Annotated in this window: 51 protein-coding genes (1 of these 51 running past the window's edge); 32 read left to right on the forward strand and 19 right to left on the reverse strand. The window is 35.2% G+C overall.

The features are described from left to right. Nucleotides 1-115: 115 nt before the first annotated feature. Entirely contained in the window at nucleotides 116-889 is a 774-nt protein-coding gene (locus H4O20_RS14070; protein WP_185099700.1) for a YheT family hydrolase, read from the reverse strand. 345 nt (nucleotides 890-1,234) lie between these two features. On the opposite strand from H4O20_RS14070, the gene H4O20_RS14075 reads away from it, so the two are divergent. After that, the gene (locus H4O20_RS14075; RefSeq protein WP_139855943.1) at nucleotides 1,235-1,579 is read left to right on the forward strand and encodes a hypothetical protein; all 345 of its coding nucleotides are present in this window, start codon (nucleotides 1,235-1,237) and stop codon (nucleotides 1,577-1,579) included. Between the two features lie 55 nt (nucleotides 1,580-1,634). Here the strand turns inward: H4O20_RS14075 and H4O20_RS14080 are convergent, their stop codons facing one another. From H4O20_RS14080 to H4O20_RS14105, 6 genes are all read right to left on the reverse strand, one after another. Further along, entirely contained in the window at nucleotides 1,635-2,852 is a 1,218-nt protein-coding gene (locus tag H4O20_RS14080; RefSeq protein WP_185099749.1) for a folylpolyglutamate synthase/dihydrofolate synthase family protein, read from the reverse strand. Between the two features lie 114 nt (nucleotides 2,853-2,966). Next, on the reverse strand, nucleotides 2,967-3,785 hold the full coding sequence (locus H4O20_RS14085) for an energy transducer TonB (protein WP_165149299.1): 819 nt from the start codon (nucleotides 3,783-3,785) through the stop codon (nucleotides 2,967-2,969). 95 nt (nucleotides 3,786-3,880) lie between these two features. Continuing rightward, nucleotides 3,881-4,273: a biopolymer transporter ExbD gene (locus H4O20_RS14090; protein WP_139855940.1), complete on the reverse strand. Its 393-nt coding sequence runs from the start codon at nucleotides 4,271-4,273 to the stop codon at nucleotides 3,881-3,883. Beyond that, nucleotides 4,273-4,992: a MotA/TolQ/ExbB proton channel family protein gene (locus H4O20_RS14095; protein ID WP_185099701.1), complete on the reverse strand. Its 720-nt coding sequence runs from the start codon at nucleotides 4,990-4,992 to the stop codon at nucleotides 4,273-4,275. Before H4O20_RS14095 ends, H4O20_RS14090 begins: the two co-directional genes overlap by 1 nt. 167 nt (nucleotides 4,993-5,159) lie before the next feature. Next, complete coding sequence (locus tag H4O20_RS14100; protein WP_139855938.1) at nucleotides 5,160-6,386, reverse strand: Glu/Leu/Phe/Val dehydrogenase dimerization domain-containing protein; 1,227 nt, start codon at nucleotides 6,384-6,386, stop codon at nucleotides 5,160-5,162. A gap of 129 nt (nucleotides 6,387-6,515) precedes the next feature. Then, on the reverse strand, nucleotides 6,516-7,637 hold the full coding sequence (locus tag H4O20_RS14105; protein WP_139855937.1) for an anhydro-N-acetylmuramic acid kinase: 1,122 nt from the start codon (nucleotides 7,635-7,637) through the stop codon (nucleotides 6,516-6,518). A gap of 241 nt (nucleotides 7,638-7,878) precedes the next feature. Here H4O20_RS14105 and H4O20_RS14110 point away from each other — a divergent pair, with 241 nt between their 5' ends. After that, complete coding sequence (locus tag H4O20_RS14110) at nucleotides 7,879-9,021, forward strand: acyl-CoA dehydrogenase (RefSeq protein ID WP_139855936.1); 1,143 nt, start codon at nucleotides 7,879-7,881, stop codon at nucleotides 9,019-9,021. A 242-nt stretch (nucleotides 9,022-9,263) separates the two neighbouring features. Here the strand turns inward: H4O20_RS14110 and H4O20_RS14115 are convergent, their stop codons facing one another. After that, nucleotides 9,264-11,147 (reverse strand): putative porin, encoded by a 1,884-nt coding sequence (locus H4O20_RS14115; protein WP_185099702.1) that lies wholly within the window; start codon nucleotides 11,145-11,147, stop codon nucleotides 9,264-9,266. Between the two features lie 618 nt (nucleotides 11,148-11,765). Here H4O20_RS14115 and H4O20_RS14120 point away from each other — a divergent pair. The 3 genes from H4O20_RS14120 to H4O20_RS14130 all read left to right on the forward strand — a co-directional run bounded on the left by H4O20_RS14120 (nucleotide 11,766) and on the right by H4O20_RS14130 (nucleotide 17,428). After that, a complete protein-coding gene (locus H4O20_RS14120) occupies nucleotides 11,766-12,365 on the forward strand; it encodes a ribonuclease HII (RefSeq protein ID WP_185099750.1) in 600 nt (199 codons plus the stop codon). Nucleotides 12,366-12,477: 112 nt separating this feature from the next. Beyond that, nucleotides 12,478-14,919, forward strand: coding sequence for a hypothetical protein (locus tag H4O20_RS14125; RefSeq protein WP_185099703.1), 2,442 nt, complete (start codon nucleotides 12,478-12,480; stop codon nucleotides 14,917-14,919). A gap of 235 nt (nucleotides 14,920-15,154) precedes the next feature. Next, a complete protein-coding gene (locus tag H4O20_RS14130) occupies nucleotides 15,155-17,428 on the forward strand; it encodes a reprolysin-like metallopeptidase (protein WP_185099704.1) in 2,274 nt (757 codons plus the stop codon). Between the two features lie 97 nt (nucleotides 17,429-17,525). On the opposite strand, the gene H4O20_RS14135 is transcribed toward H4O20_RS14130, so the two are convergent. The 3 genes from H4O20_RS14135 to H4O20_RS14145 all read right to left on the reverse strand — a co-directional run bounded on the left by H4O20_RS14135 (nucleotide 17,526) and on the right by H4O20_RS14145 (nucleotide 19,121). Continuing rightward, entirely contained in the window at nucleotides 17,526-18,065 is a 540-nt protein-coding gene (locus H4O20_RS14135; protein ID WP_139855932.1) for a hypothetical protein, read from the reverse strand. A 150-nt stretch (nucleotides 18,066-18,215) separates the two neighbouring features. Then, nucleotides 18,216-18,956, reverse strand: coding sequence for a hypothetical protein (locus tag H4O20_RS14140; RefSeq protein ID WP_139855931.1), 741 nt, complete (start codon nucleotides 18,954-18,956; stop codon nucleotides 18,216-18,218). A gap of 6 nt (nucleotides 18,957-18,962) precedes the next feature. Next, nucleotides 18,963-19,121: a YqaE/Pmp3 family membrane protein gene (locus tag H4O20_RS14145; protein WP_139855930.1), complete on the reverse strand. Its 159-nt coding sequence runs from the start codon at nucleotides 19,119-19,121 to the stop codon at nucleotides 18,963-18,965. Nucleotides 19,122-19,338: 217 nt separating this feature from the next. On the opposite strand from H4O20_RS14145, the gene lysS reads away from it, so the two are divergent. Both lysS and H4O20_RS14155 read left to right on the forward strand, forming a co-directional pair. After that, the gene (gene lysS / locus H4O20_RS14150) at nucleotides 19,339-21,030 is read left to right on the forward strand and encodes a lysine--tRNA ligase (RefSeq protein ID WP_185099705.1); all 1,692 of its coding nucleotides are present in this window, start codon (nucleotides 19,339-19,341) and stop codon (nucleotides 21,028-21,030) included. Nucleotides 21,031-21,137: 107 nt separating this feature from the next. Next, complete coding sequence (locus H4O20_RS14155; protein WP_185099706.1) at nucleotides 21,138-21,794, forward strand: YitT family protein; 657 nt, start codon at nucleotides 21,138-21,140, stop codon at nucleotides 21,792-21,794. A 40-nt stretch (nucleotides 21,795-21,834) separates the two neighbouring features. On the opposite strand, the gene der is transcribed toward H4O20_RS14155, so the two are convergent. Further along, nucleotides 21,835-23,142, reverse strand: a complete 1,308-nt coding sequence (gene der, locus H4O20_RS14160; protein ID WP_139856008.1) for a ribosome biogenesis GTPase Der — start codon at nucleotides 23,140-23,142, stop codon at nucleotides 21,835-21,837. A 242-nt stretch (nucleotides 23,143-23,384) separates the two neighbouring features. Between der and H4O20_RS14165 the strand changes: the two genes are divergently transcribed. Continuing rightward, nucleotides 23,385-23,876: a GTP-binding protein gene (locus H4O20_RS14165; protein WP_139855927.1), complete on the forward strand. Its 492-nt coding sequence runs from the start codon at nucleotides 23,385-23,387 to the stop codon at nucleotides 23,874-23,876. A gap of 44 nt (nucleotides 23,877-23,920) precedes the next feature. Here the strand turns inward: H4O20_RS14165 and H4O20_RS14170 are convergent, their stop codons facing one another. Both H4O20_RS14170 and era read right to left on the reverse strand, forming a co-directional pair. After that, nucleotides 23,921-24,709, reverse strand: a complete 789-nt coding sequence (locus tag H4O20_RS14170) for a zinc-dependent peptidase (RefSeq protein WP_185099707.1) — start codon at nucleotides 24,707-24,709, stop codon at nucleotides 23,921-23,923. Continuing rightward, nucleotides 24,709-25,596, reverse strand: a complete 888-nt coding sequence (gene era, locus H4O20_RS14175; protein WP_185099708.1) for a GTPase Era — start codon at nucleotides 25,594-25,596, stop codon at nucleotides 24,709-24,711. Before era ends, H4O20_RS14170 begins: the two co-directional genes overlap by 1 nt. Nucleotides 25,597-25,696: 100 nt before the next feature. Between era and H4O20_RS14180 the strand changes: the two genes are divergently transcribed. The 4 genes from H4O20_RS14180 (at nucleotide 25,697) to H4O20_RS14195 (ending at nucleotide 28,730) form a co-directional block, all read left to right on the forward strand. Next, nucleotides 25,697-25,888: a DUF5522 domain-containing protein gene (locus H4O20_RS14180; RefSeq protein WP_185099751.1), complete on the forward strand. Its 192-nt coding sequence runs from the start codon at nucleotides 25,697-25,699 to the stop codon at nucleotides 25,886-25,888. A 77-nt stretch (nucleotides 25,889-25,965) separates the two neighbouring features. Next, on the forward strand, nucleotides 25,966-26,121 hold the full coding sequence (locus H4O20_RS14185) for a GxxExxY protein (RefSeq protein ID WP_185099709.1): 156 nt from the start codon (nucleotides 25,966-25,968) through the stop codon (nucleotides 26,119-26,121). Nucleotides 26,122-26,198: 77 nt separating this feature from the next. Further along, nucleotides 26,199-28,181 carry a urocanate hydratase gene (locus tag H4O20_RS14190; RefSeq protein ID WP_185099710.1) on the forward strand — a complete coding sequence of 661 codons (1,983 nt, stop codon included), beginning with the start codon at nucleotides 26,199-26,201 and terminating at the stop codon, nucleotides 28,179-28,181. 12 nt (nucleotides 28,182-28,193) lie between these two features. Further along, nucleotides 28,194-28,730, forward strand: coding sequence for a DUF4136 domain-containing protein (locus H4O20_RS14195; RefSeq protein WP_139855922.1), 537 nt, complete (start codon nucleotides 28,194-28,196; stop codon nucleotides 28,728-28,730). Nucleotides 28,731-28,793: 63 nt separating this feature from the next. On the opposite strand, the gene hemL is transcribed toward H4O20_RS14195, so the two are convergent. The 5 genes from hemL to H4O20_RS14220 all read right to left on the reverse strand — a co-directional run bounded on the left by hemL (nucleotide 28,794) and on the right by H4O20_RS14220 (nucleotide 35,707). After that, entirely contained in the window at nucleotides 28,794-30,083 is a 1,290-nt protein-coding gene (hemL, locus tag H4O20_RS14200; RefSeq protein WP_185099752.1) for a glutamate-1-semialdehyde 2,1-aminomutase, read from the reverse strand. An 88-nt stretch (nucleotides 30,084-30,171) separates the two neighbouring features. Further along, on the reverse strand, nucleotides 30,172-30,999 hold the full coding sequence (locus tag H4O20_RS14205) for a glucosaminidase domain-containing protein (RefSeq protein ID WP_185099753.1): 828 nt from the start codon (nucleotides 30,997-30,999) through the stop codon (nucleotides 30,172-30,174). A 1-nt stretch (nucleotide 31,000) separates the two neighbouring features. Further along, nucleotides 31,001-31,924: a 1-aminocyclopropane-1-carboxylate deaminase/D-cysteine desulfhydrase gene (locus tag H4O20_RS14210; RefSeq protein WP_185099711.1), complete on the reverse strand. Its 924-nt coding sequence runs from the start codon at nucleotides 31,922-31,924 to the stop codon at nucleotides 31,001-31,003. A gap of 59 nt (nucleotides 31,925-31,983) precedes the next feature. Further along, nucleotides 31,984-34,476 carry a DUF5686 and carboxypeptidase-like regulatory domain-containing protein gene (locus H4O20_RS14215; protein ID WP_185099712.1) on the reverse strand — a complete coding sequence of 831 codons (2,493 nt, stop codon included), beginning with the start codon at nucleotides 34,474-34,476 and terminating at the stop codon, nucleotides 31,984-31,986. A 250-nt stretch (nucleotides 34,477-34,726) separates the two neighbouring features. After that, nucleotides 34,727-35,707, reverse strand: coding sequence for a pyruvate dehydrogenase complex E1 component subunit beta (locus H4O20_RS14220; protein ID WP_139855919.1), 981 nt, complete (start codon nucleotides 35,705-35,707; stop codon nucleotides 34,727-34,729). A gap of 325 nt (nucleotides 35,708-36,032) precedes the next feature. On the opposite strand from H4O20_RS14220, the gene H4O20_RS14225 reads away from it, so the two are divergent. The 20 genes from H4O20_RS14225 to H4O20_RS14320 form a co-directional block, all read left to right on the forward strand. Beyond that, nucleotides 36,033-36,773: an electron transfer flavoprotein subunit beta/FixA family protein gene (locus H4O20_RS14225; RefSeq protein WP_185099713.1), complete on the forward strand. Its 741-nt coding sequence runs from the start codon at nucleotides 36,033-36,035 to the stop codon at nucleotides 36,771-36,773. 126 nt (nucleotides 36,774-36,899) lie between these two features. Further along, on the forward strand, nucleotides 36,900-37,865 hold the full coding sequence (locus tag H4O20_RS14230; RefSeq protein WP_139855917.1) for an electron transfer flavoprotein subunit alpha/FixB family protein: 966 nt from the start codon (nucleotides 36,900-36,902) through the stop codon (nucleotides 37,863-37,865). Nucleotides 37,866-38,020: 155 nt separating this feature from the next. Further along, nucleotides 38,021-38,644, forward strand: a complete 624-nt coding sequence (locus H4O20_RS14235; protein ID WP_139855916.1) for a bifunctional nuclease family protein — start codon at nucleotides 38,021-38,023, stop codon at nucleotides 38,642-38,644. 93 nt (nucleotides 38,645-38,737) lie between these two features. Next, on the forward strand, nucleotides 38,738-40,450 hold the full coding sequence (locus H4O20_RS14240) for a NupC/NupG family nucleoside CNT transporter (RefSeq protein WP_185099754.1): 1,713 nt from the start codon (nucleotides 38,738-38,740) through the stop codon (nucleotides 40,448-40,450). Nucleotides 40,451-40,605: 155 nt separating this feature from the next. Beyond that, nucleotides 40,606-41,430: a thymidylate synthase gene (locus tag H4O20_RS14245; RefSeq protein ID WP_185099714.1), complete on the forward strand. Its 825-nt coding sequence runs from the start codon at nucleotides 40,606-40,608 to the stop codon at nucleotides 41,428-41,430. A 15-nt stretch (nucleotides 41,431-41,445) separates the two neighbouring features. Then, nucleotides 41,446-41,880 (forward strand): energy transducer TonB, encoded by a 435-nt coding sequence (locus H4O20_RS14250; RefSeq protein WP_139855914.1) that lies wholly within the window; start codon nucleotides 41,446-41,448, stop codon nucleotides 41,878-41,880. A gap of 50 nt (nucleotides 41,881-41,930) precedes the next feature. Next, on the forward strand, nucleotides 41,931-42,389 hold the full coding sequence (locus H4O20_RS14255) for an energy transducer TonB (RefSeq protein ID WP_139855913.1): 459 nt from the start codon (nucleotides 41,931-41,933) through the stop codon (nucleotides 42,387-42,389). 111 nt (nucleotides 42,390-42,500) lie between these two features. Beyond that, a complete protein-coding gene (egtB, locus tag H4O20_RS14260) occupies nucleotides 42,501-43,682 on the forward strand; it encodes an ergothioneine biosynthesis protein EgtB (RefSeq protein ID WP_185099715.1) in 1,182 nt (393 codons plus the stop codon). Between the two features lie 14 nt (nucleotides 43,683-43,696). Next, nucleotides 43,697-44,668, forward strand: a complete 972-nt coding sequence (locus H4O20_RS14265) for an L-histidine N(alpha)-methyltransferase (protein WP_185099716.1) — start codon at nucleotides 43,697-43,699, stop codon at nucleotides 44,666-44,668. 51 nt (nucleotides 44,669-44,719) lie between these two features. Further along, complete coding sequence (locus tag H4O20_RS15215; protein ID WP_260402699.1) at nucleotides 44,720-44,953, forward strand: Kazal-type serine protease inhibitor domain-containing protein; 234 nt, start codon at nucleotides 44,720-44,722, stop codon at nucleotides 44,951-44,953. 185 nt (nucleotides 44,954-45,138) lie between these two features. Further along, a complete protein-coding gene (locus H4O20_RS14275; protein WP_185099717.1) occupies nucleotides 45,139-46,401 on the forward strand; it encodes a DNA cytosine methyltransferase in 1,263 nt (420 codons plus the stop codon). Beyond that, on the forward strand, nucleotides 46,394-47,281 hold the full coding sequence (locus tag H4O20_RS14280; RefSeq protein ID WP_185099718.1) for a BsaWI family type II restriction enzyme: 888 nt from the start codon (nucleotides 46,394-46,396) through the stop codon (nucleotides 47,279-47,281). The genes H4O20_RS14275 and H4O20_RS14280 overlap by 8 nt, the downstream gene beginning before the upstream one ends. A gap of 6 nt (nucleotides 47,282-47,287) precedes the next feature. Continuing rightward, a complete protein-coding gene (locus H4O20_RS14285) occupies nucleotides 47,288-48,367 on the forward strand; it encodes an HpaII family restriction endonuclease (RefSeq protein ID WP_185099719.1) in 1,080 nt (359 codons plus the stop codon). Nucleotides 48,368-48,607: 240 nt separating this feature from the next. Further along, complete coding sequence (locus H4O20_RS14290) at nucleotides 48,608-50,512, forward strand: DUF3578 domain-containing protein (protein ID WP_185099720.1); 1,905 nt, start codon at nucleotides 48,608-48,610, stop codon at nucleotides 50,510-50,512. A gap of 3 nt (nucleotides 50,513-50,515) precedes the next feature. Continuing rightward, a complete protein-coding gene (locus tag H4O20_RS14295) occupies nucleotides 50,516-52,810 on the forward strand; it encodes a DUF2357 domain-containing protein (RefSeq protein WP_185099721.1) in 2,295 nt (764 codons plus the stop codon). A 361-nt stretch (nucleotides 52,811-53,171) separates the two neighbouring features. Then, nucleotides 53,172-53,654 (forward strand): hypothetical protein, encoded by a 483-nt coding sequence (locus H4O20_RS14300; protein WP_139855907.1) that lies wholly within the window; start codon nucleotides 53,172-53,174, stop codon nucleotides 53,652-53,654. A gap of 96 nt (nucleotides 53,655-53,750) precedes the next feature. Next, the gene (locus H4O20_RS14305; protein WP_185099722.1) at nucleotides 53,751-54,626 is read left to right on the forward strand and encodes a hypothetical protein; all 876 of its coding nucleotides are present in this window, start codon (nucleotides 53,751-53,753) and stop codon (nucleotides 54,624-54,626) included. Nucleotides 54,627-54,670: 44 nt separating this feature from the next. Further along, nucleotides 54,671-55,150, forward strand: a complete 480-nt coding sequence (locus H4O20_RS14310) for a hypothetical protein (RefSeq protein WP_185099723.1) — start codon at nucleotides 54,671-54,673, stop codon at nucleotides 55,148-55,150. 366 nt (nucleotides 55,151-55,516) lie between these two features. Further along, nucleotides 55,517-57,523 (forward strand): sensor histidine kinase, encoded by a 2,007-nt coding sequence (locus tag H4O20_RS14315; RefSeq protein ID WP_185099724.1) that lies wholly within the window; start codon nucleotides 55,517-55,519, stop codon nucleotides 57,521-57,523. A gap of 11 nt (nucleotides 57,524-57,534) precedes the next feature. Further along, on the forward strand, nucleotides 57,535-57,671 hold the beginning of the coding sequence (locus H4O20_RS14320; protein WP_139855903.1) for a response regulator transcription factor. Its footprint extends 490 nt past the window's final position; 137 of the gene's 627 nt are visible here — the first part of the coding sequence; its start codon is at nucleotides 57,535-57,537; the stop codon falls past the right edge of the window.

The following is a 57,671-nucleotide window of genomic DNA, read 5'->3' on the forward strand; positions in this document are numbered from 1 at the left end:
CGGGGATTATCAATGTTGTCGAAGTCTAAAGCTTCACCGTATATAGTAACCTTACTCCGCTCTTTTGTTCTTTCTGATTAATACTTAAAATTAACTTATTTAGTAAAAATCAAACTTAAGCTGGTATATTTATGCCATCAGTAGAATATGCAGGAGAAGCTTTTTTATAATAGTCGCCAAGATCTGTATATCCACCGTGTACAGGAACGATAAACCTATCGATTACATCTTCAAAACTTTTAATGTTTTTAGATATTTCTTTTGAAATCAAACTTGGAAATTGAACGGATTTCTGCTGAATTTTTCCTCTTATCTTTCGAATAAAACGGCTTAAATAAATTTTGCTTATTCCTCCCTGAATTTTCTCAGCACTAGATTTTAATTGAAAAGGTGCAGAAATAGCCACGGCAGCTTTTATTTTCTCAGAAACTTCCTTTCTACCCAGATAATTCAGTATCTGATCGCCTCCTAATGAAAAGCCAACTAGAAAAACTTCTTCAATATTTTGAGCTAAAACGTAATTTATTACAGCTCCCAAATCTTCAATAGACCCATGATGGTATAAGTTGGGAAGTAAATTCATTTCACCTCCGCAACTGCGATTATTCCAAGCAAAGACCGAGTATCCTTGTTCTATAAAAAAGTTGGCGCAGGCGTTATTGTAGTTTTTCATTGAATCGCCTTCTAACCCGTGACACAGTATAATTGCTTTTTTAGAGGTTTGCAATACATAGTCTAAAAGTAGAAAGTCGCCATCTGTCAAGAACAATCGTTTTCGCCGATATTCTGGCGACTCTAATTTTCTGATAATTCCAGAATAAATAGTAGATATATGCCCATTTTGGAAAATGAAGTCCGTTTCATAAGAAGAATTACTTATATAAGGCATAACAACAATCTCTTATTAGTTAATACTTGATTTCCTTAAAGATAAGCGTTATTTATATTTATATATGGCGTGGGAGTAAAGAATATTGCACCTATCACTATCAGCCTTATCTGTCAACAACTGAGTATATTAAATATTGAGAATAGGTCCTAAAGAAAAACACTTTTAAAGCTTATAGAAACTTAGAGATTTCAACGCATTTCTAAGTATTATAAGTTGGCTTATTTAGCATGAAACACTTTATGTAAAGAAAAATAAAAAGTATTAGTTAATTTTGGCGTAATAATTGTTCTATTATAAACAGAATATACTATTTTAGTAACTTTAAAATTAAAAATAAAAAAGATGAAAAATTTATTTACAATAATTGCGTTTGCAGCTACTATGCTTTTTGGTATTCAAAACATATCAGCACAGTCTTTATCTGTTGACAAAAACAGACCTGAAGTAATTGCAAAAGCAGAAACTGCTGAATTAACTGAAACTTTAAACCTAAACGGGGAACAAAGTAGAACGATTTTCAGAGCTCTTGTTGCTAAAGAAATAAACTACCAAAAGCATATTGAGGGTAAAGATGCAACAGACGCAAATGTAATCGCAAATAAGAAAAAATTTGACTCTTCATTAGATGATATTATGAAGAAAACCTTAACCGAGGAGCAATACGCTAAATGGAACAAAAACAAATAATTAGTGATTATAATTATAGTTGCAAAACCCTTTCTCTTTAAGATGAAAGGGTTTTTTATACCACTTCCGCAACTACAAAAGTACTTCCTCCTATAAAAATCAAATCGTCTTTTAAAGCTGCAGTTTTCGCTGCTTCAAAAGCGCTATTCACAGAAAAATAGTCATCGCCTTTTAGTCCAAAACCTCTTGCTTGTGATAAAAGTAATGAGGCATCTAAACCACGTGGAATATTTGGTTTGCAGAAATAATAAGTAGCATTTACAGGAAATAGTGGAAGCACAGATTCCAAATCTTTATCGTTAACCACTCCCAAAACTATATGAAGATTTTGATAATCTTCGTTTTGCAATTGTTTAAGAACTAGTTTTAAACCTTCCTTGTTGTGACCTGTATCACAAATTACTTTTGGACTTTTATTTAAAATTTGCCAGCGCCCCATTAGGCCAGTATTTTTGACAGTATTTAAAAGTCCGTTTTGAATATTTTCTTCAGAAATCTCCCAACCCCTGTTTTGTAGAGTCTTCAAAGCACTTAAAACAGTTTTAATGTTTTTCTGCTGATAAATTCCCTTTAAATCTGAAAGATAGTTAGACGAGTCTATTGCCTCGGCAAATTCTATTGCAGAATTTTTCTCTACAGCAATTCTTCTAAAAACATTTTCAGTTTCTGAAACAGCCTCACCAATTACTACTGGAATATTTTCTTTAATAATTCCTGCCTTTTCAATAGCAACTTTTTCTAGAGTATCCCCTAAGAACTTTGTATGGTCTAAACCAATATTTGTAATCACAGAAACCTCTGGAGAAATAATGTTTGTACTATCTAGCCTACCTCCCATTCCTACTTCAATAATAGCTATATCGACCTCCTCCTCTCTAAAATAGTCAAAAGCCAAACCTACCGTCATTTCAAAGAATGACAGTTGATTGCTTTCGAAATAAGGTTTATGCCTTTGTATAAATCCTGAAACATATTCTTCAGGTATCATATTACCGTTAATCTTAATTCGCTCTCTAAAATCTTTTAAGTGAGGCGAAGTATATAATCCCGTTTTATAACCAGCCTCCTGAAATACGGAAGCAATCATATGACTCGTACTACCTTTTCCATTCGTTCCAGCCACATGTACGCTTTTAAAGCTCTTTTCTGGATTGTTTAAATAATTGGCAAGGGTAATTGTGGCAGACAAATCTGCTTTATAGGCAGACTGCCCTACTCTTTGATACATTGGCAATTGGTTAAAAAGCCATGCTATGGTTTCAGAATAATTGATAAGACAGAGATTTAAAAATGAATAAAAAAATTAAGCCTTTATAAATGCATTTTTATTGCACTAATAAAGGCTTAAAGATAACTATAAATGAAGTTTTTTTAGAATCTAAATGATCTATTCAGACAGACTAAATCTGTAAATGATTTTCCCTACTTGTTTTGCAGGTGCTTTATCGTCTGCATTAAATTTTGTTGCTAGTGCAGCACGTCTAGCAGGCTCTATAAGACAGCGAGAGTTGTTGGTTGTTCCACGTACTCCAGGAGTAGCGTTTATTACTTTTCCACTTCTATCCACCTCTATACTAACTACTACCGTTCCAGCCTCGTTACAGTCTTGTACAAACTTTTCTTTGTTAAGTGCTTTTCTTCCTCCTAACATATAATTTCCATCCCCATCTAGGCCTTTCCCTGTTCCGTAATAAGAGCTTGCATTAGGGTCACCATCTGGGCTTCCTTTATCTCCAGGCTTTCCATCGTTCCCTTCGCCACCTTGTGCAGTGCCATCACTTTTAGGTCCATTTAAGATGCTTGATAGTGCATCAGTAGTTGACTTGTCTGGTTTTGGATCTGGTTTTTTTACCTCTTTTTTAGGTTCTTCTTTTACTGGAGTCTGGGTTTGTTCTTTCTTCGGCTTCTCCTTTTTAATAATTGGAGCATCTTCCGTATCTTGCGTAACTACCTCTTCTCGTATTTCAGCTTTAGGCTGAGAAACGGGTTCGGGAGTAGTGTTTTTAGGTGCAGACTGAATTCTATCTACAGGCTGTACTTCCCCACTTCCAGTTTCAGTTGTTCCAAAATTAATTGCAATTCCTTGCTCTAGTGGTGGGTCGAGATACTTCATACCCACATAAAACAATAGAATTAAAATAATCACATGCACGATTACCGTGATGATCATACTTTTACGTTTATGTTCTGTATCTAAAAGTTTCATGCTTCGATTTCGCTTAGTAACCGAGATTAGGGTTTGTAGTAAAAATTATTTTAATAGTAAGGAGACCGCTTACTTTAATAGGACAATGTTCACTTTTAATTAGGTCTTACAGCAAGGACTACCTTAAACTTATTTCTATTTGCAATATCCATTACAAATACAGCGTCTTCAATAGGCACCCCTTCTTCGGCTCGCAAGATAATTGTTGGTTCATCTTGACCTGCAAGAACTTTTTTTAGTTCATTTTCAATACTATACTCGCTTACACGCTCCTTATCTACATAATAGGCTCCATCTTTTGTAATACTTACGGAAGCTTTTTGCACATTAGAAGTTTTTCCTTTTGCCTTAGGTAAAATTAAATCTAAAGCATCTGGTGTAATAGCAGGCGAAGTAAGCAAGAAAAAAACTAATAACAGAAATACTATATCTGTCATTGAGCTCATGCTAAATTCGGCACTAACTTTATTTCTTCCTCTTAAATTCATTATGCAGGTTCGTTTAACATGTCTAGAAAATCTACTGCAGTGGCTTCCATTTGGTGAACCACTTTATCTGTACGCACTACTAAATGGTTGTAACCCATATAGGCAATAATACCTACTATTAATCCTGCTACTGTAGTTGTCATCGCTGTATAAATACCTTCAGCCAAAGCTCCCATTTCTGCTTGACCACTACTTGTTGCAAGTTGGTGGAAAGCTAAAACCATACCAATTACAGTTCCTAAGAAACCAATCATAGGTGCAGCACCAGCAATAGTTGCTAAAACACTTACGTTTTTCTCTAATTTGTAAACTTCTAAACGTCCAGCATTTTCAATTGCCGTGTTTATGTCTTCCAAAGGACTACCAATTCTAGAAATTCCTTTTTCAGTTAGGTGTGAAACCGGTGTATTGTTTTGAGCACACAAAACTTTTGCAGCTTGAATATTGCCAGAGCTAACATTATCTTTAATCTGATTCATAAAGTTGTTATCCATTTTAGACGCCGCTTTGATTGCAAAAAGACGTTCAAAATAAATGTAAACTGCCACAAAGAGAAGGATAAACAGTACACCTATAATTATTTGCCCTGCAACGCCTCCGTTTAACAACAGATCCATTATTGATAAAGTTTTCTCTTGAGCTTCGACTGGTATGCCTTCAGCGATGGAATCGGTATCTTGTGCTATATCAGCACCCTCTTGAATAAAGAAGTTTAACATAAATAAAGTTTTGTTTTAGTGAATAACGGAAATTGATTATAGAAATTGTTATAAGTTATGAAATATAATTTTTCAAAATAAGAAGAAGTTTAATGCAAAAAAAATACAGCCCAATTGCACCAATTAATTTCAAAACAGAAAACTTCTTCCTATCTCTACTTAGTAAATTATAATAACTCTTTTAAAGCAATTTCGAAAGCTGTTTTACTAATATTCGTCTTTGAGTTATTTTTGTCGAATGTATTCTGAATTGCTTTTTTAATAGTATTTGAAATATCATTAAATATAGCTTCATCAGTCATTTCAACTTTGCCTTCCATAAAATATGCGAATGCACGTGCCATTCCACAGTTACTAATAAAATCTGGAATTAAACTGATACGCTCATCTGTGTATTCCATAATTGAACCAAAGAAAATTTCTTTATCAGCAAAAGGAACGTTTGCTCCACAGCTAATTACCTCAAGACCAGTATCAATCATTTGAGAAATTTGCTCTTTAGTAATTAACCTTGAAGCAGCACAAGGCGCGAAAATTTCGGCCTCGAGATTCCAAATTTTTTCATCTATTTCATCAAAAGAAAGCATATTATCTGCTACTAAGGCGTTTCCATTTTTATTAAGGAAAAGCTGCCTTACCTCTTCTAGAGAATAACCATCCTTATTGATGATTCCACCATCGCGGTCGATAATACCCACAATTTTGGCACCCATTTGCGCAAGGTAATACGCTGCAGCAGAACCTACATTTCCAAAACCTTGAACTATTGCACGTTTTCCTTTTACCTCACCACCATAAATTCCGTAGTAGTGCTTAATAGCTTCAGCAACGCCAAAACCAGTAACCATATCGGCTACTTTATAATCTCTTGATACATCTGGGCAATACTCCAAACTTTCCAATGTTTTGCTTACACCATTTCTCAACTGACCAATTCGGTTAATTTTTTCGGCTTCTGAAGGTGCAAAATGCCCATTAAACACCCCTTCCTGTGGATGCCATAAACCGCTTTGTTCAGTAAATGGTATTACTTCAGTTTTCTGATCTACATTCATATCACCACCAGTACCATAGTATCCTTTCAATAACGGAGAAACAGCTTTAAACCATCTTTCTAAAACTCCTTTTTTACGAGGATCGGCAGGATCAAAATTAATTCCAGATTTGGCACCTCCAATTGCAGGTCCCGAAACTGAAAATTTTACTTCCATAGTTTTAGCAAGAGAAAGTACTTCATTCATATCAAGTCCTTTTCTCATTCTAGTTCCACCACCAGCAGCTCCACCTCGCAATGAGTTGATTACCGTCCAACCTTCGGCTTCTGTTTCAGGGTCTTTCCAATGGAATACAATTTCAGGATCTTTTTCTTCGTACTTTTTAAGCAGTTCTTTCATTATTATATTTAGCATTAAAATTCTCCTTTGCGATTGCTTAGGAGAGTATTGACTATTTATTCATTTATACCATTTCGGCAAAAGCAAATATAAAACTTGTAAGAGTTTATAAGTGGATTTTAAGAAAAATTATGGAAGATAGATTTTTCCAGAAGAATGGTCCTTTGAAGCCCCGGTAACACTAGCTAAACAATTAACTTCGCCACGTAACTTCAAGACTCCCAAAAGCCCAAATATCAACGCTTCTTTATATTCAACAATTTCCGAAGTGGGAATTATAACATTAACAGTTGAAATCTGCTTTAATCTTTTAATCAAAAATGAATTATAAGCTCCGCCACCCGTAATTAATACTGAAGCATTGACATTGAATTGAGCCTTGAGTTGAACAGCAATATGTTCGGTAAAAGTTCGTAAAACATCCTTGGTTGAAATGTTAAACGAATCTATTAAAGGAAAGATACTTTCTTTCACCCACTCAAGTCCTAAAGATTTTGGAGGCTTTTCATAATAAAATGATAACGAATTTAACTGCTGAAGCAAAGTTTGATTTACCTCACCTGCTTCAGCAATTTTTCCTCCTTCGTCATACGCTTTACCAAGCTTTTCTGCATATTTATTTAATACGATATTCGCTGGACAAATATCAAAAGCAATTCTTTTATTACCTTCTTCATAAGAACAGTTAGCAAAACCTCCAAGATTTAAGCAATAGTCATAAGCTGAAAACAATAACCTATCGCCTATAGGAACCAAAGGTGCGCCTTGTCCGCCAAGGTTTACATCCTCCACTCGGAAATCGCAAACCACCGTCAATCCAAGTAATTTTGAAATATGAGGTAAATTTCCAATTTGTAATGTTATCCCTTTATCGGGTTGATGTAAGATCGTATGCCCGTGACTACACACCGCATCAATATCTTGAATATCGTGTTTTTCAATAAACTTTGTAATTTCTTCAGCAAGCTTTTCGGTGTACCTTAGGTTTAAAACCTCAAGTTTATCTTCAGAATAGTTTATTGCTTCTTGTAAATCGTTTTTCCAACCTATAGAATACGGTACTGTTTCAGCTGCACGAATATGGAAATTCCAGGAGTTGCCTTCAACATCACCCTGAGATTGATCTAAAATCTGAAGCGAAGTAGGAATATCTTTATTTATTGAGACATTTAATTCTAATTCCACCAAATCTATCCCATCCAAGGATGTGCCGCTCATTACACCAATAATACGATAAGTTTCTTTTGTCAAAATTTGAAGAATATTTTAAATTTAAATATACCAATGATGATACTAAAAATTTCATATTAAGAGAACCAAATTCTAAATAAAATTCAGATAAGATAAATATCGACAGAATTTTGCTCTAATCTATTGAAAAGTAGCGTTTGATGTTTCTTTATAAATTAGGAATTGTCTTTTTGGAATTTACATTTTATAAGTATCTTTGCCCTTTCTTATAAAAACACAATTTTCACTTATAATAAGCCCTATGGATTTCAGTCTATCCGAAGAACATTTAATGATTCGCGACGCAGCTCGTGATTTTGCACGCACCGAACTTTTACCAGGTGTAATAGAACGTGATAACCAACAAAAATTCCCTGCTGAGCAAGTTAAAAAAATGGGCGAACTCGGTTTCTTAGGAATGATGGTAGATCCAAAATACGGTGGAGGCGGAATGGATACTGTTTCATACGTTCTTGTTATGGAAGAGTTGAGCAAAATTGATGCTTCTTGCTCTGTAATTGTTTCAGTAAATAACTCATTAGTTTGTTATGGTCTTGAAAAATTTGGAACTGAAGAGCAAAAACAAAAATACTTAACCAAGCTAGCTACTGGTGAAAAACTTGGCGCTTTCTGTTTAAGCGAACCAGAAGCAGGTAGCGATGCTACATCTCAGCGTACTACAGCAATAGATAAAGGTGACCACTACGTATTAAACGGAACAAAAAACTGGATTACCAATGGTGGGTCTGCAGATTTCTATTTAGTAATCGCTCAAACTGATAAAGAGAAAAAACACAAAGGAATCAATGCTTTCATAGTTGAAAAAGGCTGGGAAGGTTTTGAAGTTGGTCCTAAAGAAGATAAATTAGGAATTAGAGGTAGTGATACTCACTCTTTAATTTTTAACGATGTAAAAGTGCCAAAGGAAAATAGAATTGGCGAAGATGGTTTCGGTTTTAAATTTGCCATGAAAACACTTTCTGGAGGTCGTATTGGTATCGCTTCTCAGGCCTTAGGAATTGCATCTGGTGCTTACGATTTAGCTCGTGAGTATTCTAAAGTACGTAAAGCTTTTGGTACAGAAATTTGTAACCATCAAGCTATCGCATTTAAATTAGCTGATATGCACACTAGCATTGAAGCTGCTCGCCATTTAGTAATGAAAGCTGCTTGGGATAAAGATCAAGGAAACAACTACGATATGAGCGGTGCAATGGCTAAACTTTACGCTAGTCAAGTTGCAATGGACGTTACTGTTGAGGCAGTTCAAGTTCACGGTGGAAACGGTTACGTAAAAGAATACCACGTAGAGCGTTTAATGCGTGATGCAAAAATTACACAGATATACGAAGGTACTTCAGAAATACAGAAAATTGTTATTTCTAGAGGATTGTTACAAGACTAGATTGAAACATCTATTTTAAGCAAAATACTTTCTTAGATATTATAAAACCCTTGAAAATTCAAGGGTTTTTTTATGTCTTAATGTTTTATAAATTACAATGTGATAGACAGCTTGGGTAATTACAAAGCAATATCCCAACACTCAAATTATATCGAAAACCAATCAAAGTTTATATTTCACTAGTCGCTTGATTTCAATTTGTGTGAAAAACATAAATAAAAAACAGCATTGAAGTCCTGAAACTATAAAAAGAAATTCCAAACCAATCCAAAGCGCAATACTGCATCGCGATAAGGTTGTCTTGGTGCGGCAAAGTGATCGTTATTCCCGCCAAATAAGGAGGTAAGGTTTTCGTACACGAAATAAATACGGGTTTGCCTAATTTTAGCGTTAAAAAATACATCTACCAATGGATACCCTCCGAGTTTCTGATCGTTCTGCACGTAAAATTCAGCAAGCACAGGATCGTAAGCATTCATATTATATTCGGTAAAATACTTGAACGTAACCCCTGTTTGCATAAACAACGCACGTTTAAACCAATGGTCTTGATAGTATAGTGAGTTTCTAGTAATTAATTGAGGCACGTTAAACACATTATCTCCATTAAAAACCTGCTGATACATTATTGTATTTTCCAAAGCAAAAACCCCAAATGTAAATTCTTTTTGCGCTTTTATTTTAAGGTAATCTACACGCTCAGAAGCTTGTATTGGCGACGGAGTACTGTCGTTTTCTCTAATTCCAAAATAGGTGTAATCGTCAATACCCGTATAGCTCACAGAAGCATTTCCAAACCTCTTGGTGTTTATCTCAAACTTTAGCTCTTGCGTTTTTATATTGTTCAAATTGGTTTTCCAGTTGTAATTTTGGTAATCACTTTGATATAATTGAAAATTAAAATTTGGAGCTACAGAGTGAGTTGTTATAGATGCCTTCGCATTGTACTCTTCATTTAAGTCGTATGAGGCAGCGGCTTGCAGGTAATTTGCATCAAAATCTCCAGCCATATTAATTGCTCCTTTTCCTGATAATTTAAACCCGCGATATTCCTTTTCGTATGCTGCTCCAGCTTCTATAATATTTCCTTTAATCCTATTTGTAATTCTATTTTCATCGAGAATTAAAACCGAATTATACCCGTAATTAAAATCGTTATAACCTGCCCAAGCAGTAATTTTCCCCAACAATGAACTGTTATAGTCGGCGTAAGCTTTTACATTAAAATCTTCTAGCTTTGTTTTTGTGTACAAATCGGCATTTTCATACGACGGACCAAAGGTACTAAAGGGGGTGTCCTGCTTGTACTCAAAAAACTTATCCTCATAGCTTAACACGTTTCCGATTGTTAAAACAGAATAATTTGTACTATCGCGCTGGCTGAGTAGTTCATAATAATGATCTGCGTAAAAACGAAGCCCTTCTAGTTTGTTTTCAGCATCTTCAAAATTTACATCCAATCTACCTCGGTCGCTAAACTCAGGGTCACCATTCATAAATAATCGCAGTGAATTATCTGTTAAACCACCATTTTCTTGATTCATTAAATCCTGTGCTGCAACGTGAGCCCGAATAACATATCGGTTGTTTTTTGTACGGTAATTGGAAGTAAAAAGAAAGTTTCCTGTACTCGTTAATATATTTTGATATTTTCCAAGCGATCGCACTCCTTTATAACCAATAGAAAAGTTAAACTGCGGTGAGGTATTTACCGTGAAAAAAGCATCTAATTGCTGCCCTTGATTATAAGCTGTTTTAAAATACAACTCGGTAAACGGTGTAGGCACATTAAAATAGTTTACTTCTTCAATTTCCTTATAGTTAAAATGTCTCGCTTGCGCTGCAAAAAGTGGCTTTAAGTTTAATTTATCAAAGGAATACGCTAGTGAATTATAGGTTTGACCCACGTTGGAAAACTGTAATAATTCAAAATTATCTCTTCTCAAATAATTGAATTTATATTTCTTATAAATACTAAGTGTGGTATCTACATAAGTAGTATCTCTATCGTGAGAAATGATTTTATAAAAATCTATTGGGGGTTTCTCCTTTTTGGGAGTGTTATTTTGCGAATACACAGTTCCCGAAGCGAACAATATAAGAAGTAGCAATAGGAGTCTTTTCATCTTCGAGATAACTTTTGGGCAAAGGTAATTTATTTTTAATTGAAAGAGAACTGGTAAAAATTTCAAATAACAATATCCAAATTTCAAATAAACTCCAGAAATGAAAAGTCAAAATTTCAATTGAAAAGAGTGATTGGTAAAATTTTGGAATTTTAATAACATATTAATTAAAGTAGGTATATTAAGTTTAGTATTAATGAATAATATGATAACTATTATAATTGATTAATGTAAATATAATTGTTCATTTTTTTTCATTGCCAAAAAAAAAGAACCAAAAAAAGTCTAGGCAGAACAAAACTTTACTAAAAATTTCCCTCGTTACGGCGTAAACTAAAGGTTCACTTAAATTTATACACTATATCTAATAGTTTTTAAACTGTTAAAATTAAAATAATTTTAGCGGTTGGCGCAAGTTTGCTTAATCCACCACTCACATCATTTTTTACGTAAAATTTTGCTAAGCCATAGAATACCATTCAAAATTTGAAATTTTTAACAAACAACCCACTTAAAATGACATAGAGAAGAATTTTGAAATTTTGAAATTTGGATCTTAAATATTTGGTGCTTTTTAATTAGCCGTATTTATAAAATTTAATGAGATTTGTATTTAGTATGCTTAAACTAAAAATAAACAACAATCTTCTAGAATGCGGCACCGATGAGGCTGGCCGCGGCTGTTTGGCTGGACCTGTAACGGCGGCGGCTGTAATTCTTCCCGACGATTTCCAGCATCCTTTTTTAACAGACAGCAAGCAACTTTCAGAAAAGAAAAGATTAGAACTAAGAGCTATTATTGAAAAAGAAGCTATTTGCTACTCTGTAGTACATATTATGATGGATGAAATTGATAAAATAAACATCCTAAATGCTTCTATTTTAGGAATGCATCGAGCGATAGCAGGTCTATCTACACCTCCTGAATTTATTGCGGTTGACGGAAACAAGTTTAAACCTTTTAACGATACGCCATTTGAGTGTGTAGTAAAAGGAGATGGGAAATATTTGCATATTGCAGCAGCTTCTATTTTAGCAAAAACCCATCGCGATGAGTTTATGCATGAAATCCACGAAAAATTTCCGCATTACAACTGGAAGAAAAACAAAGGATATCCAACCAAGGAGCACCGGGAAGCTATTCGCGAATTAGGGAGTTCAATTTTTCACAGGAAAAGCTTTAAACTCCTACCCGACCCAACTTTATTAGATTTATAAATTATCTCCTTAATAATAGTGTATCAATTATGGAGGAGAACTGTTGACAACCCGTCAATAAACTATTTAAACAATATGCTAAACGATTGCATTACATTGCTATTTTTGTTTTATGGGAAAAATTAATAGAAATTTATTCGCGGTTTTACTTTTCATCCCAATCCTTTTGGGAGTCTTTGCAAGTTGTGATAACTCACCTTCAAAAACAGGAACACTAATGGATTTTGTTCCAGAAAATGCCGCTGTAGTTTTTAAGATCTCAAATTTCGAAAACTTACAGGCAGATATAGAAAATAGTGCACTGCTTTCTAAGTTCGAAAACACCGAAATCTATTCTTATTTCACTAAAAAGGATAAAATACTTAAAAACCTTCACCCAACTTCTCAGAGTCTTTTAAGTATAAATAAAATTAACGATTCTGTTTCTGCTTATACTTTTATCACAAAACACACAGATAAACTATTTCAGTTAGATTCTGTTAAAAACAAATCTGTTGAAACTTTAACGTTAGATAAAAAGTCATTTCAAAGGGTTTCAATTGATGAAAACACAGCCTATTCAACGATTATTGATAGTGTATTAGTTGTTTCGTCGTCCCAACAAATTATAAAGGACATTTTAAATGGGAAGACCGAGGGTGATGCCACCTTTAAAAAAGTGTTTAATTTACCATCCTCCAACGATTTTACAGCCTTACTGCGCGGCAAAAAAGAGGCTATAAATGACTCAACAAAAATAAATTTCACATCTTGGAGCGCTTTAGACATTAACTTTTCTTCAGAGAATTTTACAGCAACTGGAATAAGCATGGCTACAGACACTATTCCTCAACTGCTTAATATTTTTCAAGGTCAGATACCACAACAAAATGACGTTGCGCTGTTAATCCCTTCGGATGCAAAAAGTGCTTTAAGCTTTACCTTTAACGACGCAGAAAGTATCCAAGAAAAAATTCGCCATTATAAAGGTGATACAAAACCTATACAAACTACTGGTATATTCGGGTCGGTAAGTGAGGCAGGGATAATCGAACTTAAACAAGAATCTGCAATTTTCGTAAAAAGCATTGACGCCTTATTAACTAGCGATGCATTAGCCCGCTTTGTTACTTCAAAAAGTTCATTTCGTGAAGTTGAAATTAAAAGTTTTAGCGAGCCAAAATTGTTTAGAGAAACCTTCTCACCGCTTATCAATTCTGAAAAAGCTAACTATGTATTTCAGTTGGATAATTTTTTCGTTTTTACAGAAAGTGAAATTTCTGCGCAACAGATTATCAGTGATTATCAAAACAACAATACATTAAAAAACACATCATATTTTGAAAACACTATTGTAGATTTAAGCACCGCTTCTTCATTGTTAGTTTTAAAATTACAAGGAGATTTATCTGAGTCGCTATCTCTGCTTTTTGAAAATGACAATACTTTTAAGAAAATTTCATTTGAAAAGTTTCCACTAGCAGCTATACAATTTAGCTACGATCGCAATTTCGCACACGTTACTTTAAGCTGCAAAGAAGTAGGTGGCAATGTAAAAAAATCGTCAGAAAAAGTTTCAGAAAAATTCAATGTAAAACTTGAAAACACGATTTTAAATGCTCCGAAACTCGTTAAAACCAAGAATGGAGAAAGTAAAATTGTGGTACAGGATATTACGAATAAACTTTACTTCATTTCTGAAAGCGGGAAAATTCTTTGGTCAAAAAACCTAGATTCTGCAATACTCGGCGAAGTTGAAGAAGTTTCCATTTCAGGAAACAAACACATTGCGTTTACCACTAAGAGTGCTTTCTACCTATTAGATAGAAATGGAAAAGATTCAAAGTCGTTTCCTATAAAGTTTAAAGATGAGGTAACACAACCCCTTTCAGTGTTTGACTACGACAACAATGGAAATTATCGTTTTGTAGTTATTCAGGACAAGGAAGTGCTTATGTACGATAAAAACGCAAAACTTGTTACAGGCTTTGGTTTTAAGAAAGCGAAAAGCTCGATAGTACAATCGCCAATTCACATTAGAATGGGAAGTAAGGATTATATCGTAATCGCAGAAGAAAACGGTAGTTTAAATATTTTAAGTCGCGTTGGGAAATCTAGAGTTTCAGTTTCTAAAAAATTCAATTTTTCAAGTATTCCAATTGCTGAAGAGGACAACACTTTTGTGGTAATTACAAAAGAAAACACTAAAGAAAGAATCACTCCAGACGGTAAAGTGTCATCTTTAAAATTAGATGTTGGTGCTAATTATTGGTTTACAATTTCTGGAAACACAAAGGCTACTCTGGACGATAATTTACTGCGTATAAATGGCAAGCTAGCAGAATTGCCATTGGGAATCTACACACAACCTCAGCTTTATAAGATAAACAGAAATTACTACACTACCATAACCGAAACTCAAGAGAAAAAGGTTTATGTTTTTGATGAAAATGGAAAACTTCAAAATGGGTTTCCTGTTTATGGAACTTCAGAAGCGAGTTTAAGTCAAGGAAAACGAACTACAAACCTAGTAGTTAAAGGGGGTGCAGATTCTGTAATAATGTATTCGATGTAAAAACTAGTGCGTTAGTTCTACAGTTTTTTCTCAAATAATTTTTAAGATGTACGGCTTTATAAGGCTATAATCATATAATTATTGGAATACTTGAGTAGAGAATAAAAGGTCGTTTTGAGCTGAATACCAATATTTATCTACTAAACTCAATACATAACCTCTTAAATTTTCCTTAAATCTATTAAAGGTTTCTTATATTTACAATTCTAAACATTCATAAAAATTATACCTAAAAATGAAAAAAAGTACTTTTAAACCACTACTGGTTTTAATCATTGCTTTATTTAGCTTTGGATTAAGTGCCCAGAACAATTCGTTGTGGACGAAAGCCCGCAACACAGACACAGAGTCTCTGCAGAAAGAATTTCGCAGAACTATGCCTGCAGAATACAGCCTATACAAATTAAATACTCCATCGCTAAGATCTGCATTAGCACAAGCTCCAGCTAGAAATACTGGAAATTCAAATGTAATTATAAAGCTTCCTTCAAATAACGGCGAACTTCAAAGTTTCCGCGTTTATGAAGCTTCAGTTATGTCTCCTGAATTACAAAACAGATACAGAAACATTCGTTCGTACACTGCAAAAGGTATCGACGACCCAACTGCTGTAGCGCGTTTTAGTGTTTCAGACTTAGGATTACACGGTATGATTTCTTCTGGTAATCATTCTACTGTTTACATCGATCCGTTTACACAAAACAAAGATTTTTACATTTCTTACAATCTTAACCAACTTCCTTCTAACCCAGAAAGTTTTGAGTGTTTAGTTGAAGAAGCTGTAGGACCAGAGCCAAATTATAATGAAAGAAATGCCAATGATGGTATGTTAAGAACTTTCAGACTAGCGGTTGCAACAACGGGTGAGTATTCTCAATTTCATTTAAATGACCAAGGAATACCTGCTTCAGCTACAGACGAAGTTAAAAAGGCCGCTGTTCTTGCTGCTATTAACGTAACAATGACACGTGTTAATGGTATTTACGAAAGAGATTTATCGCTTACAATGATTTTAGTACCAAACAATACTGACATTATTTACTTAGACGCTGCAAGTGATCCATTTACAAATAACAATGCAGGAATACTTATCAACCAAAGTCAGACTGTGATTGATGCTGAAATTGGTCCTACAAATTACGATATCGGACATACCTTTAGTACAGGTGCTGGTGGTTTAGCTCAGCTAAGATCTCCATGTACTCCTAACAAAGCTCGTGGTGTAACAGGTACAAACAGTCCAAAAGGGGATGCTTATGATGTTGACTATGTATCACACGAAATGGGTCACCAATATGGAGCTAACCATACTTTTAATAATTCTTGTAATGGTAACCGTAATAACAGTACAGCTGTAGAACCAGGTAGTGGATCTACAATTATGGCTTATGCTGGTATTTGTAACCCTAACGTACAGAGTAGAAGTGACGATTATTTCCATGCAAGAAGTATCCAAGAAATGTGGATAAATATTTCTTCTGGTGTTGGTCAATGTGGTGTACAAACACCAACAGGAAACCAACCTCCTGTGGCAGATGCAGGTCCTGGACGTACAATTCCAAAGTCTACTCCATTTATATTAATGGGCACGGCTTCAGATCCTGATGGCGATGCACTTACTCATACTTGGGAACAAATGAACACTGAAATTGCTCCTATGCCACCAAGAAATACTTCAATTGGCGGACCAGCATTTAGATCGGAAGAGCCTTCAGATTCACCTGATAGATTTATGCCAAGAATTAATTTTGTTCTTTCTGGTGACCTTGGTGGAAACAATCCTCCAACAGCAAACAGATGGGAAGCAGTTCCTGCTGTAGGTAGAAACATGAACTTTAGATATACTGTTAGAGATAACGCTGCCGGTGGTGGAGCTACAGCAAGTGACAATACTTTTGTTACTGTTGATGGAAATAGTGGACCATTTAAAGTAACTTCTCAGTCAGACCCTAATAACCCAATTAATTGGACTACACAAAGTACTGAAGTTATTACTTGGGATGTTGCAAATAGTGATGCGGCTCCAGTAAACTGCTCTAATGTTGATATTAAATTCTCAACTGATGGAGGTTTTACTTATCCAATTACTATTGCTCTTAATGTACCTAACACTGGAAGCGCAACTATTAACGTACCTAACGTAAACACAAACAATGGTAGAGTTATGGTTATGGCTTCTGATAATATTTTCTACTCTATTAACGATACTAAAATTATCGTAGAAGGAACTGTAGGCACTGAAGACTTCTCATTCGAGAACTTCTCAGTATACCCTAACCCATCTAGTGGAGTATTCAACTTAAGCTTTACTCCTGATTCTAGTGAAAACATAGAAGTATCGCTTTACGACTTAAGAGGTAGAATTATCAATCAGTTTATCTATGACGATGTTAATACTTCTGGAGTATTTAACAAGCAATTAGACTACAACTATATTGATAGTGGAATGTACTTCCTAGTAGTTAAAAACGGAAACAAAACTGCTACTAAGAAATTGATGAAAAATTAATTCTTAATCAAGCTTTTTAAACCATAAAAAATGGCCGTCTAAATATAGGCGGCCATTTTAATTTTATAGATATTCTGTATTAAAGTAAACGTAAGATTTAGTCGAATTTTATCATTTCAGAAATATGTCTCACTACCTGGGAGGTTTTATTTACATTAAAAATCAAATCAAATACAAGTCCTTCTTCGCTAACATCAACTAATAGTTTTCCATCTGTTACTGGGTAATATCCCGCCTCTCCTTTACAGAAACAATGTTTTCCATAATATAAGTTTACATCAGCTAAAGCCGCATTTTCCTTTTTAAGATTTGTAGCTGCCTGCGGAATTTCGAAGTGGATAGTTTCCGAATAATTTCCATCTACCGTTCCCTCTGGCCCCTCTCTAAAGTAAGTGTATTCAACCACCATCGCATCTCCTTCTATCATTTCAGGGTATAAGGAACCTGTGCCATCGTCCAGAATAGTTAACTTTTTATTCTTATATACTTCAATACCACAAGTACCATCGTCAGGACATCCAGAATTCTTATTTATAGTCTCTTCCATAGTATTTGTGTTAGTAATAACCGAATCGGTTTGTGTCGTTTTACAGGCGCCAACCATTAATAAAGGCAGCATGTATATTAGCAATTTCATAATTAAGTAATTTAAGGTTAGTGTTTGATTTATTGATTTTAAACCGTCTATACTTGAAATATACAAATACCAAACCAAATATTAAGCACAAAAGTGTTAAGGCTATATTTTACAGCTCCCGAAAAAATAGTTTGAAGAATTATTATGGGCTTACTTTTCCAGTTCTATTTCCAAGTCTAATAAATCTGGATTTTTAAAGTATTCTATAAAAGATTCCTTCAAAATCACTGTTTTTTGGTCTGCGGAAAAAGTTGCTTTAGGATTTGAAGCTTTTTTAATTTTTCTAGGGAAAGTGTAGTTCAACGTATACTTAGAACTACTTAAAAATGCTTCGGTATTTTTTAAGCTATCTACTTCTTTTTTATGACTTGCCTCATCTTTAATATAAGCGTCGCGCTTAAACACACCATTATTAAAGGTGTAAAGCACGCCAATACTCTCTTCTGAAGATTCTTTTTTCTTTCCTTCCGAAGAATTTGAATTTAAGTTTGGCGCCATATTACCCACCTGGCCTAAGCCCTCGTGAATATTATTTGCCTCACTTATATCTTTAAAATTTGTTGCAATATTATAAACCATTTCAGAGGCATCAGAATCTATTTTAATTCCGATGTTATAGTTTTCTAAGGCTTTTAATTTTTTTTGTTCAGAGGCTGAAAGCGTAGCGATACTATCTTTTTTCTCCTCCAAAAATTGCCTTATATGCACTATGGTATCAAGTTTCACAGGTACCGAATCTCCCATTGCTCCTGCACTAAAAGCCATCATCTCACTTAGATTAACTTCAACGCTTAAATTTCCAGAACCATCTTCGTTCATAACAAGTGTTTCTGAAAATTGACAACTCACAAATGAGATAGCTAACAGGCCTAGAATAATTAATTTTTTCACAAGTGTTTATTTATTAGGATTGTTTAATATAATTAAGGCAGCTATCACACCTGGAATCCAACCCAAAAGGGTTAGTATCAGAACTATTAAAACAGATCCACATCCTTTGTCTATAACGGATAGTGGTGGGAAAATAATTGCAAGTAAGACTCTCCAAAAACTCATAAAACAAATCTACGTTTTTTTTGAATAATGAAGTTTAATTTAATTCGAATTCATTTGCCCTAAAATTTATGGCAATCTCACCCAATACATTTCATTTTATTAGAAATAATCACAACGAATAAAACCTTCAAAATATCACTATTCATTTGACAATTCTCTTCTCTTATTTCACATTTCATTTCCCTATCTTTGCAAATTCATTTTTTACATAAAATATATGCAACTTTCTGAACTAGAAATCATCCGTAGAGACAAATTAAAGCAGCTGCGAGAAATGGGAATCAACCCTTACCCTGCAGAACTATACCCAGTTACCGAAACCTCTAAAAAGATAAAGGAAAACTTTGAAGAAGGTAAAAAGGTGGTTGTTGCTGGAAGACTTATGTCTAGACGAATTCAAGGAAAAGCATCCTTCGCCGAACTTCAAGACGCTGAAGGTCGTATTCAAGTGTATTTTAACAGAGATGAAATTTGTACAGGCGAAGACAAAACGCTTTACAATGACGTTTATAAAAAATTATTAGATATAGGGGACTTTATCGGGATTGAAGGCGAGCTTTTTAAAACTCAAGTTGGTGAAAAAACCATAATGGTAAAAGATTTCACTCTTTTAAGCAAGGCTTTAAAACCACTACCTCAACCTCGTATTGATGCCGATGGTAAAGTACACGATGCCTTTACCGATCCAGAGCAACGTTACCGCCAACGTTACGCCGACTTAGTTGTAAACCCACACGTGAAGGAAATTTTTATAAAACGCACTAAGCTCTTTAATGCTATGCGTGATTTCTTTAATGAGCGTGGCTATTTTGAAGTTGAAACTCCAATTTTACAACCTATACCAGGTGGTGCTGCTGCGAGACCTTTCGTAACGCATCACAATTCGCTTGACATTCCTTTGTATATGCGAATTGCAAACGAATTATACCTAAAAAGATTGATTGTAGGTGGTTTTGATGGAGTGTATGAATTCTCAAAAAACTTCAGAAATGAAGGGATGGACAGAACGCATAATCCAGAGTTTACTGCAATGGAAATTTACGTTTCCTACAAGGACTACAACTGGATGATGGACTTCTGTGAGCAATTGCTAGAGCACTGTGCTATGGAAGTTAATGGCACAACTGAAGCTACTTTCGGAGAACATAAAATCGACTTTAAAGCACCTTACCCAAGAGTTACAATGGCAGATGCTATTAAAAAATTCACAGGGTTTGACATTACTGGAAAAACTGAAGATGAAATTCGTCAGGCTGCAATAGACCTAGATGTACCAATAGATAACACTATGGGGAAAGGTAAATTAATCGATGAGATTTTTGGCGAAAAGTGTGAAGGTAACTTTATACAGCCAACCTTCATTACAGATTACCCTAAAGAAATGAGCCCGTTGTGTAAAGAACACCGCGATAATCCAGAACTAACTGAACGTTTTGAATTAATGGTTTGTGGGAAAGAAATTGCAAATGCCTATAGCGAGCTTAACGACCCTATTGACCAACGCGAACGTTTTGAAGCCCAATTAAAACTTGCGGATAGAGGTGACGATGAAGCAACAGCATTTATAGACTTCGACTTCTTAAGAGCTCTTGAATACGGAATGCCTCCTACAAGTGGAATGGGAATTGGTATGGACCGACTGATTATGTTTTTAACAAATAACGCTTCAATTCAAGAAGTTCTTTTCTTCCCGCAAATGCGTCCGGAAAAAAAGAAAGTTGAAATGAGCGAAGATGAAAAAGCCGTTTTCAATCTTTTAAAAGCTAATTCTCCAATTGACCTAGAAGAACTGAAAACACAAAGTGGTTTAAGCAATAAGAAATGGGACAAAGCCATTAAAGGTCTTACAAAAAGTAAGATTGTTAAAGTTGAAAAAACAGACGCAGGTTTAACTGTTTCTTTACTATAAGTTGAAAATTTGAAATTTTATAAAAGGGAGGCTCCATTTTGGATGCATCCCTTTTTTATTTCAGCAATTTAAACTACAAGTCTACACTTTTCTATTAGTAATTCAATATGCAAGAACAATCTAAAGCTAGTCCCCTACAAAACATCATCCGCTATGTATTTTACTTTAGCGGCTTAGTATGTTTTGGTCTTGGTGCTGCTTTTTCAATTAAAGTTCAGTACCTAGGTTTGCACCCCTGGGATGTGTTGAACGTAGCCCTTTACAATCAACTTGGACTAACTATTGGAACTTGGAGTATTATTGTAGGTTTAGCTTTAATTGGGGTATCACTAGTAGTCAGTAAGAAATACGTAAATATCGGTACATTTTTAAATGCCTTGCTAATTGGCCCCATAATGGATTTCTTTTTATGGCTAGATATTTTACCTAAAGCAAGTAACACTTGGACAGATTACTTAATTCTATTAGTAGGGATTGTACTTATAGGAATAGGAGGCGGTTTATATGTTTCTGGCGGAGTAGGCGCAGGACCGCGCGACGGCTTCATGCTATCAATATCTGAACGCTTGCGATGGTCTATTAGCAAAGCTAGAATCTTGGTAGAAAGTATTGTACTAGTTATAGGGTATTTCTTAGGAGGACCTGTTTTTTGGGTGACTTTTATCTACACCTTCCTATTAAGCCCTATTTTTCAATTTTCTCTTAAGTTCTTCAGTAGTTTGCGATTAAAGCTAGATAAAAAAATAAAGGTTCACTCTACTTGAGCAAACCTTTATTTGTAATTGATTTCTATTAAAAAAAATATTATTTCTTTCTGAAGTAAATAGTAATTGGCACTCCATTAAAATCGAAGTTTTCTCGAAGTTTATTTTCTATAAAGCGCTTGTATGGATCTTTTACATACTGAGGCAGATTACAGAAGAAAACAAAACTAGGATATGGAGTAGGCAATTGCATACAGAACTTAATTTTTACATATTTTGCTTTGTATGCTGGTGGCGGATAATTCTGAATTATCGGTAGCATCACCTCGTTTAGCTCGCTAGTTTTAATTTTTTTGCTTCGGTTATTGTAAACCTCAACAGCTGTTTCAATAGCCTTGTAAATTCGTTGTTTCGTAAGTACTGAAATAAATACAATCGGCACATCTACAAAAGGTTCTATTTGCTGACGGATATACTTTTCGTAATCCTTAACACTACTTGTGTCTTTATCTTCAACTAAATCCCATTTGTTAGCAAGAATCACAATTCCTTTATTGTTTCGCTGTGCCAACCAAAAAATATTTTCAACTTGGCCGTCAAACCCTCTTGTGGCATCAAATACAAGAATAATGACATCGCAATGCTCGATAGCACGAACACTTCGCATTACAGAATAAAACTCTAAGTCTTCTTTTACCTTGCTCTTCTTACGAATTCCCGCAGTGTCGACTAAGTTAAATTCAAATCCAAAACGGTTGTATTTTGTATCTATACTATCACGGGTAGTACCTGCAATATCTGTTACGATATATCTATCTTCCCCAATAAGGGCATTAATAAACGATGATTTCCCGGCATTCGGGCGACCAACAACAGCAAATCGCGGTAACTCACTATCATCTGGTTCATCAGTATCAGGTAATGCCTTTACAAGATCATCCAAAAGATCTCCTGTACCACTTCCATTTATACTAGATAGATTGTATTGATATTCAAATCCTAAGGAATAAAACTCTAATGCGGCATTCACACGTGAAGCACCGTCAACTTTATTAATAGCTAGAAAAATAGGTTTTTTTGATCGTCTAAGCAGCTTTGCAACTTCTTGATCCATACCTGTAACGCCACTTTCTACATCTACCATAAAGATAATTGCATCGGCTTCATCTATAGCTAATTCTACTTGTTTATCAATTTCAGCTTCAAAAATATCATCGCTCCCTTTTACATAACCACCAGTGTCTATTAGCGAAAACTCTTTTCCATTCCAATCGCTCTTTCCATAATGACGGTCGCGAGTAACACCGCTCACAGCATCAACTATAGCCTCTCTACGCTGAATTAATCTGTTAAAAAAAGTGGATTTCCCAACATTTGGTCTCCCCACTATGGCAACAATGCTCATAATCTTAAATTTAGGGTGCAAAAATAGGTTTTAGTTCGCACAAAAAATACTATTTTAACCGCTTATAAAAAAATAGTTACTATTTGATATTTTAATATCATTTAAAACTGTAACACTTAAGACGAAGGATAAAAGGGTTTTATAACTTAAAAAACGCCTCGAAAATCAGATAACCTTCAGGTTTAAAACAAGGTTTATAGAATACTGAATCTTCTATTTAATTATTAAAAGTACAAGAGTGAATTATGCTTCCGAATGAAATAGTTTTAAGACCGCGATTTAAAATCGAGTTAGAACAACCACACTCACAAATACTTGGCAAATTCTCTGAAGCAAAAAACGCACAAGAGAGATTTCATATATCTTGTATAGACGATCATATCTTCATAAAACTTCCAAAAAACAAGCAGGATTTTTGGTCTCCACAACTTCATTTAGAAATTTCTGAATCCGAAAACACTAGTACCCTTCACGGTTTCTTTGGACCAAATCCAACGGTATGGACTATGTTTATGTTTTTTCACGTGGTAGTAGCGATATTGTTTATGGTAGATTTAATTTGGCTTTATTCCAACCATAATTTAGGAAACCCTATAGCGCTTCAAATCGGGATAGCAGTAGCATTAATAATTATCTGGTTCTTGCTCTATTTAGCTGGAAGTATAGGAAAGAAAAAAGGAAAACCGGGAATGCGAGAACTGTATGATTTTATGAATGAAGTTTTAAATTCTAATTAGCAGACGACTATTCCTTTCCAATAAAGTAGAAACATTTTTAAGTTTCACTTTTTAGAATTCTTCTTCGCTGGATTTTGCTGAAAACATTTTTCTAGCATTTCATATAGTTCAGGATGTTTTCTTTTAAAAAGCGCTGGCCGCTCAAAAAAATATTCTGAAGCTACTGCTAAGAATTCAATCTCACTAGTTCCGCCATACGCCCGAATATCAGATTGATTATTATTTATGGCTTCCATTTCCTCGTGCATTAATTTCAACCAAGGAGTAATATATTGTCGTTGTAGTAGTCGCTCAGGCACACCATCTGCTTCCCCATCCATTTTATCGATAAGGTGAACAAATTCATGAACCGATGTATTTCCTTTATCGGTTTCATTCTTAAAACCGTGATGCAGTGCTTTTTTAGAAAGAATCATTTGTTTTTCAAATCTTCCCGAACCAACAAGACCGGCGATAACACGCTTTTCACCATTCGTTTCAAACACAAGCTCGTCGTTGAAATTATCTGGGTAAAGAATAATTCCGCTTAAATTGTTATAATGCCATTCTTTAAAACCAAAAACAGGAATTACAGAACTTGCGGCAATTAGCACTTTATCCAATTCCTCTAAATCTGTATTAACGGCTTCAATATAAACTTCGCTTAAAAAAAGCATCATTCGCTCGCGAAACCTTTTTTGTTCAGATTCAGAAAGATTTCTGTAAAAAAGTACATTCTCCTTCAAAAGCGGTTTCCATTCCTCAGGAAATGGTTTAACTGGACGTTTTTTGTTTTGTGTAAAAGCATAAACCGCAAACGCCACTAATGCAATAAAGAGAATTACATAAATCATTACTTGTTATTATACCCAAAACGACGTAATTGTCTCTCGTCGCTACGCCAATTTTTATTCACTTTCACATATAATTCAAGGTGAATTTGTTTTCCGAAGAATTCCTCTAAATCCTTTCTTGCTTCTATCCCTACTCGTTTTAAGGCCGAACCTTTATGACCAATAATAATCCCTTTTTGGGTATCGCGTTCAACCATAATCACACTGCGAATTCGGATTATGTTGTCGTCTTCAAAAAACTCTTCTGTATCAATTTCTACAGAATATGGAATTTCTTTTTTATAGTGAATCAATATTTTCTCGCGAATAGCTTCGTTTACGAAAAAGCGTTCAGGCTTATCCGTTAGCTGATCTTTTGGATAGAAAGCTGGCGATTCAGGTAATAATTCGATGATTCGATTAAATACTTCAGGAACTCCAAAATTCTGAAGTGCTGAAATAGCAAAAATCTCGGCATTTGGTACTTTTTCTTGCCAAAGCTGAAGGGCTTCAGTAAGCAGCTCTTCATTCCCTTGGTCGATTTTATTTATAAGAAGTAATACGGGAATCTTGGCGTTTTTAATTTTATTAAAGAAAGCTTCATCTTTAAGCTCCTTTTCACCTAATTCTACCAAATACAATAATACGTCGGCATCCTCAAAAGCAGATTTCACAAAATCCATCATACTTTCCTGCAACTGATAAGCAGGTTTTATAATTCCTGGGGTGTCGCTCAATAACACTTGAAAATCATCCCCATTTACAATCCCTAAAATACGGTGACGGGTGGTTTGCGCTTTAGAAGTAATAATTGAAAGTCGCTCGCCCACAAAAGCGTTCATTAATGTACTTTTGCCCACGTTAGGGTTTCCTATTATATTTACGAATCCGGCTTTATGTTTTGTCATTACTTTAGTATTAGTCTTGCAAATTTAAAGCTTAATTATTGAATGGATGGATTCCAATTCATTTTTAAAAATTCATCATCGAAATCCGTACTTTTGTAATATGTTATTTCCAAAGAAAAAAATAGAACTAGAAGAAGGTGATTACTACCTTACTCCTGAAGGATATAAATGTTTTACCGAACAATACCATTTAAAACGTGGGTATTGCTGCCAAAGTGGATGTCGCCATTGTCCGTATGGGTTTGATCCTTCCACTTCGCGGATAGGTAAGAAAAATGTAAAGCGTCAATAAAAACTTTGCATACTCTATACTATCGCGTGAAACCTCGCACCGCAGAGTCGCAGAGGACGCGAAGAAAAATATACAACATGACTGAAAACGAGATTTCTTCAAAAATGATCGGTGCCTGTATAGAAGATCATAAACAACTCGGACCTGGACTTCTTGAGAGTACATATGAAATCTGTTTAGCTCATGAATTAAAATTAATTGATGGACTTAAAAGAATAGCAAATAACTTATAACTCTGCGAGCTTTGCGCCTTTGCGGTTAACATTTTCGATGTAAAGCTACAGACGTTTCACAGAAAACATATTAAATAATGAACTTTAAAGAACAAATACAACAAGGAATTCCTTCTGTTTTACCGGAAAAGAAGGCCTACGACCCGTCTATTAATCACGCGCCAAAGCGAAAAGAAATTCTAACTGACGAAGAAAAGGAATTAGCTTTACGCAATGCGCTTCGTTATTTTGAACCGAAACACCACGCTACCCTCCTACCTGAGTTTCGTGAGGAATTAGAAAAGTACGGACGTATCTATATGTATCGTTTCCGTCCAGATTATAAAATGTACGCACGCCCTATCGAGGAATATCCAGGAAAGAGTGAGCAGGCAAAAGCTATTATGCTAATGATTCAAAACAACTTGGACTATGCTGTAGCGCAACACCCACACGAACTTATTACCTACGGAGGAAACGGTGCTGTTTTCCAAAACTGGGCGCAGTATTTATTAACGATGAAATACCTATCGGAAATGACCGATGAGCAGACATTAGCTGTTTATTCTGGACATCCTATGGGACTTTTCCCTTCGCACAAAGACGCTCCAAGAGTTGTCGTTACCAACGGAATGATGATTCCTAATTACTCAAAGCCGGACGACTGGGAGAAGTTCAACGCGCTTGGGGTTACCCAATACGGACAGATGACGGCGGGAAGCTATATGTACATTGGCCCACAAGGAATTGTACACGGAACTACAATTACGGTTCTTAATGGGTTTAGAAAAATTAAAAAGGCAACTCAAGGCGGATTATTTGTAACTTCAGGTCTAGGAGGAATGAGCGGTGCTCAACCAAAAGCTGGGAATATTGCAGGATGCGTTACCGTTTGCGCTGAAATAAATAAAAAAGCCACAGAAACCAGACATTCTCAAGGTTGGGTAGATGAGATTATTTCAGATTTAGACGAACTTTCAAAACGTGTAAAAGAAGCTACTGCTAATAAAGAAACAGTTTCTATTGCCTTCGACGGAAACGTGGTGGAAGTTTGGGAAAAGTTTGCAGAAGAAAATATTAAAATTGATTTAGGAAGTGATCAAACCTCACTTCACAATCCGTGGGCAGGAGGTTATTACCCTGTTGGATTGACATACGAGGAAGCCAACGATGTGATGGCTAACAACCCTGAGCAATTCAAAAAGGAAGTTCAGAGAAGTTTACGCCGCCAAGTTGCAGCTATTAACAAACACACTGAAAAAGGAACGTACTTCTTCGATTACGGAAATGCATTTTTGCTAGAAGCTTCGCGTGCCGGTGCCGATGTGCTTTCTGATGAAAAAGGTAAAGAATTTAGATACCCTTCATACGTACAAGATATTATGGGACCAATGTGTTTCGACTTTGGTTTCGGACCTTTCCGTTGGGTTTGTGCTTCAGGAAAAGCAGAAGATTTACAAAAAACCGATGAAATTGCCTGTGAAGTTCTTGAGGAATTGATGAAAAATTCCCCAAAAGAAATCCAACAGCAAATGCAAGATAACATCACATGGATTAAAGGAGCTCAGCAAAACAAACTTGTTGTTGGCTCTCAAGCCCGTATCCTTTACGCCGATGCCGATGGAAGAATCCAAATAGCTTCAGCATTTAACAAAGCTATTTCTGAAGGAAAAATCGGACCTGTTGTTTTAGGTCGCGACCATCACGATGTATCCGGAACCGATTCTCCTTACCGTGAAACCTCTAATATTTACGACGGAAGCAGGTTTACTGCAGATATGGCTATTCAAAATGTTATTGGCGATAGTTTTAGAGGTGCTACTTGGGTAAGCATACACAACGGCGGTGGCGTTGGCTGGGGTGAAGTTATAAACGGAGGTTTCGGAATGGTTCTTGATGGTACTAATGACGCACAACGACGACTTGAAAACATGCTTTTCTGGGATGTAAACAACGGAATATCAAGACGTAGCTGGGCAAGAAATGACGAAGCGGTTTTCGCAATTAAACGCGCAATGGACAACAATCCAAACCTAAAAGTTACGCTTCCAAATTTCGTTGACGATAGTTTATTCACCTAAAAAATAAAATCTATGAAAGCACTTAAATTTTTACCGCTGTTGCTGCTTTTCGTTTTCACTTCCTGCTCCACCGTTCGTGTAGCAACTGATTACGATAAAGAAGCAAATTTTAATCAATACCGTTCTTTTGCCTTTTTTAAGCCTGGAATAGACAAGGCTAAAATAAGCGACTTAGACAAAAAACGAATCCTTCGTGCTATTGATGCAAACCTAAGTGCAAAAGGAATGTCGAAATCTGAAACTCCAGACTTACTTGTAAGTATTTTTACTAAAGAACGCGAGCGTGTTGATGTTTACAACAACAACTTTGGCTACGGTTGGGGATGGAGCCCGTGGTACTACGGAACATACTATGGAGGAAGTAGCGTTTCACGCACTACCGAAGGCACACTTTTTATAGATTTAATAGATGCAAAAACTAACAATCTGGTTTGGCAAGGAATGGGAAATGCAGATTTGGTGACTAGCAATATGGAAAAGAAAGAAGAAAGAATTCGCGAGATTGTAGCTAAAATTTTAGCTGAATATCCTCCTGGATTGAAGAAATAACCCAACAAAAAAAGGCTTTTACCGAAATGTAAAAGCCTTTTTTTATTCTTGTAAGTATTTCTGTTACGAAAGACTTTTAGCAACCTTGCGACAAGCTTCAATGGTGAAATCTAAATCTTCATACGTTAAAGCATCAGAGATAAACCAGGTTTCAAAAGCACTCGGTGCAATGTAAACACCTTCGTTTAGCATTCCGTGGAAAAACTTTTTGAAGTTATCATTACTCGCAGCAGCGGCAGAATCAAAATTTGTTACTGGCGTTTCAGAGAAATGAATTGAAATCATCGAACCAAGACGATTAATTGTGTGTTTTACATTTTCAGAGGTTAAGGCTTCACTTAATCCTTTATGTAAGTATGCTGTCTTTTCGTTTATAGAATTGTAAATATTGCGATTAGCATCTAATTCTTTAAGCATTGCAAGTCCTGCAGCCATAGCCAATGGATTTCCACTTAACGTTCCCGCTTGATAAACAGGACCAATTGGCGCTAAATAATCCATAATTTCTGCTCTCGCAGCAAAAGCCCCTACAGGCAGTCCACCACCGATAACCTTACCAAAGGTTACAATGTCTGCATCAATACCAAAAAGCTCTTGTGCGCCTCCAGGTGCAAGCCTAAAGCCCGTCATCACCTCATCAAAGATGAGTAAGATGTTATTATCATCACAAAGCTTTCTCAACCCTTGTAAGAAACCATCTGCAGGTGGAATACACCCCATATTTCCAGCAACAGGCTCAAGAATGATACAAGCTATTTCGCCTTGATTTGCAGCAATAGTTTCAGCTACATTATCTAAGTCGTTGTAAGTAGCAAGAAGAGTGTCTTTCGCAGTTCCTTCGGTTACACCAGGGCTGTTAGGCTCTCCAAATGTAATCGCTCCACTTCCAGCTTGAATTAAGAATGAATCACTATGACCGTGGTAACAGCCAGCGAACTTGATAATTTTATCTTTTCCTGTAAATCCACGTGCCAATCTAACAGCACTCATACACGCTTCAGTTCCACTATTTACAAAACGAATTTTATCAACATTAGGAACCATAGATACGGCTAGTTTAGCAATATCGGTTTCAATTTCAGTTGGCATACCGAAAGATGTTCCGCTTTTAGTTTTGTCGATTACCGCATCCACTACAGGTTTGTGAGCGTGCCCTAAAATCATTGGTCCCCACGAATTAATGTAATCTACCAGCTTATTGCCATCTTCATCATATATATAAGCTCCTTCTGCCTTTTTTGCAAAAATCGGCGTTCCTCCCACCGATTTAAAAGCTCTTACTGGAGAATTCACTCCTCCTGGAATTACTTTTTGTGCTTCTACAAACAAAGCACTACTTCTTTGATAAATCATACTCATAACAAAATTCTTTATTTCTATATCACGCCTAACGCTACACCACATCAATAAAAAGTGCAGATAGGTATATTTTAATGCATTATTATTTTGTTGAACCCAAGTATAAAACCTGGCCTACAGAAATGGTGTTATCTTTTAACCCATTGTATCTCTTAATAGCCTCCACAGTTACGTTGAAGCGTTGCGATATATTATACAAGGTATCGCCTGGCTTTACATAATACGTAGCGATTTCGATATCGTTGGAAGTAGGTTCCGATACTTTTCCGCCTAAAACCTCTTTGTCGAATCTATCTAAACGATATCTTTCAATAATACTAATAAGTTTTTCTGGGTATTTAGGGTCTGTAGCATAACCCGCTCTACGTAGTCCTCTCGCCCAACCTTTATAATCGTCTATACGAAGACTAAACAAATCTTGGTAACGGCTGCGTTGCGTCAAAAACAGGGAATGGTCGCGGTACGAATACTTTGGATGTGTATATTTTCGGAAACACTCTTGCTTTTCATCATCGTCGTGATACGCTCTTTCGCCTTCCCAACCTGTATGGCATTTTATTCCAAAGTGGTTGTTTGCTTTTTGGGTAAGTTCGCCCGCACCAGCACCACTTTCTAAAATCCCTTGCGCCAAAGTTATACTTGCAGGGATCTTGTAGTTTACCATATTGTCCTTTGCAATATCGCGATACTGATTTATATAAAATTCAACGCGCTCATTATACGAAAGGTTTTTAGGTATAATAACTACTTCCGGCTCTTCTGCTTTTGTCCCTTTTTCGTCGGGTTGTTGCACTTTTACAACACGCTCTGTTTTGGGCTTTTTTGTATAGCGAGTAGCTGTTTTTTTGGATTTACAACTCCCGAAAAATATTACACTAATTAGTGAAAGGGCGATAAGTCTAGCAATCATTTTATTCAATTGTAGGAAGGTTTTTCTTTTTCAACTTTTTATTAAGACCAGCAATGCCTTGAAGGCCTCCAGTATGCACGGCAAAAATACAGCTATTTTCTTTGAAATACTCATTTTTAAGCAGCTCAAAAATACCGTACATCATCTTGCCAGTATAGACAGGATCTAACGGAATTGCCGTTTTTTCCTTAAACTCATTTATGAAACGTATTAATTTAGGATCTATTTTAGCATAACCCCCAAAACAATACGCATCGGTAATAGTATAATTAGTTTTAGCAGTGTATTTTTTAATTTCAGAAGTCTGAAAATTTCCTTTTAAAGCTGAAAATCCGAGTACATTTTGATGCTCTTCTGAAGCATTTATTAGGCCAGCTATTGTTCCTCCTGTGCCAACTGCAACACAAATGGTATCGAATCGTTTAGTGTGTTCGTCTAAGATTTCTTCACAGCCTTTTACAGCTAAATGATTACTACCCCCTTCAGGAATGATATAACATTTGCCTGTATTTTTTATTAATGAATCAAGAAAGGACTGACTGTCTTTATTTCGATACGCTTCACGTGAAATAAAAAGAAACTTCATGCCACATTCTTTAGCAAAGCTAAGCGTTGGGTTTTCAGAGATTTTACTTTCGAGTTCTTCCCCTCGAATTACTCCGATGGTTTTAAATCCCATTTCCTTTCCTGCTGCTGCCACTGCTGCTATATGGTTTGAATATGCTCCCCCAAAAGTGAGTAGCGTTTCGTGATTTTCTTCTTTAGCACGCAGTAGGTTGTATTTCAGTTTTCTGAATTTATTTCCTGAAACGAATGGGTGCAATAAATCTTCGCGCTTTACAAAAAGCGAATATCCATTAATGCCAAACAGACTGAGATCAACTTCTTGAATCGGGCTCGTAATATGTGTGGTTTTTAATGGCATTTGGCAAAGGTAAGAGTATATTTTAAGTACTTAAAAGCACTTCTAAAGAAAAGAGTTTTCTAAAACTCAAACCCAAAAACTCCAGTAACACCAAAGTCTCTTGCCCCTGGATTGTCTAGGTAGTTTCCACGGAAGTTAAAGTCTAACCTAAACACGCGGAAAATATTCCCGACACCTACACTCCACTCCCAGTAAATATCTTCAGGAGCTTTGTAAACAATGTTCGATGCGTTTAAATCTATATTTTCCTGCGAAATGGTTCCGTAAACAGCTCTAAATCCAACTACTTCACGTAAGTCTAACTTTCGAAGCAATGGAATTCTAGAGAAAACTCTTCCTCCAAAGTTGTGTTGTAAATGTAACGAAGCATAAGTATCGCTCACAAATTCGTAATAATCAAGCTGGGTAAAAGTGTTGTATAAACTAAAGTACGTTTGGTTTCCAGGAATTGGGTTTAGCAAACTTAAAGGCACAGCTCCAATGGTTGTTCCTACTTCTACAGTAGATAACAGTCGGCCAATTCCGCCAATATTCCACGGTTGTGTGTATAGCGCTTGCAACTTTTTGTATTCAAAATCTCCACCCATTACATCTTTTAAACCATAGCTATAGCCTGCAAAGAATGATGGGAAGTTTCCAGTGTTTATAACTGTTCGTTCCACCCCATACCCTGAAGTTTTTCTACCCGGGGTATAGAAGAATCCAAACTGAATTTCAGCTTGTTTTAAATGGCTTTTTACATCTCCTGTAAAAACGCCATCTTCCATCACTTTATAATCGATACTAAAAGTATCGGTAGCCGATTTTAATGTTCGGTAAGATCCTGTTAACCGAATGATGAAGTTTTTCCAAGGCTCAATATCAAACCCAATTGTACTTAGGTTTATCCTCGATAGTCGGTCGTTAGACCCTACAGAAAGCAGTGAAGACGACGCAAGGCTACGCCCTAATACATCGTTGCTGTTGGTTAAACTCGAACCAGTTTGTTCTACATCTCTTCTATTACCTCCAAAAACTGTTAGTCTTGATTTTCTATCTAAAAGCCATTTGGCTGATAGACCGTATTTAAACCTATCGTCTTTAAAACCATAAGCCCCAAAACCTTCTAATCGCCATTGGTCGTTCTGACTAAAGTACGTACGTCCTCCAAGGCGTATTCGCATTCCTTCGGCTTCATTAAATCCGAAGATTGAAAATACGGGACCAATATCAAAATTATTTACTTCGTAATATCCACTTGCTAGGGTTGCACCAATATTATACAAGGCTTTAAAACGCCCAACTGTTTTCAAGGTATCGAGCATTTTATAAACTCCCTTTTCATCCTTACTAAGCTTCTCCATTCTGTTTTCATCCCAGAAATCATCAGGACGGTTATAAACATCGTAATTGTATGGATCTACTTGTTTGGTGTAGAATTTCTTGTCCTTAGGAATATCAAAAACATACTTATCATAAAGTGTTGTTCTTTTTCCATAGATACCTTTGGCAGCTTCCTTCTTCTGAAAACTAAAATCGCTTAAAAAGTAATCGCGGGTAATAAGGAAAATGGAGTCGTTTAACACATCAAACTCCTGCTCGATATACACATCACGTACCCAGTTTAGGTTTGCACTTTTTGAAGCTTGAAGATTAATTTCCTTAATCGCCCAAGTGGTGTCGTTTACCCAAAAATCTCCTTTAAAAGTAAGTTCGTTTTTACGGCGTGGATAGTACACAATATTGTAACACCATTTGTTGTCACGATACGCACTGTCTTGAAGCACATAGTTGTACACATCTATTCCAGTGCGAGAAAGCGGACTGGTAAAAGCTTTATCAAAAAACTTTAGGTAGTTATCGTAAACGTCGTATTCGCTATAAAGATCTTTTATAAATGCAATAAGCGTTTGATTGTTGTCAAAACCAGAGTTTTTATTCCCTTGAAGCACTTCTTTTTCTTGTTTCAGAGTATTATCACCATACACTTTTGAAACTGCTTCATTTATAAAAATTGGCAAGTAGGTGTTTCCTGTAATGCGAGATGTATCGGTTTGTTCAAAGACAAATTCCATTCCTTTGAAAATACGATTACTCATTAGCGCGCTATCGATTGTGTTTAAATCGAACTCTAACTTTTCATATTTATCGTATTGGTATTGTTTGAACTTTTTAACCCCGTTCTCTCTTCTGTTTTCCCAAATTTTACGCAGTATGTCTAGTGCCGGGTTATCTTTTTTAGAAGTTTTTCCGGTATAAATTACTACTTCATCCAGGGCATCGGAAGTTTCTTCCAAAACCACTTCCATATTATAAGTGCTTCGTGCAGTAAGCTCCTGCTCTTTAGTAGTAAACCCCATAAATGAGAACACTACAGCCTTATACGTTTTATCGCTTTCTAAATAAAATCGACCGTTTTCATCAGAGATAGTTCCCTCTTGCGAATCTTTAAAAATAACATTGGCAAATGATACAGGATATCCCGTTTCATCCTTAATTACCCCACTAACTTTCGTTTGGGCAAAAATCGAGGCACTTAGAATTAAAAGCGAAATGACTAGAAAGTGCTTCATATAAATTTACTCTGGAGGATAAAATATTTATTCTTTAAGAATGACTAAATAACAAATCACAAATAATAAAACATTAATTAAAAGGAAAAACTATTTTGATGATTTTTCGATAATTGCTGAAAGAATTTTCTTAAACGCTATTATTTAAAAAAGTAAACTTTTAGTTACATTTTAATTCGGCTAACCTGTAATAAGTCAACAAAAATGTCTTTTGTTTCCCAACTACAAATTAGCCACTCCTCGCTACCTTCTACTTTTTATAAAGCACTTTCTTCACTGCCTTAATAACGTCTTCGCTATCTGGCAACCATTCTTTTAAAAGAACAGGTGAATATGGTGCTGGAGTATCAGCGGTGTTAATTTTTACAATAGGAGCATCTAAGTAGTCAAACACATTGTTTTGAACTTGATACGTAATTTCGGTAGCAACGTTTCCGAATGGCCACGCTTCTTCCAGAATCACCAAGCGGTTTGTTTTCTTTACCGATTCGTAAATTGCTTCATAATCTAATGGACGAACAGTACGAAGATCTATAATCTCACATTCAATTCCTTCTTCAGCAAGAGTTTCGGCAGCTTTATAAGCTTCTTTAATAATTTTACCAAAAGACACAATGGTTACATCCGTTCCTTTTCTTTTAATATCGGCTACTCCAATTGGGATTAGGTATTCTCCTTCTGGCACCTCACCTTTATCACCATACATCTGCTCACTTTCCATAAAAATAACGGGATCGTCATCGCGAATTGCACTTTTCAACAAACCTTTTGCATCGGCAGGGTTACTAGGAACAATTACTTTTAATCCAGGACAGTTAGCGTACCAGCTTTCAAAAGCCTGGCTGTGGGTTGCAGCAAGCTGACCCGCAGAAGCAGTTGGCCCACGGAAAACGATAGGAATATTAAATTGTCCCCCGCTCATCTGGCGCATTTTAGCAGCGTTGTTTATAATTTGATCAATTGCAACTAAAGAGAAATTGAAGGTCATAAACTCAATAATAGGTCTATTGCCATTCATAGCAGACCCTACACCTATACCTGAAAAACCATTTTCTGAAATTGGAGTATCAATTACACGTTTTGCTCCAAACTCATCTAGCATTCCTTTACTAGCTTTGTAAGCCCCGTTGTATTCGGCAACTTCCTCACCCATTAAATAAATAGATTCGTCGCGACGCATTTCTTCACTCATCGCCTCAGCAATAGCTTCTCTAAATTGTAGTGTTTTCATATCTCGTTGTAGTTTATCCTAAGCTTTATTATAAACCTAGTAAGCCTTACATATTTATTTTATAATTTTTATCCTTGTTCCGCTTTTTTAAAACGTTGCAGCCTCTTAAAAAACCCAAAGAATATTTTCTTAAGTTTTTTTTAGGGAAAGCAAAAATACTATAATTCCAATCTGATTAAGTAATATTTCAAAGATTTAACCAAAATTTATTATGCATGCATAGCAAATAAAAGCTAAATTATTATTAACTTCGCCCGCAAGCAAACCGCTGTATATTACCTATAGTAGGTTTGTACAATTTTTACAATTCAAAAATAGTATAAAAATGAAGATATTAGTCTGTATTAGTCACGTACCGGACACAACGTCAAAGATTAACTTTACTGATGGCGACACTAAGTTTGATACTAACGGTGTTCAGTTTGTAATTAATCCAAACGATGAATTTGGTCTTACACGTGCAATGTGGTTTAAAGAAAAGCAAGGTGCAACTGTACACGTTGTAAATGTTGGAGGTCCAGAAACCGAACCTACACTTAGAAAAGCGTTAGCGATTGGTGCTGATGAAGCAATTAGAATCAACACTGCTGCAACCGATGGTTTTTCTGTTGCAAAACAACTTGCAAACGTAGCTAAAGAAGGTGGGTACGACCTAGTAATTGGTGGTCGTGAGTCTATCGACTACAACGGTGGAATGGTTCCAGGCATGGTAGCAAAACTAATAGGAGCTAACTTCGTAAACACTTGTATTAACCTAGAAGTTGACGGCGATAAAGCTACGGCAATTAGAGAAATTGACGGTGGTAAAGAAACGCTTAAAACATCACTTCCGCTTGTAATTGGTGGACAAAAAGGATTGGTAGAAGAAAGTGATCTTCGCATTCCTAACATGCGTGGTATTATGCAAGCGCGTACTAAGCCATTGAACGTAAAAGAGCCTGTTGACGCAAATACTGAAACAAGCACTGTTTCATTTGAAAAACCAGCCCCAAAAGGAGCTGTTAAACTGGTAGATAGCGTAGACGAATTAATTAACCTACTTCACAACGAAGCGAAGGCTATTTAATTTGAAGCACCAAATGTAAGCACCAAATAACAAAAAATTGGAAGTTATTTGGAATTTGGAGCTTCAGATTTGGAATTCCAATCCCGATAGCTATCGGGAAAATAATAATTACAAAATAAAACAGATATGATCTTAGTATATACCGAATCAGAAGAAGGAAAATTAAAGAAAATAGCTTTGGAAGCAGTTTCTTACGCAAAGGGAATTGCAGACCAAATGGGTACTTCCGTTACAGCTGTAGCTATCAATGCGAATGATACTTCAGAATTAGGAAAGTACGGTGCTTCTAAAGTTTTAGAAGTTTCTGACGATAAATTAAACAAGTTTAACGGCGAAGCTTATGCAGATGTAATAGGTCAAGCTGCTAAAAGTGAAGGTGCAAAAGTTATTGTTTTAACATCGAGTGCAAACAGTAAGTTTTTAGCGCCTACATTGGCTGTAAACCTAGAAGCAGGTTTTGTTCCTAACGTTGTTGAATTGCCATCTAGCACTTCACCTTTTAAAGTGAAGCACAGCGTTTTCACAAACAAAGCTTTTGCTAATACCGAAATAACAACTGATATTAAGATTGTTGGAATTGGTAAAAACTCATACGGTTTAAAAGAAAATGAAACTTCAGCTACTACTGAAGCCTTCACTGCAAACCTTGACGCTCACGATTTTGATATGGAAGTGGTTTCTGTAGATAAAGCTACCGATACTGTTACCATTGCTGATGCTGAAATAGTTGTTTCAGGAGGTCGTGGACTTAAAGGACCAGAAAACTGGGGAATGATTGAAGAGCTTGCAGGTATTTTAGGTGCTGCTACAGCTTGTTCTAAGCCAGTAAGCGATATGGGTTGGAGACCACATAGCGAACACGTTGGGCAAACTGGTAAGCCAGTAGCTTCAAACCTTTATATTGCTATTGGAATTTCTGGAGCAATTCAACATTTGGCAGGAATTAACGCTTCTAAAGTGAAAGTTGTTATCAACAACGATCCGGAAGCTCCTTTCTTTAAAGCTGCAGACTACGGGATGGTAGGCGATGCTTTTGAAATCGTTCCTGAGCTAAACAAAAAATTAAAAGAGTTTAAGGCTCAAAACGCATAATTTTTTATTAATTTGTGCCTCGAAAAAGGCTGTTTAAATAAGGAAACACCCTCATTTAAACAGCCTTTTTAATTGATTTAAATTCGTTATTTTTATAAACAATTGTTTAAAGAACTGCGCATTGACGAAACTCACTGCGTATTGATTACTGAAGAATGAGCTTAGTAAAACTTAGCATAAAAGGAATTTCGTACAGCCAAACGCAAAATGGTGCCTATGCACTTATTTTAAATGAGGTTGACGGCGAGCGTAAACTACCAATAGTTATTGGTGCGTTTGAAGCACAGTCTATAGCAATAGCACTTGAGAAGGAAATAACGCCTCCGCGCCCACTCACGCACGATCTGTTTAAAAACTTTGCCGACCGCTATGAAATTGTGATAAAACACGTGATAATTCACAAATTAGTGGATGGCGTATTTTATTCAAGTATTATTTGTGAACACGACAAAATAGAAGAAATAATAGACGCTAGAACTAGTGATGCCATTGCCTTGGCTCTTAGGTTTAATGCTCCTATTTTTACTTATAAAAACATCTTAGACAAAGCTGGTATATATTTAAAAACTCCTACTTCAAAAAAACCACTCTCTAAAAAAGAGGAAGAAGTGATTGAGAATTTAATTTTAGGGGATGATAAAGAATCTAAAAAACCAGCCGGAGAAGATTACACAAAGTTCAGTTTAACCGAACTGAATAAAATGCTAGATGAAGCCGTAAAAAATGAAAATTACGAAAAGGCCGCTAGCATACGTGACGAAATATCGAAACGAAAGTAAATAAGTGGCAACTACCGGTTAACGTAGCAATATGAAATACCGCAAATTCAACCACTAAATATGTTAGAATATAATTTTTGGGATTTTAAGTATATGTATAAATTTACTCTTGTAGCCTTTGCGCTTTTATTCTTCGGAACCGTTTTTGGGCAAAGCATCGAAAAGAATTGGCAATTTACCGAAGTAAAAGATCAAACCGGGCTCTCCATCATAGATATCAATCCCGAAAAAGACTACTTAAATCTTAAGGATGGTTCTTTTGAATACCTTCTAGCTCCAAAAGATAGCACCCTAGCAAGTGGAGATTATATTCTTCAGAATAACCTACTAGTACTTTTCTTTAACAGTGCAAACGACAGCATTCGTAGATTTCGAGTAGAACAACTAACAGACAGCACACTTACACTTTCCGAAAACAACTTTACATACAGTTTACAAGCCGACACCATTGAGGCTGCAACTGTTTTGGATATCGACACTAGCAATTCGCAAATAATCCCAAGCCAAGGGATTTCATTCAACAGTATTTGGCGTGGTGCCTTAGGAATGATTTCCCTTATATTAATTTCAGTGCTTTTCAGTTCAAACCGAAAAGCAATTAACTGGAAGACAGTAGGAATCGGACTCCTATTCCAAATGGTAATTGCTATTGGCGTATTAAAAGTAGGATTTATAAAAGCTACTTTTGAAGCCATTGGACAGGTTTTCGTAAACGTATTAGATTACACAAAAGCAGGTAGTGAATTCCTTTTTGGAGGAATGTTAGACGTAAATTCATACGGATTTATTTTCGCCCTTCAGGTGTTACCAACTATTATATTTTTCTCTGCCTTAACCTCAGTGCTTTTCTACTTAGGCATTATACAAATTGTAGTAAAAGGAATGGGGTGGTTACTCACCAAAATCCTACACATTTCTGGAGCAGAGAGTTTAAGTGTTGCAGGAAATATCTTTTTGGGGCAAACAGAAGCTCCTTTGCTTATTAAAGCATACCTAGAAAAAATGAACAAGAGTGAAATGCTCTTGGTTATGATTGGAGGAATGGCAACCGTTGCTGGGGCCGTACTTGCAGCCTATATCGGATTTTTAGGAGGCGACGACCCTGCGCTTAGACTTACTTTTGCAAAACACCTTTTAGCAGCTTCAGTTATGGCGGCACCAGGAGCAATTGTAATATCAAAAATATTATACCCACAAACCGAATCGATAAACACCGACGTAAAAGTTTCTTCTGAAAAAATAGGATCTAACTTTTTGGATGCTATTGCAAATGGAACTACCGAAGGGTTAAAACTTGCAGTAAACGTTGGAGCTATGTTATTAGTTTTCGTAGCGTTTATTGCTATGATAAACGGAATATTAGGCTGGGTTGGAGACACCACAAACCTAAATGATTGGGTGGCAGCAAATTCATCGTATAAATCACTTTCTTTAGAAGCCGTACTCGGTACTGTTTTCGCACCATTAATGTGGCTAATTGGAGTGGCTAAAGAAGATATGATGATGATGGGACAACTATTAGGAATTAAACTTGTAGCCAGTGAATTTGTAGGATATATTCAACTTGCTGAACTTAAAGATGTAGCTAACGGACTTCACCTTAACTACGAGAAAAGTATTATTATGGCTACGTATATGCTTTGCGGTTTTGCCAACTTTGCATCCATCGGAATTCAAATTGGTGGAATTGGATCTTTAGCTCCAGGACAACGTAAAACGCTTTCTAAGTTTGGAATGAAGGCATTACTTGGGGGAACAATAGCATCGCTTATTTCAGCAACCATCGCTGGAATGATTATTGGGTAGTATACCGAGCAGCTTTTAATTAGAAAGTAACCACTTCTGAAATAGAATGGTTTAACAATTTGATTTCCTTATTCGATAGCAATAATTGTTCTATTTTTTAGTTTAATAGTTGGTTTGATTTTTTATATTTATTTTCTGAATTATTTTTCTTTACAATGAAACAATACCACGATTTACTTAAACATGTAATTGAAAACGGAACTGAGAAACAGGATCGTACTGGTACAGGCACAAAAAGTGTTTTTGGCTATCAAATGCGTTTTGACCTCAGCGAAGGTTTCCCGATGGTTACTACTAAAAAACTTCACTTAAAATCTATCATTTACGAACTATTGTGGTTTTTGAATGGAGACACCAATATAAAGTACTTAAAAGAAAACGGAGTTCGAATTTGGAATGAGTGGGCAGATGAAAATGGCGACTTAGGACCTGTTTACGGACATCAATGGAGAAATTGGAACAGTGAAGAAATAGATCAGATTTCAGAAATTGTGGAAACCCTTAAAAAGAATCCAGACAGCCGCAGAATGTTAGTAAGCGCTTGGAATCCTAGCGTAATGCCCGACACTTCAAAACCTTTTGCCGAAAATGTAGCCAATGGAAAAGCTGCACTTCCACCTTGCCACGCATTTTTTCAGTTTTATGTAGCCGATGGAAAGCTGTCTTGCCAACTATACCAACGCAGTGCCGATAGTTTTTTAGGGGTGCCGTTTAATATAGCGTCTTACGCACTACTTACAATGATGATGGCACAAGTTTGTGGCTACGAAGCAGGAGACTTTGTTCATACTTTTGGCGATGCGCATATTTACAGCAATCACTACGAACAAGTTGCACTTCAACTCTCTCGCGAGCCGCGTCCACTTCCAAAAATGATTTTAAATCCGAATGTAAAAGATATTTTCAGTTTCACTTTTGACGACTTTACTCTAGTGGATTACAATCCGCATCCACATATTAAAGGTGCAGTTGCCATATAATTTCAAAAACCTATTATGAAAAACCTACTCATTGCCGTTTGTATATTATTTTCCACAACCATCTTTGCGCAAGAAGAATGGGGTAATGTAAATAAAAACGAAGTTACACTTAAGGAAATTGGTCCTGTATGGCCTGGATGTGAAAAAGGTAACGTAGCCGAACGCGACAATTGTTTCAACCAAAAGTTATCGGCTCATATTTCTAAAAACTTTAAATATCCTGCCGATGCTTACAAGAGAAATGAGCAAGGAAAAGTAACCGTTGAGTTCGTTATCAATGAAAAAGGACTGGTTGAAGTAACCAAGGTTACCGGGGGAACCAAATCGCTACAAGAAGAAGCAAAAAGAAATATTATGGCCATCCCTAAAATGGCGAAACCAGGAATGATGGCAGGGAAACCAAGAAAAATTAAAATGGCCGTTCCCTTTAATTTTAAAACTGGAAAGTAGCTTTTAAACAAGTTTTCTTCTAGTATAAAATTAATTTTATCCCTGCACTTATGAAAAATTTTCTACTCATCTTAGCTTTTGGTTTTACTACAATTTCATTCGCTCAAGACGCTAATGCACCACGGGAGGATGTTCCATTTGCAGTTATCGACCGAGTTCCCATATATCTGGGATGCACTGGAACCGACAATGAGGTATTAAAAAAATGCATGTCCGAAAATATCTCGGCCTTTATCAACCAGCATTTTAATATGAAAAAAATGGAGGCTTTAAATTTGCCTCCAAAAATTTACAGAACTGCCGTACAGTTTAAAATTGATAAATACGGAAACGTAGTAGATGTTCAGGCAAGTGCAGACCGACCTGAAATTGAAGCAGAAGCCGAACGCGTGGTAAGCAATTTACCTAAAATGATTCCTGGAGAACACAGAGGGAAACGTGTGGGTGTATTATACTCACTTCCTATTATCTTTAAAATTGAACCTCCAAAAAGAACGCGTAAAAATTAGAATTTTTAGTTTAACAACTGTTTAACGAGGCAACAATAGTCTTAAACAATATTAATAATTATATTTAAAGTGTAGATAATATGTGAGTTTACTCAGATAAAACACTTTTTTATGATTGTTACCGATACTTTGGTTTCATTTTTTCTTGAAACCCGCCAACATACAGAAGACATTTGCAAGCCGCTGGAAATTGAAGATTACGTTGTACAGCCTATTGTAGATGTTTCACCTCCTAAATGGCATCTAGGGCATACCTCATGGTTTTTTGAGGAATTCATTCTAAAGCCCTACAAGCCAAACTATAAACTTTTCCACGACGACTTCGCCTTTGTATTCAATAGTTATTACGAGAATGTAGGAAAACGCGTGGTTAGGAACGACCGCGGAAACCTCTCCCGACCTGGCGTAGCCAAAGTTTATGATTACCGGCACTACGTAACTTCAGAAATGAAAGATTTTCTTACTGAACTGCACAACACCGACAAGGGAATTTCAGAAGAAATAAAAGATGTGCTTTTAATAGGAATACATCACGAAAAACAACATCAAGAACTACTTACAACCGATATAAAATACATCCTAGGAAACAATCCCTTGTTGCCTAAATACAACGATAACTTTTCTGAAAACCCCATCCAAAATTTCGAGAGAGAATGGATAGACATGAAAGAAAGAATTTATGAAATTGGGCATAACAATCCAGATGCGTTTTGTTACGACAATGAGTTGGGACAACATAAAGTATATCTACACGATTATAAAATTTCGAATAAACTTGTTACCAATGCCGAATACCTAGCGTTTATAAATGCTGGCGGGTATGAAGATTTCAATCTATGGCACGCCGAAGGTCTAGATTGGGTAAAAACGAACAATATTAAAGCTCCTATGTATTGGCATAATATTGACGGGAAGTGGCATCAATACACCTTACAAGGACTTCGAGAAATAGATCTTGACGCGCCACTGTCACATATTTCTTATTACGAAGCCTTTGCTTATGCCCAATGGAAATCCTGCCGACTTCCTACCGAATTTGAATGGGAAGCTGCACAAAACAACTTTGAATGGGGCAGCCGTTGGGAATGGACCGAGAGTGCCTATCTCCCCTACCCCAATTACACCAAAGCCCCTGGAGCTATTGGCGAATACAACGGCAAGTTTATGGTAAACCAAAAAGTGTTGCGCGGCGGCTCTGTAGCAACCTCAAAAAACCACACCCGACCAACCTACCGCAACTTTTTTCAAACAAACCTGCGTTGGCAGTTTACAGGTTTGAGATTAGTAAAATAACAGACACCTAACCTATGGATATAAAAGCGAAAACTCAAAGAGATACCACATTCAAAACCGAAGTTAAGGAAGGACTGAGCAGCTTCCCGAAATACCTATCGTCTAAATATTTTTACGATAAAAAAGGCGACAAGCTATTTCAGGATATTATGGCTATGCCGGAATACTACCTTACCGGTTGCGAATTTGAAATTCTCGCTACCCATACTAAAACCATAGGCGAACTTTTCCGCGATCGCGAAAATGGTTTAGATTTAATCGAACTTGGTGCTGGCGACGGTAAAAAAACAAAATTGCTGCTCAAGTATATGACCGATAATAACTTCAATTTTGTTTACAAGCCTATAGATATCAGTGAAAACGCAGTAGAATTACTTACAAACAACCTAGCTCAAGAAATGCCTTCACTAACGGTAGATGCTGAAATAGGAGAGTATTTTGAAGTTTTAGAACGCCTTAAAGGATTTAACAAACGAAAAAAAGTGATTGTGGTTTTAGGCAGTAATATTGGCAACTTGCTACATCCAAAAGCCATCGACTTTCTCACCAAACTAAAAGATACTATGTTGGCAGAAGACCTACTGTTTATGGGTTTCGATCAAAAGAAAAATCCGCAGACGGTTTTGGATGCTTATAACGACCACACAGGAATTACCGCTGCCTTCAACAAAAACATTTTAACCCGAATAAACCGAGAGTTAAACGCGAATTTTGAGGTAGATAAATTTACGCATTGGGAATCCTACAACCCAGAAAGCGGCACTGCAAAAAGCTTTTTAATAGCTACGGAAGCAATGGATGTACGTATTAAAAACCTTGATCTCGATATAAGTTTTGAACAGTGGGAAACCATCCACACCGAAATATCACAAAAATACGACGATAAAACTGTGGCTTGGTTGGCCGAACAAGCAGGTCTAACCATTGAAACCTCCTTTACCGACAAAAAAGGATATTATAAAGACTATGTGTTGCGGAAGATTTAGGAAATATTGTTTAATTTAGAAGTTCTTATTTCTAACTAAACCAGAAGCAACTTGAAAACATCACCCTACATTCTACTTATATCTTTTTTACTGATTGCCCTACTGATAATTTCTTGCGCAGTAAAAAATCCCACCGACTGTATTGACGAATCTAAAATTAGCGACGGCCCTTGCACTATGCAATACGACCCAGTATGTGGCTGCGACGGCAAAACCTACTCAAACCCCTGCGTAGCCGAAAGAGCTGGAGTAACTGCTAGTGTTCCTGGGAAGTGTGGGGAATAGTGATGAGTAGTAAGGTTTAGTTGAAGTGTTGTGTGTTTGTATACTTCGAAATTTCTTAATAAACTACATTAAAAATTATATAGTTGGGTAATTTAACAATGACTACAACATATTATTCGAATTGAATATAGGTTATGTTATAAAGATTTTCTTTTATAACTTGTGCAGTCGAAAATGTTATTAAAATGAGCGAGAAAATAAGTGTAGAAAGTATTGATGAACAACTATTTAAAGTAAAAATAGTTGAACCTGATGATTCGAAAATTGCTTCTTTTACTCATTATATACATAATCACCAAAATGGAGTTTCAGATTATTATAGAGAAGATGCTTTAGAACACGTTAAAGATATTTTAGGCAAAGAATATCCAAATGAAATTATAACAAATGTATTAGCTGAGGAAGCTTTACAGTATTTAATTTTTGATTTAAATAAATCAATTCCTTTTCCAGCTCCTGAAAAACCAATATTTAAATTCATAGATCTTTTTGCAGGAATCGGCGGGTTTCGTTTAGCCCTACAGAACCTTGGCGGAAAATGTATATTTACCAGTGAATGGGATAAATATTCGAAAAAAACGTACGAAGCTAATTTTGGAGAAATACCCTTTGGAGATATAACCAAAGCTAAAACAAAGAGTTACATTCCAGATAATTTTGATGTGCTTTGCGCTGGTTTTCCTTGCCAAGCATTTTCTATCGCAGGAAGACGCGGTGGATTTGAAGATACAAGAGGAACATTATTTTTTGACGTTGCTGAGATAATTAAGAAGAAGAAGCCTAAAGCTATATTTTTAGAAAATGTAAAAGGCTTACGAAATCATGACAAGGGAAAAACTCTGGCTACCATATTAAATGTTCTTCGGGAGGATTTGAATTATTATGTCCCCGAACCACAAATTTTAAATGCAAAGGAATTTGGTGTTCCACAAAACAGAGAACGTATTTTTATTGTTGGGTTTCGAAAAGATTTGGGGATTGAAGATTTTCAATATCCAGAACCAACTGATAAATCCGCTACTTTAGAGGATATATTAGAAAAAAATGAGGTATCAGTAAAATATTATCTTTCTACCACTTATTTAGAAACTTTAAAAAAACACCGTGCACGCCACGAAAGCAAAGGAAATGGATTTGGTTATGAAATTATACCAAATGACGGAACTGCCAATGCCGTAGTATGTGGAGGTATGGGTAGAGAGCGAAATTTATTATATGACGACAGATTAACTAATTTTAAACCTGTTACAAAGATTTCAGGAAAAGTTAATCGAGAAGGAATAAGAAAGATGACTCCAAGGGAATGGGCAAGACTTCAAGGTTTTCCAGATAATTTTAAAATAGTTGTTTCTGATGCGCAAGCATATAAACAATTTGGAAATTCGGTTGCGGTACCTGCAATTCAAGCAACTGCTGAAAAAATTATAGAAAAATTGCGAGATGCTTAAAAAGACACTTGATTTAAAAGAAACACTTATTGATAAAGGTAAAAATAGTGATATAAATATTGATTCTTTTATTTCACTCCTACAGGAAACTTGTATTAAACAAAATCAAGAAACATTTACTAACAGTCAGAATATAGAAAAACTCTATCTACATGCTGTTTTGATTTCCGCATTTTTCCAACTAACCGAATATTCATTACAAAATTGGAATCGATATTTCGAACATTTCAAGGAAATTTCGAAAATCCTTGACATAAAAACTAAACAAACAGAAGGTAAAATATTAGAACTTTTAGTTTTGCATACTATTAACAGGGTTTTTAACTTTACTTTAAAGAGCTCTAAAATTAAAGCCTATATTGCTAACAATGATAGTAATCCTACCTGTCTTTTAGACGACACATTTGACATAAACAGCCTCTCGAAAGATGACAATAAAAGGTTAATTAACAACCTAACAGTAAAAATGAAAATTCGTGGGGAGCCAGCTAAAGAAGTGTGGGGTGATAATGACCTTATTGTATGTATTGAAAATCAAAATCTAATACAACAATTTTGCATAATAAGTTGTAAAGTTAGTTTAAGAGAACGTGTCTATCAATCTGTTTTTTGGTCACTTCACTCAAGACTTGAAGGAACAGGAAAGCATATATTTGTGACACTTGATAAAGGCAACAATGGCAAATCAGAAATTGGCTCCCGACTTATTGGAGAAAAAGCGAGAAAGACACGAAATGTTTTAGAGTCAACTATGGACAGAGTTTATGTATTCAGAAGTGAAAAAGAAGTAAATAGAAGTCAGGTAATAAAAGGTTTTAAATTTCTAGAATGGGATTTAGAAAACTGGGCAAAAGATTTTATTGGAACAACAAAACCTTAAATAAAAATGATTACAGGAAATAAAGGTGAATGGAGCGAAATTTATGCGCTATTCAAATTATTAGGTGATAAACAATTATTTCTTGGAGACAAGAATATAAAAAAATTAGAAACTTTAATATATCCAATAATTAAAATACTGCGTTCAGAAAACAACGATCATTTTGAATACTCCATTAAAGATGAATTAATTATCATTTCAGGAGATGAAGAAGTCTTAAAAGTTCCTGTTTTAACATTTAAAGAAAAGGCTTTATTTTTATTAAAGGCTATTAATGAAAATACAGAAAGAACATTTTCCGTACCAGAAATAGAGGAATTTATGCAGACTATTAACTGTATTTCACTAAAAGCTAATTCCTCTTCAAAAACAGACATTACTATTATAATTCACGACCAAAGAACAAATCAGCAACCTACTTTGGGTTTTAGTATTAAATCACAATTAGGTAGCCCTTCTACATTACTAAATGCAGGAAAAACAACAAATTTCATATTCAAAATTAGTAATACAAACCTTACAGCCAAGCAAATTGAGGTGATTAATTCAATCTCCACAAGAAGTAAAATAAAGGATAGAATCAATGCTATTTTAAATGAAAATGGTAAAATAGATTTTGTAAAAACTGAAAACCAAGTATTCTCCAACAATTTAATACTCATAGATAGTAAATTACCAGAAATTTTAGCAGAAATTATATACGAATTTTATACTAGCAAAAAATCTAGTCTTGCTGATTTAATTAATGTCATCAACATTAAAAACCCATTAAATTTCGATATTTCAAATGAACATAAATTTTACGAATATAAAATTAAACGATTTTTAACGGATATAGCATTAGGAATGATGCCATCCCTAGTTTGGACAGGACAATTTGATGCAACTGGTGGGTATTTGATTATAAAAGAAAATGGAGATATACTATGTTATCACATTTATAACAGAAATGAATTTGAAGATTATTTATTAAATAATACCAAATTAGAAACGGCAAGCTCCACACGACATGAATTCGGAAAAATTTATGAATCAAATGGCGACTTATTAATCAATTTAAATTTACAAATTAGATTTATCCAGTAATAACTCTTGATTTTCAAAATAGAACCCCTTCCTTTTGACGCAAATTATATTAGATAAGATAGCCTACCAGTTCTGGAATAAACAATACTAAAATCTACTAATATTGGATTGGGTAGAAAAGGATATTCCGAATGTTGAATAATTATTAACCTAGAATTCCCTAGCCTAAAAGTATTAATTAAATTTAAATAATAATTTGTACTTTGTGTGATTAGCAAATTATTATTTAAAAATAAATTGATGGATAAAAAGTTTACTCAAGATGATTTAATTCAAGCTATAAAACATATAGACAATAATCCTGATATGTTAACTGGTAGACATTCGTCTACATACGATTTAATTTATAACGGAAAAAAATATCCACCGATACTAGTATTATCGACAGCAAATGAGTTGATGACTGGTAACGAATTAAAACTTGAAGATTTTGGTAATAGTATTAAAAAACCATTTAAAATTTTACGTGAAAATGGATTTAAAATTTCACCAAAAGAACCTGCATCAATGCCAAACCTTTTAGAGTTTATTGAAGTAGCAAACCAACAAGAAACAGGAAAAGGCACAAAGAAATCAGCAACTCAATATATTAGAAGTAATAGAGGTGAATTAGAAGGGTTGAAAATTGAAATATCTTTTGGAATAGGCAGGGCTTCTTCTATTCCTTGGATAGCATTTACAGGTTTTAATCAATCTGTGAAGGATGGAATATATCCAGTTTTTTTATACTACAAAGAATTTAAGATACTTATTTTAGCTTACGGAGTTAGTGAAACAAAAGAACCGCTCCAAAATTGGAATGAACCAGGTCTGAAAACAACAATAAAGGAGTATTTTAATAACACTCTATCCCTAAATTCAATCAAATTTGGAACATCATACGTTTATAAATCTTATAATATTGACAATTTACCTTCGGAAGAAATTTTCATTAAAGACTTAATGAATCTTATTAAGGAATACAAATCTTTATTTGCTAATAATAAAATTAAAGAAGAAAGTCTAAAGGTGACAAAAAAAGAAAATTTTAATTTATATAGCTTTTTAAAAGCTTGCGAAATATCAGGATTACACTTCACATATGAATTTGTTACAAGATATATTGCCTCTTTAACTACAAAGCCTTTTGTATTATTAAGCGGTTTATCGGGTTCGGGTAAAACCAAATTAGCACAAGCATTTGCACAGTGGATTTCTGAAAATGACTCTCAGTATTGTATTGTTCCAGTTGGAGCAGATTGGACTAACAGAGAGCCTCTTTTGGGATATGTAAATGCATTAGATAATAATGAATACATCTTACCTGAAAATGGAGCATTAAAATTACTGATTGAAGCCAATAAAAAAGAGAACTCCAATAAACCATATTTTCTGATCCTTGACGAAATGAATTTAAGCCATGTGGAACGGTATTTTGCAGATTTCCTTAGTGTTATGGAGTCCAAAGACTTTATAAAACTACATAGTTCAGAAGTAGATATAAATCAAGTTCCTTCTAAAATAGAGTGGCCAAGCAATTTATTTATCATAGGAACCGTAAATATTGACGAAACCACCTATATGTTTAGTCCTAAGGTTTTAGATAGAGCTAATGTTATTGAATTTAGAGTAAACAAAGATGATATTGAAGCCTATTTAGAATCTCCAAAGGAAATAGATTTCACTAACCTTAACTATAAAGGTGCTTCTATGGGTGAAGATTTTTTGCAAATTGCATCCAACAAAGATTTCCCCGAAATAGATACTGAAAAATTAAATGAAAAATTAGTTGAGTTTTTTGAAGAGTTAAAGAAAACAGGAGCTGAATTTGGTTATCGCTCTGCAACAGAAATTCACAGACTGTATAATCAATTAAGCACACTGGATAGCTCGATGTCTGTAAATGACAAAATAGATATTGCTATTATGCAAAAGCTATTACCTAAGTTACATGGCTCTAGACGAAAACTTTGTCCAATTTTAGAAGTACTAGCTTCTTTTTGTGTTACTAAAAACATCGATGCTTCTATGTCATTCCTTAAAAATAAAGAGCCTTTAAACTTTAAGGACAATAGTAGTATACTATACCCTTTATCCTTAGAGAAAATAACCAGAATGTATAAAGGCGCGATTGATAATGGTTTTGCTAGTTATGCAGAAGCTTAAAATATGGAGAAAGTACAATCCATAGAAATAGACTTATCTTATATAGATGAGGGTTTACAACTATTTATCGACGCACAGAAAAAAGGCGACATAGAAGTAGACACCAACAACTATTATGAGCATGAACCTACTTACCAGTTAAAAGAAGGTTGTTTCTATGACTTTGAATTTTCACATAAAGATGAAAAGCTTTCAAAAAATTTTCGCCTCTTCTGTAGCGACCAAAGTAATATTGTAAAGAACAGAAAGAGAAAAGAACATATAGGGATAATTGCCCCCAATATCTTTGTTGGTACCCTCACGTTACAGATACTCAATACTGAAATTCCCGATAAACGTTGGAATCTACAATTAGAGGTCCAGTCTAAGAAAACAAGCTACAGACAGGACTATCAGTACATGTTAAATGACATTACTTCAAAATGCACCGACTTAATCATCCAAGCTAATTCCCCAGTAAGCCACTCATTTGAAACAGACTTTGAAACCGATAATAAAACCCTGTACCAACGTTTTGCTTTTGTTAGTTCTATTATCAATTCAGAAGACTTTGAAGATGCCATTCTACGTATAGTAACAAGTCCTACGACTAATTGGACTGAGGAAGCAGAAGTCACAGATGTTAGAAAGATTAAACGTTTTAAAAATTCAGAATTAAAATCTCTTGTCAATTCTGACAATCGATTAAAGTTAAGGAGCTCACACCCATTATCTAAAAAAAGAATACAGTCTGTTGCTACTAAAATAGAAACCTATAGAAAGTTTGAAAGTGTAGATACTTCGGAAAACCGTTTTATTAAACATGCATTAGAAACTTTTTTAAAATTCTGCATGGATATTGCAAATCATCCCAATGCAGGAGCACGACTACAAGAAGAAGCCGATGTAGTATGTGAAAAGCTAGAAACGCACCTTCAACACGATTTATTCAAAGAAGTATCACGACCAACTACATTAAAACTTAATAGCCCAACGCTTCAAAGAAAAGAAGGCTATAGAGAAGTATTAAACGTGTGGCTTAAATTTGATTTAGCGGCAAAGCTTGTTTGGAACGGTGGAGACGAGGTTTATAGTGGTGGTAAAAAAGATATTGCCACGCTATATGAGTATTGGTTGTTTTTTAAACTTTTGGAAGTTTTAGAACATATTTTTGAAATTGAGCCAAAAGAGCTCGAAAAGCTAATTGTACCTTCAAACGACAAACTAAGTCTTCAACTTAGACAAGGGAGAGTAACGGCATTACAAGGTACTTATACAAAAGCAAATCGAGATTTGAACGTTAGGTTTAACTATAATCGAAGTTTTAAAGGAGGTACTGATGATATATCAAAAACAGGTAGCTGGACAACTACATTAAGGCCCGATTACACATTATCTATTTGGCCAACGAAACTTGATGAAACAGAATCAGAAGCAACAGAACAGATTGTTCATATTCATTTTGACGCGAAATATAAGGTTGCAAATATCAATCAGATTTTAGGCGAGGAAAAGTCAGATGCGTCATTAGATGATGAGAAAAAAGATAATCTAAAAGGGATTTACAAAAATGCAGATTTATTAAAAATGCACGCATATAAAGATGCGATCAGAAGAACTAGTGGCGCTTATGTTTTATATCCTGGAGATATAAAAAAATCAATTAGGGGCTTTCATGAAATATTACCCGGCTTAGGAGCATTTCCAATTAAACCTTCGGAAAATACAAATGAAACTATACATCTAGAAAACTTTATTAAAGAGGTTTTAAAACATTTCTTAAACATTGCTTCACAACGTGAAAACCTAGCAAACAAAAAATATCAAGTTTATAAAAATGATACACCTAATGAAATGACTGAAAAAATTCCTGAGTATTTCAATGGTGAAAAAATTATACCAGATGAGACTTACGTTTTGATAGGCTTTTACAATACACCGTCTCAGTATGATTGGATTTCTAAAAAAAACATGTATAATTTCAGAATGGGATCAGGACATGGCTCTCTCGTTCTAGATAAGGAAACTGTTTCTGCAAAATACCTGTTACTACACACCCATAAAGAAAAATCATCAGGAGATTTATGGAAAATAGTAAGTAAAGGTCCAAAAGTATATTCAAAAGAAAATTTAATTAAAAAAGGCTACCTCAATCCATCCCAGGATTACTATTTAGTTATTGAGATAGAAAAAGTAAATCTTTCCGATTTCGGAAATAATTCTTGGGACTTCAGAAAATTAAAAAACTACAACCCTGGAAGAGCATCAGCAATACCATTCACTGCAACTCTTACGGAATTAATGAATGTGAAAACATAGATTGCAACCTCTCTCCTTCTTGAATTTTAATAACTTAGAAAAACGCTCTTCTAATCCCAATTCACCCAACTTTTATCACCTAAATAAATATAAACACGTATAGAAATTATAGAAAAATCCTTGAAGGCGATTTGGTTACAAGTACATTACAAAACGTTTGATGAGTTATTTTTATAATTTTTAAATTCTTACTTCTCGAACTACACACCAATACAAATAATTGATTACCAATTATTAAAAGCTGTATTTTCAATCTATTATTTCATCTAACATTTGCTTAAAAAAAATAAATAGGGTTAACCACTACATCAAAATTTAGCAATTGGCTGAAGTTTGCAATAGAAAACTAAACCCTATCAAAATGAAAAAACTATTCTTAACTTCTATCTTATTTTTAGCTGTAGTAACCTTAGCTTCTGCCCAAATAACTATCAACTTACCTTATTCAAGATCTATTGGATTTGAAAATGGTGGATGGGAAAAATGGCCTTCAAACTGGGAATCTCAAAAAGCTGAATACGGCTTTATCCCTAATTTAAGTATTAAACAAATTAATCTTGGCACTTTTGAAGTATCCTTATACGAAGGAGGGTCTGCTAGTGGGATTTTTGTAGAAACCGTACATTTTGATGCTGCAGAGACGAAAAAAGTCCGCAAAAAAAGCAACAACGACAATATAACGGTCTATAAATATTACAATTCTCCAAATTACATGTGGACCGAAAATGTAACCCTTCCGCAAATTGTAAGCAACAAGGCTAACTGGACTTCAAAAGCAAATTCTAGAATTTACATTTGGTACAACGACCTTGGAAGTGCAGTGATATACAAGCATAATAAGTAGCCGATTGCCTTAAAGCAAAATCATTTTGACATTTAAAACAAGCTTTTAGCCTTATTCACTTCTATAAATAATTACTGATTAATCAAATTCAATAAAATGAAAAAACTTATAATTTCTTGTATCATATTAATGTGCGCTACAATGGTTAAGGCGCAGGTTCGAATCGAATTACCATATTCAAGGTCAATTGAAATTAAAAATGGAAAGTGGGAAAGTTGGCCTTCTAATTGGGATTCTGAAAAACAGCTATACGGATCTATTCCTTCTTTGGCTGTACAACATCTAAGTGGTGGCAGCTATGAAGTAAAACTATATGATGGCGGCGATATGTACACCGATAAGGTAATTTATGATTCTGTAGAAACAGAAAAAATTCGCAAGCAATTTACAAACAACCATCTAACTGCCTATAAATATGCCGATTCTAAAAACTATTTATGGACAGATAACATTACCCTAAAACAAATTGCGAAAAGTCCATCCCTTTGGGTTTCTACGGCTAAAGCACAAATCTACCTGTGGGAACACGAATTGGGAAATGCCATTCTTTATACCGCTAAAACAATAGCTTCGGCACCTAAAAATTATAAAACTAGTTTTAAGGCAACCAAGAAATACATAAAAGGTACTTGGGCAGCTTGGAGCGCTTGGCAAACCATGCCTAGCAATACATACTTTCAGCTAAATATGTTAAGAGAAAATAGCGAATATAACTTTAAGTATTACGAAGGAGGGTCTTTGGTGAAAAACTACAATATCACCTATGATAGCGCACGAACCAAAAGCGTAAGAAAAGAAACTAAAAACGCGACAGCCTATAAAATTAATGGCAGTAGTAATGAATATATATACCTGCTAAATACTGCTATGAGCACCATTATGAACAATCCAGACAAATGGTCTCAAGAAAAGGATGCTGTGATTCTTATAGCTGATATCAATAAATCGGGTATTCAAACAAAGATTAAGTAAAACTTAGCGCTACACTAATTACAATAATTATTAAATCTAAATATATGAAAAATATAATTTTCTCATTTGCATTCTTACTTTTTGCCTCCTTATCAGTATACGGGCAGTTTGACGACAAAGGTTACAAAGGTTTAAAACTAGGTATGACCTATACCGAAGCAGAAAAAATCACGCCTATAGATCTGGCAGAAGACGATTCGGCAGTTGCACAATATGATGATCTGAAATTTGATTTAACCTTCGCATTTAACGGTAATGACGAATACGTGTTATACACAATTAAAACCAAATATAAGGATGCAAAATTGGATGGAGTAAGTCAAAATCTTATTGGGAAGTCCATTAAAGAAGTAAAAAATGTGTTAGGAGAAAGGCTAGCTCCTTTTGAAGCTGCAGGACCTGGTAGCCCATATTATATTTATTATAAAAACAAGTCTGCCCAAAACAATTACGATACAAGCTGTGTGCTAGAATTTAATAATTCCGGAGTACTATCCACAATTATGGCTAGCCACAATCCATAAAGAAATACTTTATAACGAAAGTTTTATGAAGTTGAATTAAAAATGTAGTTATATAAATACTGTTACTATTAACCTTGCTAATATTGGGGAGTATTAAGTTGAGTTAAAACACGTAATTATGTAAATATACAGTTGACTAATGGTCTTGTTGTTAGTGGGGATTTTCAGCAGGCCATTAGTTTTATAATTGCGGTATATTGTAATAAATTTTACTGTATATCGCATAACTTCATACTTAATCATAGGTGAAAAAAATATAAAAAATTAAATCGAAAGTTATATATATTTGAGAAAACCAAACTTACATCACCGCCAACTCCCACGACTGAAATTTCAGATTCTTAAAACCAACTACCCCCACATCTTATGAAAAACCTATTCTTGTTATTTTTTAGCGCTGCTTTTTATTTATTTGCTATAAGTTGCGACACTTCTTCTGAACAGAAACTTCCTAAAATCGAGGAAAAAAATGTTGAGGAATACAGGCATACACTTCCTGCTTATGAATGGTTAGAAAATGGGGCTAATTATAGAACAGAAATTTATAAGGACAGTGCGTTGTATCATTTCAACCATCAAATAGAAAACAAAAATTATGAAGATGCTGCCAACTATCTAATAGCTTATGGTAACGCCTTAGACAGAAATATTCACTTTGATAGCATATATTTTAAAACCAGTAGCGATTTCTACAATACTCACAAAAAAGACATTAGCGGGGAAGCTCAGAGTTACCTGTGTTATTACTTAGGAGCTCAAAGCTATTTTAACCATCAATTAGACCCAAGTTTTAAATGGTTTAAACAAGGAATCGAATTAAAACCAGAGTCGAAATCGCACAAGCAGATAATTGGGTTTACCAACTTCTCCTTAGCACAAAATTACTCACTAGTTCGTGATTTCGAAAACACTGAAAAACACCTTATAGCAGCATTACGCATTTTTGAAGATATTGGCGATGTTACCAACCAAGGGACTGTTTATTTACTGCTACACGACATTTTTGTAAAAACTTCTGCCTTAGATGAAGCTGAAAAGAACTTAAAAAAGGGACTTCAAATTGTAAAACAGCAAGGAAACAAATCGCTTACTTTTTCGGCATATTCTCTTTACGTTAACTTCAATATTGCAAAAGCAGATACGATAGGCGCAATAAAATATATTGATTCGATGGCTATTCACGCCAAACAATATCCTGGAATCAACAATTATCACAAAGCATTATTAAATCAACTTTTAGCTTTTAAGCACATTGCACAAAGAGAAGATAAGGAAGCTTTAGACTTTCTTAAAATAGCAAGAGAGATGACAGATCAAAGCAACAGTCTAGATCTGCAGATGCGTACCCTATTCCAAGAAATAATGTATGCCGAAATCTTTGACAAAACTTTAAAAAACCCTGAGGAAGCAGAAAGATTCTACAATGAAATAGCGGCGGAAGAAGAGCCAAACACCCAGTTTATGACTCAATTGGGAAGTGGTTTGTACACATATTACACCAAAAAGAAAGACTTTGAAAAAGCAAATATTTACGCCACCTTTCTTCTAAATAATAGAGACAAAGAATCGAAAGAACTTATTCAAGGAAAACTCTTTGAATTAGAGCGAAAGTTTAAAACTGAACAAAAAGAGAATAAAATCTTACTTCAGGAAAAACAATTAAAATCACAAAGAGAATGGCTTTTTGCTATGACGATAGGAGCAGTGTTCCTAATACTGATTTTTATTATATTTATGATTTGGCACAAAAGTAAAAGTTTAGCAAGAGAAAAGGTGTTGGCTGAAAACTTCACCTCGCTCTTACTGAGTAAAACTGAAGAAGAACGCAAGCGTATTGCCTCCGATTTGCACGATAGCGTAAGCAATGAATTAGTTAATCTACGCCACGCACTCGAAACAAATAGCTCTAAATTTAGTGTAAAAATCGACAATATTTTAGAGGAAGTTAGAAATATTAGTCGTAACCTGAGCCCTACTTTATTCGATAAATTAGGATTAAAGCTGAGTATTGAACAATTAACCGATCGAGCGCAAAATCAACATAGCTTTTTACTTACTTCAGACATAGATTACAGTGGCGATTTAAGTGATACTGTTGAACTGCAATTGTATCGAATTATTCAGGAAGCTACTACCAATATGATGAAGCACGCCAATGCGATGGCGGGTAAAATAACAATTACCGAAGATGATAAATATGTGTACGCTGAAATAAAGGATAACGGAAAAGGTTTTGACGCCGATAAAATGTTGGAAAAAGGAAACTGCTTCGGCTTATTGAACATCACAGAACGCACCAAATTTATAAATGGTACAGTTAACATCAAATCGAATAAAAACGGAACAACCATTAAATTAACAATTCCAAAATAAAAGCTTAGATTATGTACTTTGTAATTGCAGACGATTTTCCCCTTTCCATATTAGGCACCCAAGTACTGCTTGAAGGAATGGGGCATGTTGTATTGGAAAGTCATAATAACGGACAAGAAGCGTGGCTAGCTATAAAACGTTTAAAGCC

The organism is Aequorivita sp. 609 (genome assembly GCF_014212065.1).
Classification (GTDB): domain Bacteria; phylum Bacteroidota; class Bacteroidia; order Flavobacteriales; family Flavobacteriaceae; genus Aequorivita; species Aequorivita sinensis.

Excerpts from the sequence above, each read along its gene's own strand:
- H4O20_RS14240 (WP_185099754.1), top strand. The coding sequence starts at position 38,738 with ATGTATAAATTTACTCTTGTAGCCTTTGCGCTTTTATTCTTCGGAACC.
- H4O20_RS14090 (WP_139855940.1), bottom strand. The coding sequence starts at position 4,273 with ATGAATTTAAGAGGAAGAAATAAAGTTAGTGCCGAATTTAGCATGAGC.
- H4O20_RS14075 (WP_139855943.1), top strand. The coding sequence starts at position 1,235 with ATGAAAAATTTATTTACAATAATTGCGTTTGCAGCTACTATGCTTTTT.
- H4O20_RS14125 (WP_185099703.1), top strand. The coding sequence starts at position 12,478 with ATGGGAAAAATTAATAGAAATTTATTCGCGGTTTTACTTTTCATCCCA.
- H4O20_RS14115 (WP_185099702.1), bottom strand. The coding sequence starts at position 11,147 with ATGAAAAGACTCCTATTGCTACTTCTTATATTGTTCGCTTCGGGAACT.
- H4O20_RS14255 (WP_139855913.1), top strand. The coding sequence starts at position 41,931 with ATGAAAAATTTTCTACTCATCTTAGCTTTTGGTTTTACTACAATTTCA.
- H4O20_RS14210 (WP_185099711.1), bottom strand. The coding sequence starts at position 31,924 with ATGCCATTAAAAACCACACATATTACGAGCCCGATTCAAGAAGTTGAT.
- H4O20_RS14185 (WP_185099709.1), top strand. The coding sequence starts at position 25,966 with ATGACTGAAAACGAGATTTCTTCAAAAATGATCGGTGCCTGTATAGAA.
- H4O20_RS14130 (WP_185099704.1), top strand. The coding sequence starts at position 15,155 with ATGAAAAAAAGTACTTTTAAACCACTACTGGTTTTAATCATTGCTTTA.
- H4O20_RS14275 (WP_185099717.1), top strand. The coding sequence starts at position 45,139 with ATGAGCGAGAAAATAAGTGTAGAAAGTATTGATGAACAACTATTTAAA.
- H4O20_RS14180 (WP_185099751.1), top strand. The coding sequence starts at position 25,697 with ATGTTATTTCCAAAGAAAAAAATAGAACTAGAAGAAGGTGATTACTAC.
- H4O20_RS14230 (WP_139855917.1), top strand. The coding sequence starts at position 36,900 with ATGATCTTAGTATATACCGAATCAGAAGAAGGAAAATTAAAGAAAATA.
- H4O20_RS14220 (WP_139855919.1), bottom strand. The coding sequence starts at position 35,707 with ATGAAAACACTACAATTTAGAGAAGCTATTGCTGAGGCGATGAGTGAA.
- H4O20_RS14300 (WP_139855907.1), top strand. The coding sequence starts at position 53,172 with ATGAAAAAACTATTCTTAACTTCTATCTTATTTTTAGCTGTAGTAACC.
- H4O20_RS14215 (WP_185099712.1), bottom strand. The coding sequence starts at position 34,476 with ATGAAGCACTTTCTAGTCATTTCGCTTTTAATTCTAAGTGCCTCGATT.
- H4O20_RS14070 (WP_185099700.1), bottom strand. The coding sequence starts at position 889 with ATGCCTTATATAAGTAATTCTTCTTATGAAACGGACTTCATTTTCCAA.
- H4O20_RS14315 (WP_185099724.1), top strand. The coding sequence starts at position 55,517 with ATGAAAAACCTATTCTTGTTATTTTTTAGCGCTGCTTTTTATTTATTT.
- H4O20_RS14265 (WP_185099716.1), top strand. The coding sequence starts at position 43,697 with ATGGATATAAAAGCGAAAACTCAAAGAGATACCACATTCAAAACCGAA.
- H4O20_RS14110 (WP_139855936.1), top strand. The coding sequence starts at position 7,879 with ATGGATTTCAGTCTATCCGAAGAACATTTAATGATTCGCGACGCAGCT.
- H4O20_RS14225 (WP_185099713.1), top strand. The coding sequence starts at position 36,033 with ATGAAGATATTAGTCTGTATTAGTCACGTACCGGACACAACGTCAAAG.
- hemL (WP_185099752.1), bottom strand. The coding sequence starts at position 30,083 with ATGATTTATCAAAGAAGTAGTGCTTTGTTTGTAGAAGCACAAAAAGTA.
- H4O20_RS14135 (WP_139855932.1), bottom strand. The coding sequence starts at position 18,065 with ATGAAATTGCTAATATACATGCTGCCTTTATTAATGGTTGGCGCCTGT.
- H4O20_RS14165 (WP_139855927.1), top strand. The coding sequence starts at position 23,385 with ATGCTTCCGAATGAAATAGTTTTAAGACCGCGATTTAAAATCGAGTTA.
- H4O20_RS14155 (WP_185099706.1), top strand. The coding sequence starts at position 21,138 with ATGCAAGAACAATCTAAAGCTAGTCCCCTACAAAACATCATCCGCTAT.
- H4O20_RS14245 (WP_185099714.1), top strand. The coding sequence starts at position 40,606 with ATGAAACAATACCACGATTTACTTAAACATGTAATTGAAAACGGAACT.
- H4O20_RS14085 (WP_165149299.1), bottom strand. The coding sequence starts at position 3,785 with ATGAAACTTTTAGATACAGAACATAAACGTAAAAGTATGATCATCACG.
- H4O20_RS14120 (WP_185099750.1), top strand. The coding sequence starts at position 11,766 with ATGCTTAAACTAAAAATAAACAACAATCTTCTAGAATGCGGCACCGAT.
- H4O20_RS14195 (WP_139855922.1), top strand. The coding sequence starts at position 28,194 with ATGAAAGCACTTAAATTTTTACCGCTGTTGCTGCTTTTCGTTTTCACT.
- H4O20_RS14100 (WP_139855938.1), bottom strand. The coding sequence starts at position 6,386 with ATGAAAGAACTGCTTAAAAAGTACGAAGAAAAAGATCCTGAAATTGTA.
- H4O20_RS14190 (WP_185099710.1), top strand. The coding sequence starts at position 26,199 with ATGAACTTTAAAGAACAAATACAACAAGGAATTCCTTCTGTTTTACCG.
- H4O20_RS14235 (WP_139855916.1), top strand. The coding sequence starts at position 38,021 with ATGAGCTTAGTAAAACTTAGCATAAAAGGAATTTCGTACAGCCAAACG.
- H4O20_RS14145 (WP_139855930.1), bottom strand. The coding sequence starts at position 19,121 with ATGAGTTTTTGGAGAGTCTTACTTGCAATTATTTTCCCACCACTATCC.
- lysS (WP_185099705.1), top strand. The coding sequence starts at position 19,339 with ATGCAACTTTCTGAACTAGAAATCATCCGTAGAGACAAATTAAAGCAG.
- H4O20_RS14170 (WP_185099707.1), bottom strand. The coding sequence starts at position 24,709 with ATGATTTATGTAATTCTCTTTATTGCATTAGTGGCGTTTGCGGTTTAT.
- H4O20_RS14290 (WP_185099720.1), top strand. The coding sequence starts at position 48,608 with ATGGATAAAAAGTTTACTCAAGATGATTTAATTCAAGCTATAAAACAT.
- era (WP_185099708.1), bottom strand. The coding sequence starts at position 25,596 with ATGACAAAACATAAAGCCGGATTCGTAAATATAATAGGAAACCCTAAC.
- H4O20_RS14285 (WP_185099719.1), top strand. The coding sequence starts at position 47,288 with ATGATTACAGGAAATAAAGGTGAATGGAGCGAAATTTATGCGCTATTC.
- H4O20_RS14310 (WP_185099723.1), top strand. The coding sequence starts at position 54,671 with ATGAAAAATATAATTTTCTCATTTGCATTCTTACTTTTTGCCTCCTTA.
- H4O20_RS14250 (WP_139855914.1), top strand. The coding sequence starts at position 41,446 with ATGAAAAACCTACTCATTGCCGTTTGTATATTATTTTCCACAACCATC.
- H4O20_RS14205 (WP_185099753.1), bottom strand. The coding sequence starts at position 30,999 with ATGATTGCTAGACTTATCGCCCTTTCACTAATTAGTGTAATATTTTTC.
- H4O20_RS14305 (WP_185099722.1), top strand. The coding sequence starts at position 53,751 with ATGAAAAAACTTATAATTTCTTGTATCATATTAATGTGCGCTACAATG.
- H4O20_RS14095 (WP_185099701.1), bottom strand. The coding sequence starts at position 4,992 with ATGTTAAACTTCTTTATTCAAGAGGGTGCTGATATAGCACAAGATACC.
- H4O20_RS14280 (WP_185099718.1), top strand. The coding sequence starts at position 46,394 with ATGCTTAAAAAGACACTTGATTTAAAAGAAACACTTATTGATAAAGGT.
- egtB (WP_185099715.1), top strand. The coding sequence starts at position 42,501 with ATGATTGTTACCGATACTTTGGTTTCATTTTTTCTTGAAACCCGCCAA.
- H4O20_RS14295 (WP_185099721.1), top strand. The coding sequence starts at position 50,516 with ATGGAGAAAGTACAATCCATAGAAATAGACTTATCTTATATAGATGAG.